Annotated in this window: 54 protein-coding genes and 2 tRNA genes (1 of these 56 running past the window's edge); 33 read left to right on the top strand and 23 right to left on the bottom strand. The window is 66.5% G+C overall.

Features of this window, described 5'->3' with window-relative positions:
- Positions 1-526 carry the start of a prolyl oligopeptidase family serine peptidase gene (locus AC1DFE_RS18565; protein WP_476907337.1) on the bottom strand. 1,691 nt of this gene lie to the left of the window's left edge, so 526 of the gene's 2,217 nt are visible here — the first part of the coding sequence; the start codon lies at positions 524-526; its stop codon lies off the left edge, out of view.
- Positions 527-587: 61 nt separating this feature from the next.
- Here AC1DFE_RS18565 and AC1DFE_RS18560 point away from each other — a divergent pair, with 61 nt between their 5' ends.
- Entirely contained in the window at positions 588-2,579 is a 1,992-nt protein-coding gene (locus tag AC1DFE_RS18560; RefSeq protein WP_476907336.1) for an FAD/NAD(P)-binding protein, read from the top strand.
- Between the two features lie 112 nt (positions 2,580-2,691).
- Here AC1DFE_RS18560 and AC1DFE_RS18555 read toward each other — a convergent pair whose 3' ends face one another.
- The 3 genes from AC1DFE_RS18555 to AC1DFE_RS18545 form a co-directional block, all read right to left on the bottom strand.
- Positions 2,692-3,513: a VOC family protein gene (locus tag AC1DFE_RS18555; RefSeq protein WP_476907335.1), complete on the bottom strand. Its 822-nt coding sequence runs from the start codon at positions 3,511-3,513 to the stop codon at positions 2,692-2,694.
- A gap of 157 nt (positions 3,514-3,670) precedes the next feature.
- On the bottom strand, positions 3,671-3,802 hold the full coding sequence (locus tag AC1DFE_RS18550; protein ID WP_476907334.1) for a hypothetical protein: 132 nt from the start codon (positions 3,800-3,802) through the stop codon (positions 3,671-3,673).
- Positions 3,803-4,106: 304 nt separating this feature from the next.
- Positions 4,107-4,194 (bottom strand) — tRNA-Ser (locus AC1DFE_RS18545).
- 113 nt (positions 4,195-4,307) lie between these two features.
- Here AC1DFE_RS18545 and AC1DFE_RS18540 point away from each other — a divergent pair.
- The 10 genes from AC1DFE_RS18540 (at position 4,308) to AC1DFE_RS18495 (ending at position 14,977) form a co-directional block, all read left to right on the top strand.
- Positions 4,308-5,291 carry an NAD(P)H-quinone oxidoreductase gene (locus AC1DFE_RS18540; RefSeq protein WP_476907333.1) on the top strand — a complete coding sequence of 328 codons (984 nt, stop codon included), beginning with the start codon at positions 4,308-4,310 and terminating at the stop codon, positions 5,289-5,291.
- 122 nt (positions 5,292-5,413) lie between these two features.
- On the top strand, positions 5,414-6,028 hold the full coding sequence (locus tag AC1DFE_RS18535) for a PadR family transcriptional regulator (RefSeq protein ID WP_476907332.1): 615 nt from the start codon (positions 5,414-5,416) through the stop codon (positions 6,026-6,028).
- Positions 6,025-6,762, top strand: a complete 738-nt coding sequence (locus tag AC1DFE_RS18530) for an ABC transporter ATP-binding protein (RefSeq protein ID WP_476907331.1) — start codon at positions 6,025-6,027, stop codon at positions 6,760-6,762. The genes AC1DFE_RS18535 and AC1DFE_RS18530 overlap by 4 nt, the downstream gene beginning before the upstream one ends.
- A 1-nt stretch (position 6,763) precedes the next feature.
- Positions 6,764-9,619: an FtsX-like permease family protein gene (locus tag AC1DFE_RS18525; protein WP_476907330.1), complete on the top strand. Its 2,856-nt coding sequence runs from the start codon at positions 6,764-6,766 to the stop codon at positions 9,617-9,619.
- A 193-nt stretch (positions 9,620-9,812) separates the two neighbouring features.
- Entirely contained in the window at positions 9,813-12,113 is a 2,301-nt protein-coding gene (locus tag AC1DFE_RS18520) for a carbon starvation CstA family protein (protein ID WP_476907329.1), read from the top strand.
- Positions 12,113-12,334, top strand: a complete 222-nt coding sequence (locus AC1DFE_RS18515) for a YbdD/YjiX family protein (RefSeq protein ID WP_476907328.1) — start codon at positions 12,113-12,115, stop codon at positions 12,332-12,334. The genes AC1DFE_RS18520 and AC1DFE_RS18515 overlap by 1 nt, the downstream gene beginning before the upstream one ends.
- Before the next feature lie 2 nt (positions 12,335-12,336).
- Entirely contained in the window at positions 12,337-12,801 is a 465-nt protein-coding gene (locus AC1DFE_RS18510; protein ID WP_476907327.1) for a GNAT family N-acetyltransferase, read from the top strand.
- 161 nt (positions 12,802-12,962) lie between these two features.
- Positions 12,963-13,568 carry a bacterial proteasome activator family protein gene (locus tag AC1DFE_RS18505; protein ID WP_476907349.1) on the top strand — a complete coding sequence of 202 codons (606 nt, stop codon included), beginning with the start codon at positions 12,963-12,965 and terminating at the stop codon, positions 13,566-13,568.
- Between the two features lie 6 nt (positions 13,569-13,574).
- Positions 13,575-14,018 (top strand): hypothetical protein, encoded by a 444-nt coding sequence (locus AC1DFE_RS18500; protein ID WP_476907326.1) that lies wholly within the window; start codon positions 13,575-13,577, stop codon positions 14,016-14,018.
- Between the two features lie 113 nt (positions 14,019-14,131).
- On the top strand, positions 14,132-14,977 hold the full coding sequence (locus tag AC1DFE_RS18495; RefSeq protein WP_476907325.1) for an aldo/keto reductase: 846 nt from the start codon (positions 14,132-14,134) through the stop codon (positions 14,975-14,977).
- Positions 14,978-15,053: 76 nt separating this feature from the next.
- Here the strand turns inward: AC1DFE_RS18495 and AC1DFE_RS18490 are convergent, their stop codons facing one another.
- The 3 genes from AC1DFE_RS18490 to AC1DFE_RS18480 all read right to left on the bottom strand — a co-directional run bounded on the left by AC1DFE_RS18490 (position 15,054) and on the right by AC1DFE_RS18480 (position 16,684).
- Positions 15,054-15,233 (bottom strand): hypothetical protein, encoded by a 180-nt coding sequence (locus AC1DFE_RS18490; RefSeq protein WP_476907324.1) that lies wholly within the window; start codon positions 15,231-15,233, stop codon positions 15,054-15,056.
- 39 nt (positions 15,234-15,272) lie between these two features.
- On the bottom strand, positions 15,273-16,349 hold the full coding sequence (locus tag AC1DFE_RS18485; RefSeq protein ID WP_476907323.1) for a hypothetical protein: 1,077 nt from the start codon (positions 16,347-16,349) through the stop codon (positions 15,273-15,275).
- A gap of 89 nt (positions 16,350-16,438) precedes the next feature.
- Positions 16,439-16,684, bottom strand: coding sequence for a hypothetical protein (locus AC1DFE_RS18480; protein WP_476907322.1), 246 nt, complete (start codon positions 16,682-16,684; stop codon positions 16,439-16,441).
- 437 nt (positions 16,685-17,121) lie between these two features.
- Between AC1DFE_RS18480 and AC1DFE_RS18475 the strand changes: the two genes are divergently transcribed.
- Both AC1DFE_RS18475 and AC1DFE_RS18470 read left to right on the top strand, forming a co-directional pair.
- A complete protein-coding gene (locus tag AC1DFE_RS18475; protein WP_003801204.1) occupies positions 17,122-17,385 on the top strand; it encodes a GlsB/YeaQ/YmgE family stress response membrane protein in 264 nt (87 codons plus the stop codon).
- 160 nt (positions 17,386-17,545) lie between these two features.
- Positions 17,546-17,740: a hypothetical protein gene (locus AC1DFE_RS18470; RefSeq protein ID WP_476907321.1), complete on the top strand. Its 195-nt coding sequence runs from the start codon at positions 17,546-17,548 to the stop codon at positions 17,738-17,740.
- Between the two features lie 24 nt (positions 17,741-17,764).
- Here AC1DFE_RS18470 and AC1DFE_RS18465 read toward each other — a convergent pair whose 3' ends face one another.
- Positions 17,765-18,157 (bottom strand): nuclear transport factor 2 family protein, encoded by a 393-nt coding sequence (locus tag AC1DFE_RS18465; RefSeq protein WP_476907320.1) that lies wholly within the window; start codon positions 18,155-18,157, stop codon positions 17,765-17,767.
- 462 nt (positions 18,158-18,619) lie between these two features.
- Here AC1DFE_RS18465 and AC1DFE_RS18460 point away from each other — a divergent pair, with 462 nt between their 5' ends.
- Positions 18,620-19,438, top strand: coding sequence for a hypothetical protein (locus AC1DFE_RS18460; protein ID WP_476907319.1), 819 nt, complete (start codon positions 18,620-18,622; stop codon positions 19,436-19,438).
- A 20-nt stretch (positions 19,439-19,458) separates the two neighbouring features.
- On the opposite strand, the gene AC1DFE_RS18455 is transcribed toward AC1DFE_RS18460, so the two are convergent.
- From AC1DFE_RS18455 to AC1DFE_RS18440, 4 genes are all read right to left on the bottom strand, one after another.
- A complete protein-coding gene (locus AC1DFE_RS18455; RefSeq protein WP_476907318.1) occupies positions 19,459-19,899 on the bottom strand; it encodes a hypothetical protein in 441 nt (146 codons plus the stop codon).
- Positions 19,900-19,945: 46 nt separating this feature from the next.
- Positions 19,946-20,326: a hypothetical protein gene (locus AC1DFE_RS18450; protein WP_476907317.1), complete on the bottom strand. Its 381-nt coding sequence runs from the start codon at positions 20,324-20,326 to the stop codon at positions 19,946-19,948.
- Positions 20,301-20,936 (bottom strand): signal peptidase I, encoded by a 636-nt coding sequence (locus AC1DFE_RS18445; RefSeq protein WP_476907316.1) that lies wholly within the window; start codon positions 20,934-20,936, stop codon positions 20,301-20,303. The genes AC1DFE_RS18450 and AC1DFE_RS18445 overlap by 26 nt, the downstream gene beginning before the upstream one ends.
- Before the next feature lie 71 nt (positions 20,937-21,007).
- On the bottom strand, positions 21,008-21,628 hold the full coding sequence (locus AC1DFE_RS18440; RefSeq protein WP_476907315.1) for a TasA family protein: 621 nt from the start codon (positions 21,626-21,628) through the stop codon (positions 21,008-21,010).
- Positions 21,629-21,955: 327 nt separating this feature from the next.
- Here AC1DFE_RS18440 and AC1DFE_RS18435 point away from each other — a divergent pair, with 327 nt between their 5' ends.
- The gene (locus AC1DFE_RS18435; protein ID WP_476907314.1) at positions 21,956-22,495 is read left to right on the top strand and encodes a COG4315 family predicted lipoprotein; all 540 of its coding nucleotides are present in this window, start codon (positions 21,956-21,958) and stop codon (positions 22,493-22,495) included.
- A 54-nt stretch (positions 22,496-22,549) separates the two neighbouring features.
- On the opposite strand, the gene AC1DFE_RS18430 is transcribed toward AC1DFE_RS18435, so the two are convergent.
- From AC1DFE_RS18430 to AC1DFE_RS18420, 3 genes are all read right to left on the bottom strand, one after another.
- Positions 22,550-23,290: an anti-sigma factor family protein gene (locus AC1DFE_RS18430; RefSeq protein WP_476907313.1), complete on the bottom strand. Its 741-nt coding sequence runs from the start codon at positions 23,288-23,290 to the stop codon at positions 22,550-22,552.
- A complete protein-coding gene (locus AC1DFE_RS18425; RefSeq protein ID WP_476907312.1) occupies positions 23,287-23,793 on the bottom strand; it encodes a sigma-70 family RNA polymerase sigma factor in 507 nt (168 codons plus the stop codon). Before AC1DFE_RS18425 ends, AC1DFE_RS18430 begins: the two co-directional genes overlap by 4 nt.
- Positions 23,794-24,077: 284 nt before the next feature.
- A tRNA-Thr gene (locus AC1DFE_RS18420) sits at positions 24,078-24,150 on the bottom strand.
- Between the two features lie 224 nt (positions 24,151-24,374).
- On the opposite strand from AC1DFE_RS18420, the gene AC1DFE_RS18415 reads away from it, so the two are divergent.
- Positions 24,375-25,145 carry an HAD family hydrolase gene (locus AC1DFE_RS18415; RefSeq protein WP_476907311.1) on the top strand — a complete coding sequence of 257 codons (771 nt, stop codon included), beginning with the start codon at positions 24,375-24,377 and terminating at the stop codon, positions 25,143-25,145.
- A 79-nt stretch (positions 25,146-25,224) separates the two neighbouring features.
- On the opposite strand, the gene AC1DFE_RS18410 is transcribed toward AC1DFE_RS18415, so the two are convergent.
- From AC1DFE_RS18410 to tmk, 3 genes are all read right to left on the bottom strand, one after another.
- Positions 25,225-26,796, bottom strand: a complete 1,572-nt coding sequence (locus tag AC1DFE_RS18410; protein WP_476907348.1) for an alpha/beta hydrolase — start codon at positions 26,794-26,796, stop codon at positions 25,225-25,227.
- Positions 26,797-26,886: 90 nt separating this feature from the next.
- Entirely contained in the window at positions 26,887-28,032 is a 1,146-nt protein-coding gene (locus tag AC1DFE_RS18405; protein WP_476907310.1) for a DNA polymerase III subunit delta', read from the bottom strand.
- Positions 28,029-28,676 (bottom strand): dTMP kinase, encoded by a 648-nt coding sequence (tmk, locus tag AC1DFE_RS18400; RefSeq protein WP_476907347.1) that lies wholly within the window; start codon positions 28,674-28,676, stop codon positions 28,029-28,031. The genes AC1DFE_RS18405 and tmk overlap by 4 nt, the downstream gene beginning before the upstream one ends.
- Before the next feature lie 114 nt (positions 28,677-28,790).
- On the opposite strand from tmk, the gene AC1DFE_RS18395 reads away from it, so the two are divergent.
- Both AC1DFE_RS18395 and AC1DFE_RS18390 read left to right on the top strand, forming a co-directional pair.
- A complete protein-coding gene (locus AC1DFE_RS18395; protein WP_476907309.1) occupies positions 28,791-29,975 on the top strand; it encodes a trans-sulfuration enzyme family protein in 1,185 nt (394 codons plus the stop codon).
- 9 nt (positions 29,976-29,984) lie between these two features.
- Complete coding sequence (locus tag AC1DFE_RS18390) at positions 29,985-30,341, top strand: DUF2516 family protein (protein ID WP_476907308.1); 357 nt, start codon at positions 29,985-29,987, stop codon at positions 30,339-30,341.
- Positions 30,342-30,359: 18 nt separating this feature from the next.
- On the opposite strand, the gene AC1DFE_RS18385 is transcribed toward AC1DFE_RS18390, so the two are convergent.
- Positions 30,360-31,184: a class I SAM-dependent methyltransferase gene (locus AC1DFE_RS18385; protein ID WP_476907307.1), complete on the bottom strand. Its 825-nt coding sequence runs from the start codon at positions 31,182-31,184 to the stop codon at positions 30,360-30,362.
- A gap of 103 nt (positions 31,185-31,287) precedes the next feature.
- Between AC1DFE_RS18385 and AC1DFE_RS18380 the strand changes: the two genes are divergently transcribed.
- A complete protein-coding gene (locus AC1DFE_RS18380) occupies positions 31,288-32,034 on the top strand; it encodes a phosphoglyceromutase (protein ID WP_476907306.1) in 747 nt (248 codons plus the stop codon).
- A gap of 170 nt (positions 32,035-32,204) precedes the next feature.
- Here AC1DFE_RS18380 and phoU read toward each other — a convergent pair whose 3' ends face one another.
- Positions 32,205-32,867 (bottom strand): phosphate signaling complex protein PhoU, encoded by a 663-nt coding sequence (phoU, locus tag AC1DFE_RS18375; protein ID WP_476907305.1) that lies wholly within the window; start codon positions 32,865-32,867, stop codon positions 32,205-32,207.
- 203 nt (positions 32,868-33,070) lie between these two features.
- On the opposite strand from phoU, the gene AC1DFE_RS18370 reads away from it, so the two are divergent.
- Both AC1DFE_RS18370 and AC1DFE_RS18365 read left to right on the top strand, forming a co-directional pair.
- Complete coding sequence (locus AC1DFE_RS18370) at positions 33,071-34,360, top strand: sensor histidine kinase (RefSeq protein ID WP_476907346.1); 1,290 nt, start codon at positions 33,071-33,073, stop codon at positions 34,358-34,360.
- Positions 34,357-35,037, top strand: coding sequence for a winged helix-turn-helix domain-containing protein (locus AC1DFE_RS18365; protein WP_387105152.1), 681 nt, complete (start codon positions 34,357-34,359; stop codon positions 35,035-35,037). The genes AC1DFE_RS18370 and AC1DFE_RS18365 overlap by 4 nt, the downstream gene beginning before the upstream one ends.
- 94 nt (positions 35,038-35,131) lie before the next feature.
- Here the strand turns inward: AC1DFE_RS18365 and AC1DFE_RS18360 are convergent, their stop codons facing one another.
- Positions 35,132-35,722, bottom strand: coding sequence for a hypothetical protein (locus tag AC1DFE_RS18360; RefSeq protein WP_476907304.1), 591 nt, complete (start codon positions 35,720-35,722; stop codon positions 35,132-35,134).
- Positions 35,723-36,048: 326 nt separating this feature from the next.
- Between AC1DFE_RS18360 and AC1DFE_RS18355 the strand changes: the two genes are divergently transcribed.
- The 6 genes from AC1DFE_RS18355 to rlmB all read left to right on the top strand — a co-directional run bounded on the left by AC1DFE_RS18355 (position 36,049) and on the right by rlmB (position 41,030).
- Entirely contained in the window at positions 36,049-36,531 is a 483-nt protein-coding gene (locus tag AC1DFE_RS18355) for a CarD family transcriptional regulator (protein WP_003801164.1), read from the top strand.
- A gap of 171 nt (positions 36,532-36,702) precedes the next feature.
- Entirely contained in the window at positions 36,703-37,485 is a 783-nt protein-coding gene (ispD, locus tag AC1DFE_RS18350; protein WP_476907303.1) for a 2-C-methyl-D-erythritol 4-phosphate cytidylyltransferase, read from the top strand.
- Between the two features lie 49 nt (positions 37,486-37,534).
- The gene (gene ispF / locus AC1DFE_RS18345; protein WP_476907345.1) at positions 37,535-38,020 is read left to right on the top strand and encodes a 2-C-methyl-D-erythritol 2,4-cyclodiphosphate synthase; all 486 of its coding nucleotides are present in this window, start codon (positions 37,535-37,537) and stop codon (positions 38,018-38,020) included.
- Positions 38,021-38,122: 102 nt separating this feature from the next.
- Positions 38,123-38,449: a hypothetical protein gene (locus AC1DFE_RS18340; protein WP_476907302.1), complete on the top strand. Its 327-nt coding sequence runs from the start codon at positions 38,123-38,125 to the stop codon at positions 38,447-38,449.
- A 32-nt stretch (positions 38,450-38,481) separates the two neighbouring features.
- A complete protein-coding gene (gene cysS, locus AC1DFE_RS18335) occupies positions 38,482-39,936 on the top strand; it encodes a cysteine--tRNA ligase (protein WP_476907301.1) in 1,455 nt (484 codons plus the stop codon).
- Between the two features lie 92 nt (positions 39,937-40,028).
- Entirely contained in the window at positions 40,029-41,030 is a 1,002-nt protein-coding gene (gene rlmB / locus AC1DFE_RS18330; RefSeq protein WP_476907300.1) for a 23S rRNA (guanosine(2251)-2'-O)-methyltransferase RlmB, read from the top strand.
- 240 nt (positions 41,031-41,270) lie between these two features.
- On the opposite strand, the gene AC1DFE_RS18325 is transcribed toward rlmB, so the two are convergent.
- Positions 41,271-42,080, bottom strand: coding sequence for a carbon-nitrogen hydrolase family protein (locus AC1DFE_RS18325; RefSeq protein WP_476907299.1), 810 nt, complete (start codon positions 42,078-42,080; stop codon positions 41,271-41,273).
- Positions 42,081-42,194: 114 nt separating this feature from the next.
- On the opposite strand from AC1DFE_RS18325, the gene glgX reads away from it, so the two are divergent.
- From glgX to AC1DFE_RS18310, 3 genes are read left to right on the top strand one after another with little or no spacing between them, the layout of a single operon-like run.
- Complete coding sequence (gene glgX / locus AC1DFE_RS18320; protein WP_476907298.1) at positions 42,195-44,318, top strand: glycogen debranching protein GlgX; 2,124 nt, start codon at positions 42,195-42,197, stop codon at positions 44,316-44,318.
- Positions 44,319-44,335: 17 nt separating this feature from the next.
- Positions 44,336-44,869: a guanyl-specific ribonuclease gene (locus tag AC1DFE_RS18315; protein ID WP_476907297.1), complete on the top strand. Its 534-nt coding sequence runs from the start codon at positions 44,336-44,338 to the stop codon at positions 44,867-44,869.
- Positions 44,870-44,873: 4 nt separating this feature from the next.
- The gene (locus AC1DFE_RS18310; RefSeq protein ID WP_476907296.1) at positions 44,874-45,230 is read left to right on the top strand and encodes a barstar family protein; all 357 of its coding nucleotides are present in this window, start codon (positions 44,874-44,876) and stop codon (positions 45,228-45,230) included.
- Positions 45,231-45,295: 65 nt separating this feature from the next.
- Here the strand turns inward: AC1DFE_RS18310 and glgP are convergent, their stop codons facing one another.
- Positions 45,296-47,914 (bottom strand): alpha-glucan family phosphorylase, encoded by a 2,619-nt coding sequence (gene glgP / locus AC1DFE_RS18305; protein WP_476907295.1) that lies wholly within the window; start codon positions 47,912-47,914, stop codon positions 45,296-45,298.
- Positions 47,915-48,045: 131 nt separating this feature from the next.
- Between glgP and AC1DFE_RS18300 the strand changes: the two genes are divergently transcribed.
- From AC1DFE_RS18300 to AC1DFE_RS18290, 3 genes are read left to right on the top strand one after another with little or no spacing between them, the layout of a single operon-like run.
- A complete protein-coding gene (locus AC1DFE_RS18300; RefSeq protein WP_476907294.1) occupies positions 48,046-50,118 on the top strand; it encodes an alpha-1,4-glucan--maltose-1-phosphate maltosyltransferase in 2,073 nt (690 codons plus the stop codon).
- Between the two features lie 6 nt (positions 50,119-50,124).
- A complete protein-coding gene (treS, locus tag AC1DFE_RS18295) occupies positions 50,125-51,921 on the top strand; it encodes a maltose alpha-D-glucosyltransferase (RefSeq protein ID WP_476907293.1) in 1,797 nt (598 codons plus the stop codon).
- A gap of 1 nt (position 51,922) precedes the next feature.
- Complete coding sequence (locus tag AC1DFE_RS18290) at positions 51,923-55,804, top strand: 1,4-alpha-glucan branching enzyme (RefSeq protein WP_476907292.1); 3,882 nt, start codon at positions 51,923-51,925, stop codon at positions 55,802-55,804.
- The last annotated feature ends 409 nt before the right edge of the window (positions 55,805-56,213 follow it).

Raw genomic sequence — 56,213 nt, 5'->3', positions numbered from 1 at the left:
CAACAAAGGCCCGGGTCTCGACGTCGAACTCGCGGTAGCGGTTGGCGTCGCCGCCGTCGGGGGACAGTGCCACCAGTGCGCGCCGGTACGGCTCCCCGGGTTCGGGGCGGAGCAGGTTTGCCCCGTGGAAGACCCATTCCACGCCGTCGGCGGATGCCAGGGCAGCGACGTCGAGCAGCACGTCCCACTCCGGGGCGTCACTGCAGTAGCTGTCCCAGGTGGTCCGGCGCCACAGACCCTTGGGGTTCTGCCGGTCCTTCCAGAAGTTGTAGTACCACTCGCCGTGCTTGCTCACCATGGCGATCTTGTCCGTGGAGTCCAGCACCTCGAGGATGTCGCCCTCGAGCTTGGCATAGTCGGCGTCCTCCAGCAGGTCCTCGGTGCGGGCATTCTGCTCGCGCACCCAGGCCAGCTGTTCCTCGCCGTAGATGTCCTCCAGCCAGATGTTCTCGTCGGTGGGCGCGGGCGCGGTCTCGGTGGGGACGGCGTCTGACGCGGGGGCAGAATCAGCTGCAGTGGTGGTCATGCGCCCATCCAAACAACATCCCCGCTCAGCTAGCAAGTCACATGCCGATACTCTGGAAGGCGTGGTTATTTCGCAGAGCATCCGGACGGCCCTTATTGGCGCCGGGCCGAGGGGTACCAGCGTGCTGGAACGGTTGCTCGCCAACTGGTCCGCCGCCCGCCCTGCCGGAGCCCGCCTGCATATCGACGTCGTTGATCCGTTTCCGGCCGGTCCGGGACACGTCTGGCAGCCGGGCCAGTCCCGCCTCTACCTGATGAACACGCAGTCGTTCTACCCCACGCTGGTTCCCGAGGACACGGGACTGGCCGCGCCGGTGGCCGGCACCACCTTCGACCGCTGGCGGACCACCCAGCAGCGAAGCCCTCTGCCGGAGCTCTCCGACGACGAGCGGGAGGAACTCGCCGCGCTGGGTTCCGGCGACTTCCCCAGCCGCGCCATCTACGGCCGCTACCTGCGGTCCACGTTCGAGGAGCTGCTCGCCGCAGTGCCTGACGGCGTCACCATCGACGTGCACCAGGCGACGGCTACCGCCGCGCGCCGGCAGCCGGACGGAAGGTTCAAGATCGAACTGGACGGGGGCGGACCGGACGCGGGCGGACCGAACGGCGGCGGGGCGCTCACCGTCGATTCGGTGGTCCTCGCTCTGGGCCACCTCGCCTCCCGCCTCAGCCCCGAACAGCGCGAACTGCAGGCGGCCGCCGCGCAATTCGGCCTGCGCTACCTGCCGCCGGCCGTTCCGGCCGACGTCGATTGGAGCGTAATTCCCGCGCAGGAACCAGTGCTGGTTCGCGGTATGGGCCTGAACTTCTTCGACGTGATGGGCCAGCTTACGGAGGGCCGGGGCGGGAAGTTCGTGGAGGCCGGTGACGGCCTCGAGTACCTGCCCTCGGGCCAGGAGCCGTTGATCTTCGCCGCGTCCCGGCGGGGAACGCCCTACCGGACCAAGGCCAACCTCGCGGGCTACTATCCGGCGTCGGTCACGCTCCGCTACTTCACCGGGAAGGCGCTGCAGAGGTTCGCGGCGGCCGGTATTGTCCCGGCGTTCGACCATGACCTGTGGCCGCTCCTGCACCGGGACGCGCTCTGGGCCTACTACACCACCCTGGTGCGCTCGCATCCGGACACCGTGCCGGACCATGCCGCGTTTTTGAAGGAGCTGGACCACGCCCTGCATCCGCATGCCCACGGCATTGGCCGGTGGGAGGAGGAGTTCAACGCCATCGTCGGCCGGCATGTCCCCCTGGACAGCAGGCTGAACCTGCGCGGCCTTGCCGCCCCGCTGGCCGGGCGGACTTTCGCTTCACGAGCTGAGCTGGGTGCCGCCGTCGTTGACTACCTCGACGACGACGCCCGGCGTTCTTCGCGTGGGGAGGACGATCCCGTCAAGATGGCCATCGGCGCGCTGCACCATGGCCGTGCCGTGCTGAAGTCGGTGGTTGCCGACGGCGGCATCACCGACGAGTCATGGGTCGCCGGCCTGCGGGGCTGGTTTGAGTCCTTGGTGGAGGGCCTTGCCAGCGGTCCGCCGGCGCTGCGCGCCGAGCAGCTGGCGGCGCTGGCACGGGCCGGAATTGTCAGCTTCGTGGGGCCGGATCCCAAGTTCGGCGTGGACCGGGGTAAGCGGGCCTTCACCGCCGCCTCGCCGTGGGTCAGGGGCGGGCCCGCGGAAGCACGCACGCTGGTGGAGGCACTGGCACCGGCCAACAGGGTGGCCCTCAACGAGTCGCCGCTGCTGGAACAGCTCCTTGCCGACGGGCTCGTGCGGCCGCGGACCATGATGACGGTGGAAGGCACGCCGGTGCAGTCCTCCGGGCTCGACGTCCGTCCGCACCCCTACCGCCCGGTGGCAGCCAACGGCGAGGTGAGCGGCCGGCTGTACGTGCTGGGGCTCCAGCTCTCGGCCTCCCAGTGGGGGACAGCCATAGCCGCCGAAGCAGCCCAGCAGGCTGGTCCCGTCTACCCCAGCGGGCAGCGCACCCTGCGCGACGCCGACGAGATCGCCCGCGACATCCTCGGCCTGGCCCCCAACACTTCCGCAGTTCCCGGCGCCTGATCGGGAACGCTCCCGCAGCCCCCGTCGTGACACCACCCTCTGGCCGCACAAAGAAATGCCGGCCGGCAGCTTCGCGGGAAGCTGACGGCCGGCATTTATTAGGGGAATGTGCCTACAGTGCGCCCTGTCCGCCGGTCTCGGCGTCGCCGGTGCCGCCCTGTCCCGTGTCCGCCACGAGCTTGAACCTCGCCCCGGTGGGGTCCGTCAGCGTGGCCATTCGGCCGTGGGGAGTGTCATCCGGTCCGTCAATCACCGTCGCTCCCATGTTCACGGCCTTGTCAGTGGCGGCGTCGGCGTCCGTCACGGCGAAATAGACGACCCAGTTGGAGGGCACCTGGGCGGGAAGATCGGACGAGGCGTCATAGATCCCGGCCTTGGCCTCCCGGCCGGCACCCAGCGTGGTGTAACGGAACTCCGGGGTGTCGCTCATGACGTCGGTATCCCAGCCAAACACCTCCTGATAGAACTTCACCGCGGCGTCGTAGTCCTTGGTGTGAAGTTCGTGCCAGGCCGGGGCGCCCGGCTCGCCAACAAGCTCGTAGCCGCGCATCTCCCGCGGCTGCCACACGCCGATTGCGGCGCCCGAGGCATCGCCAAAGAACGCCATGTGGCCCTGTTCCGGGACGTCCATGGGCTCCATGTACACCTGGCCGCCGTTTGCGGAAACCGCTGCGGCTGTGGCGGCGGCGTCGTCGGACCACAGATAGGTGGACCACGCGTCCGGCATGCCCGCCTGGTCCTCCTGCTTCTGCATGATGCCGGCCACGGTCTTGCCGTTCTTTGTGGCGGTGATGTAGCCGCCGTACTTTTCCTGGTCTCCGGTCTGGAAGTCCCAGCCGAACAGTTCGCCATAGAACTGTTTCGCCTGGTTGGCGTCGGTGGTCATGAGGTCGACCCAGCAGGGGGCGCCGGGAGTGGGTTCGGGCGTAGGCATGGACTGCTCCTGGTGTGGTTTGCGGGACATCCCCGCAGGTCATGGAGGTGCTACGGACAGAACCGACACTATGCCGGGGGTGTGACAGTTTCAATGGGGCTAGCCAGAGCAATGCGGCCAGCCAGAGCAGCGGGGCCAGTCAGCGCGGGACGGCCACTCAGCGCTGGTCCGAGTATGACGTGGCCGGCTCCTGGTCGTCGTCAGCCTCGATCCACGCGATGAAGTCCTTCAGCGACATGCACCAGTAGTAGTCCGAGTACCTCAGGCCCTGCTTCTCAGCCTTGCTCATGACCTCGACCCCCACATGCGACGGTGGATGCGGAAGCTCTTCCCCGCGGGTTGCGGGAAGGAGCGGTGCTGATACAAGTGAACGCCTTCCGGCAGGGCCGCGCATGAGTGGCGCGTACTCGAATTCTGCAGGGCAGGTACTCGGATTACCTGATTTTCGGGCCCCCGCCCGTACCCCTACTTGCCCGTACGAAGCACCCCTACTTGCTGACGCAAAAGGCCGGCCAAGCCAATCTTTCGATTGGCCCGGCCGGCCCTCAAAATGGCCGTCAGTGTACGGCTTTCGCACGGCACTGACTCCTGCGCGGAAGGTAAGAGATTCGAACTCTTGGTACGGGGTTACCGCACACTGGTTTTCAAGACCAGCTCCTTCGGCCGCTCGGACAACCTTCCCTAACTAGTAGTGTTTCATAGGCAGTTGGCTGCAACAAAAACCGCCGCGTGGCAGTTGTCGCCGGTGCACAGTATTTTTGGGGCAGGAATCAGCTAGAAATCGGGAGTTCGCCATGAAAGCCGTCTTTATCTCGGAGCCCGGCGGGCCGGAAGTGCTGGAAATCCGTGAGGTGCCGGCTCCCAAGCCGGGCCACGGCGAGGTCCTCATCGATGTGGTGGCGGCGGGACTGAACCGCGCTGACGTCCAGCAGCGCAGGGGCTTCTACCCGCCACCGCCGGGTGCTTCGGAAATTCCCGGGCTGGAGGTTTCCGGCAGGATCGCGGGCTTCGGCCCGGGCGTTGCCAAGCCGTTTTCCATCGGGGACAAGGTGGTGGCCCTGCTGTCCGGCGGCGGCTACGCCCAGCAGGTCGCGGTGCCGTCGGAGCAGGTGCTGAGGATTCCCGACGGCGTCGACCTGGTGACCGCTGCCGCCCTGCCTGAGGTGGCGGCAACGGTGTATTCAAACCTGGTCATGACGGCGCAACTGCAGCCGGGGGAGACGGTCCTGATCCACGGGGCCACGGGAGGCATTGGCACCATGGCCATCCAGCTCGCCAAGGCGTTGGGCGCCACCGTGGCCACCACCGCGGGGACCGACGAAAAAGTCAGCACCGCCAAGGCCTTCCTCGGTGCCGACATCGCCATCAACTACGCAGAGGAGGACTTCGCCGAGAGCCTCCGCGCCCAGAACGGGGGCAAGGGTGCCGACGTCATCCTCGACGTCGTGGGCGCCAAGTACCTGCAGAAAAACGTGGACGCACTGGCGGACTACGGCCGGCTTGTCGTCATCGGGCTGCAGGGAGGCGCCAAGGGCGAACTGGACCTGGGGCAGCTGCTGCGAAAGCGCGCGGCCGTCGTCGCCACGGCCCTCCGTCCCCGTCCGGCTGCGGAGAAGGGCGTCATCATGGCGGCGGTCCGGGACTCCGTATGGCCCCTCGTCACTGACGGGCGGATCCAGCCGCTGGTGGCCAAGACGTTCCCGCTGGACCAGGCCAGGGCGGCCCACAAGTACTTCGATTCCGGCGAGCACGTGGGCAAAGTCCTGCTGCTGATGTAACAGCGCCTCGGTAGATACTCAGTATTGCCATCCACGAAGACTCCGGCTAGGCTCGTGGCATACGCGGTATGCACACGTCTTGGGGGCGTGTGCATGCCGCTGACTTCCAGCCAAGGAGCCAGATGTCCATCCGCCACAGCCTCCTCGCCCTCCTCCAGGACCAGCCGCGTTACGGCTACCAGCTCAGGGTCGAATTCGAAGACCGCACCGGTTCCACCTGGCCGCTGAACATCGGGCAGGTGTACACCACGCTTGACCGGCTGGAACGTGACGGCCTGGTCAGCAACGACGGCGGCGACGGCGAAGGCCACGTCGTGTACAGCATCACCGACGCCGGCAGGGCAGAGGTCCAGGGCTGGTTCGCGACGCCGGTGGAACGCAGCAACCCGCCGCGGAACGAGCTCGCCATCAAACTTGCGCTCGCCGTCACCCTGCCGGGCGTGGACGTGGCAGCCATCATCCAGGCCCAGCGCGCCGCTTCCATGCGTGCCCTGCAGGACTATACGAAGGCGCGGCGGGACACCGCCGCCAACCAGCGGGCAGCAGACACGGCCTGGCTGCTGGTGCTGGATTCGCTGATCTTCCAGACCGAGGCCGAGATCCGCTGGCTGGACCTATGCGAGGCCCGGATGGTGCAGCTTGCACAGGCTTCCGGCACGCGCAGCCAGGCACGTAAACCGTCCAACGGGGTCGCTGTGGAAGAGGCTGCCCCGCTCACAGCGGAGAACCGCCGGTGAGCGTGCAGGGGACCCAGCAGGTCCTTGAACTCGCGAAGGTCAGCAGGACGTTCGGCCAGGGAGCGACGGCGGTCGCCGCGCTGCGGGATGTTGACCTCACCGTCAACGCCGGGGAATTCGTTGCGGTGATGGGGCCGTCCGGTTCCGGAAAATCATCCCTGCTGGCGCTGGCCGGCGGACTGGACCGGCCGACGTCGGGCGGCGTCTTTGTGGAGTCAACGCCCCTGGCGGGGCTGGGACTGAACGCGCTGGCACGGCTCCGCCGCCGTGCCGTGGGGTACGTCTTCCAGGACTTCAACCTGGTCCCGACGCTGTCGGCCGCCGAAAATGTCGCCCTGCCGCTCGAGCTCGACGGCGTGCCGGCCAGGAAAGCGCACCGGCAGGCACTGGATGCCCTGCGGCAGGTGGGCATCCCGGAGCTGGCAGACCGGTTCATGGACGAAATGTCCGGCGGCCAGCAGCAGCGCGTGGCCATTGCGCGAGCCATCGTGGGGAGCCGGCGGCTGATCCTCGCCGACGAACCCACCGGCGCGCTTGACTCCACGACAGGCCACGGCGTGATGGAGGTCCTCCGCTCCCGGGCCGACGCCGGCGCCGCCGTCATGCTGGTCACGCACGAGGCGCGCCACGCAGCGTGGGCCGACCGTGTGGTGTTTATCCGCGACGGCAGGATCGTGGACGAGGCAGCGGCGATGCACGATCCCGCCGTTCTTCTGGCGCCGGTTGGCCGCTGAGATGGCCCTTGACGTTGCGCCCGTGCCTCACGGCCGCTGGCACAGTTACCGCCTTGCTCTGCGGATGGCGCGCCGCGACATCAGCCGGCACCGCGGCCGGTCACTCCTGATCATCATGCTGATCCTGCTGCCCGTTGCCGGCATGACCGGTGCTGCGGCCCTGGCGCAGAGCATGGAGGAAACGCCGGCGGAACGGGTGCAGTACCAGCTGGGCAGCACCCAGGCCCGGTTCCGCACCATGTACGCGTCGAACGCCGAGACCGTGCAGGATCCCGTGCTTGAGACGGCCGCCTTGACACGGAACTTCACCAGCGATCCAGACTTCAAGGCACGGAACCCGCGGGACGCCATCCCCGGCGGGTACGAAGTCCTGACCGAGACCCAGCTGACGCTCACGGTCCGCGCCCGTGCGTCCGGTGTGGGCACGTCCGATGTCCCGGTGATGGCCAAGGCCGTCGATGCCCTGAACCCCGCCTTCGGCGGCAAATACACACTCCTGGACGGCAGGCCCGCTGCTGCCAACGGCGAAATCCTTGCCTCCCCTGGAGCGCTGGAACGCTTCGGAATCCGCGTCGGGGACAGGCTGACGACGGCGGACGGCACCTTTGCCGTCGTCGGCACGCTCCGGGATGCCACCTACTCGGACGGCAACCCCGTGCTGTTTCTCAAGCCCGGCCAGGCGGCGATGGACAGCCCGGCTGCCCAAGGGAACCCGCTCGCTGAAACGATGTACTACCTCGTGGGTTCAAAGCCCGTGACGTGGGACCAGATCCGTGGCCTGAACCGGTCAGGCATCGCTGTGCTCTCCAGAGCCGTGGCACTCGATCCGCCGCACGTCGCGGGCAGCGGGGTGGCCAGCTCCGGTGCCATGCCCGCCGCCGGCTACGTTGCCGGCGCGCTGATCGCAGCCCTTGCCCTGCTCGAAGTGGGCCTCCTGGCCGGGGCAGCGTTTGCCGTGGGAGCCAAGCGCCAGGTCCGTGAGCTTGCCCTGCTTGCCGCCAACGGTGCGGAAGCGCCCGCTGTCCGCGCGGTGGTGACCGCCGCCGGGCTGTGGCTTGGGACCATCGCGGTGGTCGTCGGCGTCGGGATCGGGGCCGGCGGGGCCGCCGCGGTGGTGGGCATAGCAAGGCACCTGGGCTCCGTCCGCTTTCCAGGCTTCCACCTGGACATCCTGCCCGCCGCGGCGGCCATGGCGATGGGCCTGCTGGCATGTTTTCTGGCGGCAGTGGTTCCTGCCCGTCAGGTTGCCCGGCAGGCTGCGCTCGGCGCGCTGAAGTCCGGCCGCGCACCAGCCGTGTCCGGGCCGTGGCCGGGGCGGCTGGGCGCGGGGCTACTGGTTCTGGCAGTCATCTGCCTGGCGGCCGGGCACATGCTGGGGCTGGCCGGGGATCTGGACGCCGTCGCTGCCCGGACTCCGCTGGTTGCGGCTTTGCTCACCGGCGGCGCGGTCCTGGCGGTGGCAGCCCTCGTGCTGCTCACCGGGACGTTCGTGCGGGTCCTGACTGCACGTACCGCGTGGATGCCGTTGCCGCTGCGGATGGCCGCCCGGGACTCCGCCAGGAACCGGAGCCGCACCGTGCCGGCCGTGGCCGCTGTCCTCGCCGCAGCAACGCTGGCCAGCGCCGCGATGGTCCTCTCGGCAAGCCAGATGGACGAAGCAAAACGCACACATATGTGGGCTGCCCACGAAAACCAGGTCACGCTGCCGCTGGAAACCGCGCCCGTGGGTGACCCGGGCGGTCCCGCCGCCCAGGCCATCGACCCGGCTGCGGTGGCCGCCGCACTGCGGAATGAACTCAGCACCGTGCAGTGGACGCAGGTCCTGAAGAGCCCGGTGACCAGCAAGTGCGACAGGAGGGCCGCGGCCGATGGATCCGCTCCCGCCGGTGGTGACAGCGCGGACTGCCTGCAGTACAAGCTGGCAGTGCCGGCGGGCCACGAGTGCCCTGCGACGCCGCAGGGCCGGGTCCTGGACGGGAGCGACTGGCGGTGCAACGGATCGATGTTCCCGGCCGGCGTGTCCGGACAGCTGCCGCAGCTGGTGGTGGGCGGCGTCGACGAGCTGCGGGCAGTGCTGGGCCGCGACCCCAGTCCTACCGCGGTGGACGCGCTGAACACCGGTGGAATGGTGGTCAGCAATCCGGTCTTCGAAAAGGACGGGAAGACCACGCTCCAGTCCTACGACGTGCGCCAGTCCGTTCCGGGCCCCGGTTCCGTCGCTGCCCACAAGGCCCTGGGCGCCTCAGAGCTGCCCGCAGTCGTGGAGGTGCCAGACGTCCCGGTCCCGTTCTACGGAGTCATTCAGCCGGGCACGGCGTCCAGGCTGGGTATCCACTTCGACAACTCCGTGATGCTGGCCCAGCTGTCCGCCTACCCGGAAGCCGCCGAGCAGGACAGGGCATCGGCGGCGCTGGCGCACGTTTACCGGATCCAGGCCATGGGCTTTTACGTTGAGCCGGGAGCGGACCGTACGGGCTCCGAGCTGCTGTGGCTGATCGTGGGCACCAGTGCACTCATTACCCTCAGCGCCGCCGGCATCACCACAGGCCTGGCGCTCGCCGATGCCCGGGCTGACCACATGACGCTTGCCGGAGTCGGGGCACCGCCGCGGCTGCGAAAGGCGCTGGCGGGCGCGCAGTCGCTCATGACCGCGTCCCTGGGCACCTCGTTGGGAGTGGCCGCCGGGGTGGTGCCCGCAGTCCTGCTCATCGGGGCCACCCGGATGTTCGCGGTGCCCGTGGTTCCCTGGCTGCCGCTGCTTGCCCTGCTCGTTGCCGTCCCGCTGACCGGCAGTGCACTGGCCTGGGTTTTCGCCCGCGCCCGTCTGCCGGTGTCCCGCCGAAGCGCTGGCACCTAGTAGCCTCCGCAATGCCAGCTGAATTGGCCCCGGACAGTCCTGGACAGGGCGGCAGCCCTCCGCTCACCGCGGCGTCGCGACCGCTCGTCGATTCCTCCGGCAGCACCCGGCAAATGGCCGCGGCTGACGGTAGCCACCTTGGTAGGGTGCCGGTGGCACACTCCGTGCCAGCTGGGAATCTCAAGGAGGAAACATGGGCACCATGCCTGAGGACGGGATCCGAAGGGCGGACGGGGGACTCAATCCCCCCGCCGACGAATTGCTGCCGCCGACGTCGGTGGATGACGCGGTCCGCGGCGCCGAGGAGCGCAGATGGACACCTGCCAAGATCGCCGTCTGGGTAGCCATCGCGCTCCTGGGTGGCGTGGCCTGGTTCATGCTGGCACTGGTCAGGGGCGAGACCGTCAACGCCATCTGGTTCGTGTTCGCCTCGGTGTGCACCTACCTGATCGGCTACCGCTTCTATTCGAAGGTCATCGAGCGCTATCTGCTGAAGCCGGACGACCGTCGCGCCACGCCGGCGGAGTACAAAGCCGACGGCAAGGACTATGTCCGCACGGACCGCAACGTCCTTTTCGGGCACCACTTCGCCGCCATCGCCGGGGCCGGCCCGCTGGTGGGGCCCGTCATCGCCGCCCAGATGGGGTACCTCCCCGGCACCATCTGGATCATTCTCGGCGTCGTCCTCGCGGGCGCTGTCCAGGATTATCTGGTCATGTTCTTCTCCATGCGCCGCGGCGGCCGTTCCCTCGGCCAGATGGCACGTGAGGAGCTTGGCGTCATCGGCGGCACCGCCGCCCTCGCGGCAACCCTGCTCATCATGGTGATCATCGTCGCGATCCTGGCGCTCGTCGTCGTGAATGCCCTGGGGGAGAGCCCCTGGGGCGTCTTCTCCGTAGGCATGACCATCCCGATCGCGCTCTTCATGGGTGTGTACCTGAGGTATCTGCGTCCGGGCAAGGTCATGGAGGTTTCCATCATCGGCTTCGTCCTGCTCATGGCCGCCATCATCGGCGGCGGCGCGGTGGCCGGCACCGAATGGGGCGCGGCGTTCTTCCACCTGGACAAGGTCACCATCGCGTGGGGCCTCATCGTCTACGGCTTCATCGCGGCCATCCTTCCGGTGTGGCTCCTTTTGGCACCCCGGGACTACCTCTCAACGTTCATGAAGATCGGCGTGATCGCGATGCTGGCCCTGGCCATCATCGTGGTGCGTCCGGAAATCACCGTTCCCGCCTTCAGCGAGTTCGCGGGCCGCGAGAACGGGCCGGTCTTCTCCGGCGCCCTGTTCCCGTTCCTGTTCGTGACCATCGCCTGCGGCGCGCTGTCCGGCTTCCACGCCCTGATTTCCTCCGGCACCACGCCGAAGCTCATCGAGAAGGAACGCCAGACGAGGTTCATCGGCTACGGCGGCATGCTGATGGAATCCTTCGTCGCCATCATGGCGCTCGTCGCGGCGATCTCGATCGACCGCGGGATCTACTTCGCCATGAACGCGCCCGCGGCGCTGACCGGAGGGACCGTGGAGACGGCGGCCCAGTGGGTCAACGGACTCGGCCTCGCCGGCGTCAACATCACTCCCGACGTCTTGGCCCAGACCGCCGCGAACGTAGGCGAGGAAAGCATCGTCTCGCGCTCCGGCGGCGCGCCAACACTGGCCGTTGGTCTTGCCCACATCATGCAGCAGTTCATCGGCGGCACCGGCATGATGGCCTTCTGGTACCACTTCGCCATCATGTTCGAGGCGCTGTTCATCCTCACGGCGGTCGACGCCGGAACGCGCGTTGCGCGGTTCATGCTGCAGGATTCGATCGGGAACTTTGCCCCGAAGTTCAAGGAAGCGTCCTGGCGGCCCGGCGCGTGGCTTTGTACGGCGATCATGGTCGGCGCCTGGGGCGCCGTGCTGCTGATGGGCGTCACCGACCCGCTGGGCGGCATCAACACTCTCTTCCCGCTGTTCGGCATCGCCAACCAGCTGCTGGCAGCGATCGCCCTCGCAGTGTGCATGGCCATCGCGGCGAAGCGCGGCTCCTTCAGGTACCTGTGGATTGTGGCCGTCCCGCTGGCGTTCACCGCCGTCGTCACCATCACGGCAAGCATCCATAAGATCTTCTCCTCCGTCCCGGCGGTGGGGTACTTCGCCAACAACGCGGCCTTCAGTAAGGCCCTGGCCGACGGAAAAACCTCCTTCGGTACTGCCAAGACCACGGCGGCCATGGAAGCGGTGGTCCGCAACACCATGATCCAGGGCTGGCTGTCCATCATTTTCGTCGTCCTGAGCATCGTCGTCATCGTCACCGCGGTGCTGGCCACGGTGAAGGCGTACCGGAATACGGCTGCGGGGATTCCCAACGTCAATAACGAGGACCGGCCGCATCCGTCTCGTGTCTACGCGCCCGCCGGGCTGATCCCCACGCCCGCCGAACGGGAGCTCATGTCGGAATGGAGCAAACTGCCCGCCGACATGCGGGTTGAGCGGGCGGGCCACCACTGATGAGCGCGGGAGCCCGGTTGGGAGGCCTGCTGCCCCCGGTAGCGGAGGCCTTTCGCGGCGCCGCGCGTTACCTGGCGGGAGTCATGGGCGCCGACGCCTACCGGAAGTACCTGGAGCACCATGCGGCGGCCGGCCACGGCACGCTTCCGATGGACGAGCGGGCGTTCTGGCGGGACCGGACGGACCGCCAGGACAGCAACCCGCAGGGCAGGTGCTGCTGAGCATGGGAGCCCCGCCGGCCGGGCTCGCCGTCCGCAGGATCGGGCCGGCCGATGCTGGCGCGCTCGTTGCGCTGGCTGCCACGGACAACCTCTTTGACGAGGACCCGGGGACCGCGCCGTCGGGGGAATTAACGCCCGACGGCGCCCGGGACTTCCTCGCGGACCCCTCGGTTCTCTTCTGGTTGGCAGAGGCCGGGGGACAGACTTTGGGCTTCCTGCACTGCTGCATCCAGCGGCGCCGGACGCCCGGCCCGTGGGCCGAGCTGCTGCTGATGGAGATGGGAACCCGTGTCGCGTGGCGCCGCCGGGGCATTGGCCGGGCGCTGGTCGCGACGATGGAGGCATGGATGAGGGGAAACGGCGTGGGGGAAGTATGGGTCCCTGCCAACACCTACGCCGTCGGTTTCTACCGCAAATGCGGTTTCGCTACGGACGAAGGCGAAATCCTGGTCAAGGAGCTTCATTGACTGGACTCGGCGTTCCGGGCCCGTGAGAGTATGAACGCATGAGCGATCCCGAAGACACTCAACCCGCCCAGGCAGCCGGTCCGCAGGCCGCCGTCGAGCCCGGTCCGCCGGGCGCTCAGCCCGCACCGGAGCCCGCAGCGCAGCAGCCTGCGGAGCCCGGCATGCCGCCTGCCATGCCGGCGGAAGACGAGGAGCCGGTGGAGGGCACCACCCTGGATGCGGAAACGGCTGGTCACCCCGCGGAGACCGACAAGCCCAAGGCCAACCTGCAGGACCTCGTGGATGAGCCGGCCAAGGTGATGCGAATCGGCACCATGATCCGGCAGCTGCTCGAAGAGGTGAAGTCCGCGCCGTTGGACGACGCCGCGCGCGGCCGCCTGGCGGAGATCCACGAGCGCTCCATCAAGGAGCTCGAGGACGGCCTGGCGCCGGAACTGGTTCAGGAATTGGAACGGATCAGCCTGCCTTTCCCGGACAACGCCACGCCGTCGGACGCCGAGCTGCGGATTGCGCAGGCCCAGCTGGTGGGCTGGCTGGAGGGCCTGTTCCACGGGATCCAGACGGCGGTCGCCGCCCAGCACGCGGCCCGGGAACACACCCTGGCGCAGATGCAGCTCCGGCAGCTTCCGCCGGGCACCGTTATTGCGCCCGGCGTCGTCATTGGTGAAAACGGCGAGCCGCAGCGTGCCAAGGCACCGCAGCCGGGCGACCCGCTGCAGCCGGGCCGGAAGGAAGACTCCGACCATGGCCCCGGCCAGTACCTGTAGGCCTCTTTGGGATTTTTCACGGCCGCCCGGCAAGGGCGGAAAGATGACGCGGAACTTGGCAAGGGCCTGTGGCGCCGTGCCCACGACCGGTTCCACCGCGGGCTGGACCGTTACCACCAGGTGCTCGAGGGCGTGGAGGACGACCAGCTCTACGGAGAGTTGCTGGAGATAGCGAACCAGCTGGCGGTGCTCTCTGGCCGAGTCCGGGGGATCTGCGTCGAGGCGCAGCGGCGGTCGCCCAGCGATGGCCTGGATATTCCGCACAACCTGTCCGGTGTCCACCGCTCACTGTCCAAGGCAGGCAACTCACTCGCCGCCACCGCCGAGGCGGCCGCGATGCTCCGGCTTGCGGTGGGACCTGTGCCCGTCGGCGCGGCCTCGGTCTGGCGCCGCGCGGAAACGGTGTTCGAACAGGTGGCCGACGCCGAGCGGCGGCTGGCGGAGTCCTGATCCGCAGGTATTTCGCCTGCCGCCGAAATATTCCCCGCGGCGGGCCGTTACGCGGCTAGCTTAGCTTCGTCGTATTCCGTCGCTGCAAGTTTGATTGTTGGCAGGATGGAGAAATGACTTCTTCACCCACACTGATGTTCAATGACGGCAACACCATTCCCCAGCTGGGCTACGGGGTGTGGCAGGTTGAAGATGACGTCGCCGAGAAGGTTGTCTTCCAGGCCTTCCAAGCCGGCTTCCGCCACATCGATACCGCCAAAATCTACGGCAATGAATCCGGCGTTGGCCGGGCGATTGCCAGTTCCGGGCTGTCCCCGGAGGAAATCTTCATCACCACCAAGCTGTGGAATGCCGACCAGGGTTATGAATCAACGCTCGCCGCGTTCGAGGAGTCCCTGGCGCGACTTGGCCTGGAAACACTGGACCTGTACCTGATCCACTGGCTCCAGCCCAAGCAGGACAAGTACGTGGACACCTGGAAGGCGCTGATTGAACTTCAGAAGCGCGGCAAGGTTAAGTCTATCGGCGTCTCCAACTTCACCATCGAGGGTCTGCAGCGCATCATCAACGAGACGGGCGTGGTCCCGGCCATCAACCAGGTGGAACTGCACCCGTACTTCAGCCAGGCAGAGCTGCGGGACTTCAACGCGTCCCAAGGCATCCTGACCCAGGCCTGGTCTCCGCTGGGCCAGGGCGGGGAGCTCCTGGAGGACCCGACCATTGCGGGCATCGCACAGAAGCACGGTGCCACCCCGGCGCAGGTGGTCATCGCCTGGCACTTGGCCATCGGCAACGTCGTCATCCCCAAGTCCGTGACGGAGTCCAGGATCCGTGAGAACTTCCACGCCCTGAACGTCACGCTGGACGCCCAGGACGTTGACGCCATCAACGGACTGGACCGTACTGCGGGAGGTAGCGGCAGGATCGGCGCGGACCCGGCTGTCTCCGACTTCGCCTGAGTCGCTAGCGACCCATTCGCAGGGAGGCCCCGCCACGTTCGCTGAAGCGGACGGGGCGGGGCCTCCCGCTGTTTCATTAAGCAGCCAGCTGCTCCCGGTGGACGGCGACGACGTCGATGATGGCCCAGCTGTCCTCGCCAGTGATGCTGCGGCTGGCGAAACGTTCCGCGGCGGACACGGTGTCGAAGACCTCGGTGCGAATCCGGCCGCAGTCGGCGTCGAAGTAAGTTACGTGGAACTCCTGATTAATTTCCATGGCTCCATCGTGCAACCGGGGTCTGACATTTTTGGCAGTTCAGTCCGGCGTGTTGCGTAGACGAAGGACACGTTCCTTCGCGAGCACGGCCGATCGCCGGGTTTTCTCGGCTGCCCTGGCGTACTGCTTCGCCTCTGCAGCGGCGGTTTCACGTTCCTTGCGGGCGGCATCGAGTGAGAGTTCCAGGTTCCGGAGCCGTTGCCGTGCCGCGTTTACTTCCGAGGTGAGCTGGACGAAGGCTGCTGCTGCATCCTCCTGGGCCTGCGCGCGGCGTTCGGCTTCGCCGGCTGCCTCCGCAGCAGCTTCCTCGGCTTCCGCCAGCGCTGCCTGTGCCTTCTCCAACAGGGAGGGCGTCACGGGTCGGGGAGCGGAGCGGACGGCCCGCAGCCGCGGCTTTTCGTGCCCTTCGGCGCCGGTGTGTTCCGTGGCCCTCGGCGGACGGGCGGGTGTGCGCCGACCCGCCGGAGCGCTTGGCGCGGACGGTTCCTCTTGGCGACTCTTCGGCGCCCCAGCCGGCCGCCGCGTCCCACTAGCCGGGGGGTGCGCTGCGTCCGGTCGCTGTGTTCCGCTCGGGGGCGGGGGCGGGGGCGGCGGGAGCTTGCCGAGGGCGGACGGAAGCGCCACGGCGTCGCTAACATCGACCTGGTCCACGCCGTCGGCGGACAGTCCGCGGAGCAGCAGCCCGCTTTCGACGGCGGCGGCAGCCGCCAGGTCCGCAGTTGCGGCCCGCAGTGTCTCTTCCACTTCGGTGGCCACCGCGGCGCTGATCTTCCGGCCATGCTTCTCAGCGGCGAGCCGTGCTTCACCGACGGCGGTTCCGAGGAGCTTCCGCCGCTCCTTGGCGAGCTCCCGCAGGGCCGCGGCATCGAGTGATGCCTGTGCCTCCTGCATGGTTTGGCCGAGGCTCCTGAGCTGCTGCACGGCGTCCGGCCGGTGATGCGCCAGCATGTTGACGGTCCAGCCGGCCACGGAAGGCTTCGGCAGGGTGCGGATCGCCTGTGCAAGAGGTTTGTTGGAGGCGGCGGCGTCCTTGGCGGCGGCAGTGCGGGCGGCGATGAACTCGTCGAACGGAAGCGCGTACAGGGCCAGGGCTGCGCGCTCCAGTTCCTCGTCCATGACAGCCATCATATGTACGGGCGCGCAGGTTTCAGCAGCCCCCTGGGGCGGGGCCATGTCCCGGCGCGTCGGCCGGGCGCCGGTCCGCCCTAATGGGCGGCCAGTCTGCTGCCCGGGCCGCTCTGCCACCTGTCCAGCAGGTAGTGGTACAGCCTGAGGACAGCTTTGTAGAGGCCCACGGCCATGGCATTGAGGAGTAGAACGATCACTTGCACGGCGCCGGCCCCGAGCAGAAGCAGGCCAAGCACTGCGAGCGCCGGCAAAAACATAAGAAATACGGCTATAGCAACGGCGATATAGCCGAGGGCGTAGCTGACGATTGTCGCCTGGTCCACTGGAATCCACCACAACCAGCTCAATGACTCCGGATGCTGCAATCTCCTGTGCAGCTAGGGTGATGTGGTCCCCGGCCGCGAGTGCAGCCGGGGACCACTTAGCGGGAATGAGGATCCGCACGCTATTGATGCTGCACCTGCGCAAAAATGCGCTGTGGCGTTCTCTAAAAGCTCACCGCCCAATAAGCAGCTTTGCGTGTACCGGTATCCCGTCCCGGTCCATGAGGCGTTGACTTTGCTGCCGGTGACCCCTCCTCGACCTCAGTTCCGACGATGGTTGATACCGATTTTTATAGCACCGCCTTCAAAGGCCTGACAAGAGAAATTTGCAGGACGCAGGCAGCCAGTGCTTGCCAGCTACTAAGCATGCTGATTAACTCATCTCTATAGCTGGTGCCACACCCGCGGTACCTGCCTGGTGGAAAGGAAAGTGCGTCATGGGAATTCTTGGATTTCTCCTGCTCGGTCTGATTGCCGGGGCCATTGCAAAAGCCATTCTTCCCGGGAGGCAGGGCGGCGGTTGGATAGTCACCCTCGTCTTGGGCGTCGTCGGGGCAATCCTCGGCGGCTGGATCGGATCGCTGATCTTCGGTGGTGGCCTGGGTGACTTCTTCGACCTGAGGACCTGGCTGCTGTCAATCCTCGGTGCCGTCATTGTTCTTTTGATCTACGGTGCAGTCACCCGGCGAAGCCGGGTCTGACCTGAATTAATAGCCTGGGGATCTCCACGTGGGGGCCGCCCCAATCAAGGGCCGGCCCCCACTGGTTCCCGCGTCTCCGCTGCCACACGCGTATCCGGAGCAGGAGTATCCTCCGGGGGACCACCAGGGGAAAGGGTTCGCGGCCGGACAGGAGGTGAGCATGACGTACGCTGCGGAGGAATGGACCATCCGCCGCCAGGTCATGGGCGTCATCATTGATGTTCTTTCTGCGGTGGCCACAGGCCCTGACGTGCGCCAGAGCCTGTTGCGGCACCTCGAAGAATACCCAGGCAACCCGGAGAAAGCACTGCTGGCACACCTGGCTGACCCGAGCATCGCTGACGACGTCGCATAGAGGCTCCGGCGGCAACGAGGGGAGCTACGACCAGAAATCGGCCGCTTTGGCCGTGTCCTCAGGGAATTCGTACACCTCGCTGACCTTCCCGCCGTTAAGTGCAAATACGAGGACGGCGCGCTGGTCGATGACCGTGCCATTGCGTTGCGCGTGCACCCGCTGGAAGCCGACGGTGTGGTTTTCCCCGCCGATAAGATCGTCCAAGCCGACCTTGACCGTGCCGCCGGATCGCGTGAACAATTCACCGAGGTAGGCGAGTATGGCATCCCGGCCCTGCTTGTCACCGGAAAGACCGCCGCTCCCTCCCAAATGCCAAACGGCGTCCTCGTTGAACAGGCCGGTAAGGGTGTCCATGTCACCTGCGCCGAACGCCTCGTAGCCTCGCCGCACCGGGGCGACATCATCCTGGGTTCCCATTTCTCCACCTCATTGTCGTTGTTGCCGGATCCCAGCGAGGAAAGGTCAAGCCTGCCGGGCGGCGATGTCGATGGGGTGTTTGATGCCCGGGGCCGACGACAACGCGGCAGGGCGGTCCGGGGACCGCAGGGCTTTGACTCTGGCTTTGTCAGGCCGCGCAGGGGCTGTCGCTGACGGCCATCTGTGGTGCGCTCCACTGCCAGGTCGGGGACCTCCTGGTCACTGCACGCGGTGCCGCTGACGTTGCCTGACGGCGGTGCCGCCACCGGCAGCTCCGGACGCCCCTAGACTGTTCCCATGGGCGAGGATGGCGCATCCGCCGGCAGGGCGACATGCCGTACTGGTGGCCGCCGTCGGCTTGCGTCCTTGGCGGCGGCTGCCTCGGCGACGGTCCTCGCGCTGGCGGCCTGCACCGCGCCGGAGCCACAAGGGACTCCCGAAGCACTGCCCATAACAGTGGAGGTGAACCAATCGCGTGACCAGTACGGAAAACAGGCCATCCAGCTTCTCCTCACCAACGTCTCGGACAAGCCCCTGACGGTAGCTGGTGCCAGGCTTGCGTCGCCATTGTTCAAAGGGGTCATCTCCTGGGAGCCGAAGGGTGGCGGCCTCGAACTGCCTCCCAGCCAGCCCAAGAGTCTTCCCGCCGGGCTTCCGGCCCCGGTCTGTGACCGGAGCCCATCAACCACTGGGCAGCCCACCGCCAGTGTGCGGTATTCGCAGCCTGGGCAGACCGGGCTGCGGGAGGTGGCACCCGTCGCCGCGGACCCCTTCGGGGTCCTCGAGCGGAATAATACGGAGCTCTGCCTCGCGGAGGAGGCGGCCGCCGTGGCGGACATCGTCCTGGACCCCCGCCTTGAGGTTGCACCGGACTCCCGCACCGCCGTCGTCCGGCTGGTCATCACCCCGACTCAAACGGACGGGACGCAAACGGACGGGACGCAAACGGACGGGCCGGATGCGGGCGGCGCCGGCCCGGACGTGACGGGGCGGTCGCTGACCATCGAAAGCATTGACGGGACCACCCTGATTGCCGAATCCGCGGAGGAACCCTGGCCGCGGAACGTTGACATCATGCAGGGTGGCCCGCGCTCTGAACTGCGCCTGCGGATCCGGCCTGCCCGTTGCGATCCGCATGCCATCGCCGAAGACAAAGTCGGGACCCTGCTGCCCTTGCGTGTGAGGGCTGGAGAACGCGGGGGGCAGCTGAAGATCGCGGCCGGCACGGTGCTGCGCGGGCAGATCTACGACTTTGTGACGGCGGCGTGCGCCCAGGGCTGAAGGGACAGGCACCACTCTCGTCAGCAGGTCACCGTGCCTTGATATGGGGTGCCGGTCCAGACGTTGCCGGGGCCCGCGGTGTAGATACCCCGGATCTGGTAGGTCCAAGTGCCCTTGGCCGCAGGATGCGCTGAGTAGGACCCCGCTGTTGTCTGCACAGGGACACCGCTGGGGTTTAGCAGGATGAATTCGTAGGCCGTGGCGCCCGGTACCGATCCGTAGTTTGCGACACTGACGGCGAGTGCACGGCCGTTGCCGCAGACGGCGCTAACACTGGCGCTTACGGGTACGGTAAGGGCCAGACTGGACGCTGTGACCTGCCCGGAAGCCGTGCGGCTGAAGGCTGCTTCGGCGATCCCCGGAGCTCCGCTGAGCAGTATGGCAGCAGCAGCAGCGCCGGCGGCGCGCCGCCGGGCCAGGGACACAGTCTTCGTGTCGGAGGGCTGACGGCTACGGGGCACGGGCTGCGGCTTTCATCTGATGGGCTGTTCGGTGTGCGGCTGGAGCCTAGGGTTCCGGGCGCCGCCGCCCGCCGAGTGCGCCTTGCAGTTCCGGCACATGGAGGTCGATGTCCCGCGCCACGCTGGCCGCAGCAGCCATGTCGGCGGCGACCAGGGCCTTCTCCAGTTGTGCGCACAGGTGGCTCATCTGCAGGGCACCGGCCATTGACGATGACGTTAGCAGGCTGAGGGTGGCATCCATCGCCGTATCCCGGTTCCCCACCCCGACGTTCCGGATGATGCGTTCAACGCGCTGGGCCAGGAGGGCTGCGTAATTGTCCGAGAAGGACTCGGCGGCCTCCGTCGAGGATTCCTCGGCCAGGTAACGAAGATGCTCCCCGTCCAGGGTCGGCTTCTGTGCCTCAGCCTGCGGTCTGTGTTTCTGCACCATCCGCCCCGTCCCGGTACCCGTTCAGAGCGTCGGGCCCTTTCCGCCAGATCCTGACCAGCAGGATGAGCACCAGGACGCCGGGAACCGCATACGTCAGGGCCATCAGCACTGCCGGCTGGCGCAGTGTCCGGATCACTGTGCCGAGGTAGGGCACCGTCGCGGCCTGGACGTCCACGGTGTCTCCCTGGATGGTCGCTTCCCAGGGATCGGCGCCGTTGTTCGCGTCCCCCTTGGTCCGCAAAGTGGTGCTGCCGTTCCCGTTGCGGGTGAGCTTGACGATCCTGTGCGTCTCCACGCGCCGGTCCTCCACCGGGATCTTGTAGGTGATGATGTCCCCGGTCTTCAGGGAACTGACCGGCGTGGGAACGGTGACGACGACGTCCCCGGGGTTGATCAGCGGAGCCATCGAGCCGGTAAGCATGGTGCTTGTCTGGTATCCCAGGATCCTGGGGCCGGCGGCCAGGAAAAGGAAGGCTGCGACGGCGACGGCGAGGAGCGCGGCCGCCGCCGTGCGGACCAGCAGGCCGCCGGCCTTGAGCAGCAGCGAGCCTTTGGCCCGGACCGCCGGTCCGGGCGTCCCGGCCGCTGGCGTTGGTGCTGCTGTCATGGCGTGCTGCCTTCCGGAGGGGCCCCTCCGCCGCGGTTCTGGGGCCTGACGACGGAGGGGACGTGTGTGGGTTATTTGTCAGTGCCGGAGCGCTGGGTGCCGGTGAAGGCCAGATCGATGGTGCTGCTCTTGGCCTGGAAAGTGTTGTCGGCGCCTGCGGGCAGGGCCAGGGTGACGCGGAGGTTGTCCGTCTTGCCGGCCGCCACCGTGGTGAGGTTGGCCAGGGCAAGACCGGTGCCGATGACGGCGCGGGAGGCAAGGACACTGCTCGTGCCTCCGGAACACGTGTAGGTGTAGGCCGGGGAGGCACCCGCTTCGGTCCACGGAACGGAGCAGTTGTCGATGGTCAGTTGCAGCCCCAGAGCCGGGTCGGTGTCCAGCTTGGAGGACGTCGGTGCGGTGGTGGTCAGCTTGATGCTGGAGAGCGCCTGGTTGCCAGCGGCATTGGTCAGCGCGACCGCTCGCTGGACGGTGTCGCCGGGCACCAGCCCGGTGGCGGCAACGCTGAGGCGGTTCGCGGCGCCGGAGGCGGCCAGGGCGACGGCCACCGTCCCGGAATCGACGTCGGTGGATGCAGAGGTGGTGGACGTGAAGGCGCCGTAGGTGCCAAGGCCGGCGACGGCGGCTGCGGTGCCCACGAGGGCCAGGGAGGCGACGACCTTGCCGGCGGTGGAGTTCAGGTTGAGACTCATGGTGTGGCGAACGTCCGTTTCTCCAAGGAGTCCGGCCTGCGGACTTCGTATGCCGGTCTTCCGTGCCGGTAACGAACACTGTGCCTTCGTAGACTCAAGGACCCATCCGATGCCGATCAATACTGGCTCAAGAAAACCCGTCCAGCTGGAGGCGGTGCAAGATTGGATCAAAACGGGCCGCGTGGGCGGGCTGGACCACTTCCCGGGACCGCCTGTTTCCGCAACTTCACTGAGACAGGACGCTTTTCGGTGAACTGTCCCGCTTCCGGCATCGTGTCATCGTTGTGGCCGGTCGATCCGACCGCGATGAGGATTGAGGAATGGATCATGAAAAAGAGCATTGGATGTTTGGTCATGTTCGGGGCGGTCGGACTGATCGCACTGACGGGGTGCGGGCAGTCGTCTCCGCCCGCCACAGGGTCGTCCCAACCCGCAGCATCATCGCAGGGCGCTTATGGCTCCGCTCCGACGTCATCGCCGACGGACGGCGCGGCATCCGGACCGGTCCTGAAAACAGGGCACACCTCGCTGGGGACCATTGTGGTGGATGGAAAGGGCATGAGTGTTTACTACTTCGATAAGGACACGGCCAACACGGGCAAGAGCACCTGTAATGCCGGCTGCTCCTCGTTGTGGCCGGCGGTTAAGGCCGCGTCGTCATCGCCGGGGGTGTCCGGGGTGACGGGCAAGGTCGGATCCATCACCCGTGATGACGGCACGATGCAGGCAACTGTCAACGGGCGGCCCGTGTACACATACAGCAAGGATGCTGCGGCAGGCGACGTCAAGGGTCAGGGCGTCGGCGGCATCTGGTGGGCCGTCGCACCGGATGGTGACAAAGTTTCGGGGGCAATGTCCGGGTACTGAGCATCGGAAAGAGCCGCACTGCGACCATAGTCCGTTGTGGCGGCACTCAAATTTTTATAGCCTGGCGCGCAGCAGTGTCAGGCCGCTATCGACGGCACGGATTTCGACGCGGCGGATGTCTGCGGCCGGGATGCTGGTGGTCGCCGTCGGCATTACCACCATCCCGGGATCCGCCGTCCAGCTCGCCACCTGTGTCGTTACGCCACGCGAGTCCACAACCACCAACGCGTACTTCTCTGCCGTGCCATCAACGCCAGTGCCTGGGCTTGACGGATAGCCCGTTGGAGAGGTCCGGTAACTGCACTCCCAGTCGATCCGCGTCCCCCACTCCTGCCCGGCTATGGATCCTTTCGCAGCCAGCGGATTGGCAACGACTGCGGTGAAGTTCAGGGTGCTGACGAATCCCGACTGTGACTGTTTCGCAGGAGGAGCCGACTGCATGGCTTCAGTCGCCGGGACGATAACCGCCAAAGTCACGGCCCCTGACGCCGCGCTGGCGCCGAGCACGAGTCCGGCAACGGCCAGACGCATCCGTTGCCGCCGACGGCGGACCGCTTCTCCCAGCGCGGGAAGCTCGGATGCTCTGGTATCGCCGCCGCGTTCGAGGGCTTGGGCCTCCTCCGCCGACAGGGTGCCCAGCAACGAGGGAAGTCCCGCAAGCTCGGCCACGGCAGCCCTGCAACGGGCGCAGCCGGCCAAGTGCTCCTCAAACTCGCGACGCTCGGACGGGACCAGGGATCCCAGCACATAGACGGCGTCCCACTCGCGGTACTTATCCAATCGGTTCGGGCTCACAGAGTCACCCCTCTCTCCTGCAAAGCCAGCCGCATGGCCCTCAGGGCGTAATGCAGCCTGGACTTCACAGTTCCCTCGGCGATTTGGAGGCTCTCGGCGATTTCAGCCGTCGACTCCCGTTGAAAGTACGAGCGCCGAATGACCTCCCTGTGCTCGGCGGACAGAGCGCTCAGGGCATCCGAAATCAACCACCTGTCCAGAACCCTGTCGATCTGATCAGGCGCGGGAATCTCAGGCAGCCGGGCGGCTCCTGTCTCATGCCGGATTCGGGCGCTTCTCCGGTCATCGATGACCAGATGGCGAGCAACCGTATAAAGCCACGCGCGCACCGCCGGCTGAGAGCGCTGCAAAACCGCCGGATGCCGCCACGCACGGATCAGGGTCTCCTGCACGACGTCGTCCGCCAGCATGCCGTCACTGGTCAGCCCCGTGACGAAGCGACGCAACGCCGCCCCGTAGGCGTCCTGCAGCGAACGCAGTAACTCAGCTTCATAGTCAGGCATCTCTGCCCCCTTAGTGGGAGAACGATGCAGGCCGGTGATTGGTTCATCATGAACTGCGACAGGACCTGCGCCGTATGTCAGAAGGTGCCTGCACCGGCCAGTCACCCGTAGGAAGAAGCGGCTTCCAGTTTCCTTTGCATGTCGCTTCTTGGCGCGCGTCGCTATCGAAGCTGACAGCACCATCGATTTGGTCGGAGTCGACCGTGTAAGCGGCTTCATTCCCGCTTGTCCTCAAACCAGCGAAAAACCCCCCAAAAACCGTGGTTTCTAGGGGGTTTATCCCGAGCTTCCTATCAGAATCGAACTGATGACCTTTTCATTACGAGTGAAACGCTCTACCGACTGAGCTAAGGAAGCACCGCATCAAACAAACCAAAACCGGCCGGTTCATGCAAGAGACAACTGTAATAGAGTCCCGGCGTCCGGGTCAAAATGAGCGCCCCGCAGGCTGAGATTGCCGTTGGCAGGACGTTCATTCTGCCGTCGAACCCGGTTCAGGCCCCCAAAAGCAACGGCAGCGATGCTGGGTCAGGACAACGTGGCGCAGCCTGCCTGCGCACCAGCGGCAAAGGAGCTTGACCATGACACCAGACAGCGCAATTCCCACCGTCAGCGCGGTGGCCCCACGCACCCCCTTTACCGATCCTGACGCGGCAGGGCAGGGCCGGTCCGTCCGGCTGGCGGTGCTGGCCATGGTGGGAACAACCGTGTACGACGGCGGACTCATGGACCGCGCCATGTCCCGCACCCTGGTGGAGCAGGGGGTGCCGGCCGGCTCCGCCCGCTTCGAAGGCATGCTGCGGTACGCGCGGGAGCGCTCCGGCATATCCCGGATGACGGTTTTTGCCGAACTGTTCGACGACGCCGAGGCGGCCGCCAGCGCCAACCGGAGGTTCGAACTGAACTGCGACGAACTCATCGCCGACGGCGGCATCCGCGCGGTTCCCGGTGCGGAGGACACGATCGGCTGGCTTCGTGACGCCGGCATCAAGGTCTGCCTGGCCACCGGCTTCGGGCGCCACACGCAGAACATGTTGCTTGAATCGCTGGGCTGGATGGGACTGGCCGATCTCAGTCTGTGCCCCGCGGACGCCGGCCGGGGCAGGCCGTTCCCGGACATGGTGCTGACAGCGGTCCTGGCACTGGACATCGACGACGTCCGGAAGGTGGCCGTGCTGGGGGACTCCGCGGCAGACATCCATTCCGGCCTGCGCGCCGGGGCATCGGTGGCAGCCGGGGTGCTGACCGGGGCGAACTCCGAGGCGGCATTGCGCGGCGCCGGTGCCACCGACGTCGTGCCCTCCATCAAGGACTTTCCGGCCCTCCTGGAGCGGCGCGCCTCCCGGCCGTGAAGCGCCAGAGTTTTTGAAGCACCCGAGCTAAAAACACGCGACGGCGGCCGTCGCGGCCGGGTGCAGGAGTGGTGGGGAGTCAGCAGACGGTGTTGTCTGCCGGCTCCTTGCCGTCCACGAGGTATTTGTCCACGGCGTTCGTGATGCAGCTGTTGGATCTGCCGTAGGCGGTGTGGCCCTCGCCCCTGTAAGTCAGGAGGGATGCGTTTCCCAGCTGCTTCCGCAGTTCGCTGGCCCACTCCACTGGCGTTGCCGGATCGCCGGTGGTACCGACGACGACGATCGGGGTGGGCCCGCTGTACTTGACGGCGGACGGGGTCCGAACGTTCTTGTACGGCCAGTCCGCGCAGTTCGCCCCGCCGTAGGCGAAAAAGTAGCCCAGCGTGGGAGCGGCCTCGCGGAGCCGCTGGTCCTCGATGCGCATGGCCGCGGGGTCGCTGCTCATGGGGTAGTCCAGGCAGTTGTAGGCACCGAAGGCGAACGTGGTGTTGGAGGTGTACTTGCCGGTCGGTGAACGGTCGGCGCCCAGATCCGCCAGGCGGAGCATGAGGCTGACGTCGCCCTTCATGGCGGCGTCCAATGCCTGCGTCAGGGCAGGCCAGCTTTCATTGCCGTAGAGCGGAACGACGAGGCCGCTGACGAATTCGGTTCCTCCCACCAGGCGGCCGTCCTTGGCCGCGCGCGGAGCCTTAACCACGGATGCGATGAGGCCGCGGATCTGCTGGAGCCCATCGTCGACGGTGCCGCTCAGGGGGCAGCCCTCCTCCCCGAGGCAATGCTCAACATAGGCGCGCAGGGCCTTTTCGAAGGCCGTCGCCTGGCCCATGGTCAGCTCCTCGGCGCTGAGCGAGGGGTCCATGGCACCGTCAAGAACCATGCGTCCCACATTGTAGGGGAACAACGACGCGTACGTGGAGCCGAGGAAGGTGCCGTACGAAAAGCCCATGTAGTTGAGCTTGGAGTCATTGAGCACGGCGCGGAGGACGTCCAGGTCCCTGGCCGCGCTGACGGTGTCGATGTGGCCAAGGACCGCGCCGGTCTGTTCGGCACACTTGGCGGCGATGGCCTTGTTGTCGGCGCGGAGCACGGCCATCCCGGCATCGGTTTCCGGTGTGTAGATCTTGGCCCGGGCCTCGTCCCGCTCCTTGTCGGTGAGGCAGGTGACAGGCGCGGAACGTTTGACGCCGCGCGGGTCGAAGCCCACGAGGTCGTAGTTAGCGCGCACGGTCTCGGAGAAGTGGCTGGTTCCGGCATCCCTGACGAAGTCGTAACCGGAGGCGCCGGGACCGCCCGGGTTGATCAGGAGGCTGCCCTTCTTGTCCCCGGTGCTGGCGATCTTCACCGCAGCGAGTTCGATGGTGTCGCCGGCGGGCTTCGCATAGTCCACGGGCACCTTGACCTTGGCGCACTGCAGCTTGTCCTCGCAGGGCTCCCAGATGACCTTCTGCGAGTAATAGGCCTTGAGCTCCGCCGGGGCGGCCGCCGCTATGGAGGGGTCGGCCTGGCCGGTGGAGCCATTCTGAGCGGACTCACCTTTGGACAGGCCAAGGGCACTGCACGATGCCAACAGCAGGGCCAGCGCCATGGCGCCGGCTACCCGCAGCCCGGCCGCGAGGCTCCGGGGTCGCGGGGACAGAGGCGGTGCAGACATCATGCGGGTTCTCCTTGTGGGCGGCGTCAGCTCGGTCAGGCAAAGCGGTCAGGCAAATGGCGGCGGTGGGCTACTGGATCGGGCTTAGGGCTACTGGATCAGGCTTGCGGCCATTGATTCTACGGCCAACAGGGGAGCCACGTTGGTGGTGGTGATTCGCTTGCGGGCGTTGTTTATGGCGTCCATCCGGGCGAGGGTCACGTCCGGCCCGGACCTTTGGGCGAACTCCTCCAGCTCACTCCTGAGCTCAACGTTCACCAGCTCCACGGCGTTCCCAAGCTGGATAATCAGGACATCCCGGTAAAACGAGAGAAGGTCGGTCAGCGTCCGGTCCAGGGAGTCGGTGACGGAGCGCTTGGCGCGCCGCTTCTGATCGTCTTCGAGCTGCTTCACCTGGCTGCGCATCGCGGGCGGCAGGGTGCCGCTTTCCGGAGCGCCGAGGGTGGCCAGAAGAGCGGCTTTTTCGGCGGCGTCACGCTCCTCGTTGGAGCTCGTGGCCTCCTCGGTGGCGATCTTCACGAGTTTGTCAGCCATCATCACGGCGGCGGTGATGCCACGGAGCCCCAGCGGGAACCGGACGGTCTCCAGCCGCCGTTCCCGGGCCTCGGCGTCGCGGGCCAGGCGCCGGGCGATGCCCACGTGGCTCTGGGCCGCCCGCGCGGCGCGCTCGGCAAGGGCCGGGTCCACGCCGTCGCGCTTCACGAGCAACGCCGCGACGTCAGCCGCCGGCGGCAGGCGCAGCGCCACCGCCCGGCACCTGGACCGGATGGTCACCAGGACGTCCGCGGGGGAGGGCGCGCACAGCATCCAGATGGTGCGCGGGGTGGGCTCCTCGATCGCCTTGAGCAGCACGTTGGTGGTGCGCTCGGCCATGCGGTCGGCGTCCTCCACCACGATGATCCGCCAGCGGGCCGACGACGGCCGGTTGCCCGCGGTGGCCACAAGTTCGCGCGCCTCTTCGATGGTGATGGTCACCTTTTCGGTGCGGACAAAGGAGACGTCGGCGTGGGTCTCACCCAGGATGGTCCGGCAGGCCGGGCAGGTGCCGCAGCCGCGCAGACTCACGTCGTCCTGGTCGCAGTTCAGTGCTGCGGCGAAAGCTTTGGCCGCATTGGAACGGCCCGAACCGGGAGGCCCGGTGAACAGCCAGGCGTGCGTGAGCCCATCGCCCATGGCCGCCTGCCGCAGCTGGGCGACGACGGCCGGCTGCCCCTGCAGGTCATCCCATACGGTCATGGCTGCATGTCCGCTGATGCCAGAAGCTGCTCAACGCGTTCCAGGATCAGTCCCGCGATTTCCTCGACCGGCAGCCCCGCCTCCAGCACCAGGTAGTTCCCGGGCCGGGCCCCGGCAAGGTCGAGGAACGCCTGCCGGATCCGGGCGTGGAACTCGTCGGCCTCGGATTCCAGCCGGTCCTCGGCAGCATCCCCCGCGGTCCGGCGGCTGCGACCTTCGGCCGGGTGGACATCCAGGAGTACCGTCAGGTCCGGCTGCAGCCCGGATGTGGCCCATTCATTGACGCTCCGGACGGCGTCCGTGCCGAGGCCGCGGCCGGCGCCCTGGTATGCCACCGAGGAATCGATGTAGCGGTCCGTCAGCACCACCTCGCCGCGGGCAAGGGCCGGCCTGATGACCTGGCTGGCGTGCGCGGCCCGGGAGGCGGCGAAGATGAGGGCTTCGGTATGGGCGTCGATGTGGCCGTGGCCGTGGTCCAGGACCAGGGAACGGAGCTTCTCGCCGATGGGCGTCCCGCCGGGTTCCCGGGTGCGCAGCACGGTGAGGCCGCGCGATTCCAGCGAGCCGGCCAGCCGGGCCGCTTGCGTTGACTTACCGGCACCGTCACCGCCCTCGAAGGCGATGAAAAGTCCGGAACTCTGCATATTCACTTGTCCAGCCTACCGATTTCCACCACGGTCATGGCCGGTGGGCGCTTCTGTAGACGGCCAGAAGGGGCCGCTTTCCCCGCTGGCAGGCAGCCAAAGTACCCTTTGACCATGAGTCTTTCCGATCAGCATGCCGCATCCCTGTCCGCCGAAACGGTGGTTGTGGCCGCCGGCCGTCCGCCCCGTGAGCACGATGCTCCCGTCAACCCGCCCATCGTGCTTTCCTCCACGTATTTCGGAACCGGCACGCTCGACGACGGCGACCGGGGCTACGGACGCTACTCCAATCCCACGTGGGACCCGTTCGAAGAGGCACTGGGCCAGCTCGAGGGCGCCGCGCTGCCGGGCCTGCTGTACTCCTCCGGCCTGGCGGCGGTCAGCTCCGCTCTCTCCCTGATCCCCAACGGGGGCGTCCTGGTGATGCCGTCCCACAGCTATTCGGGCTCGCTGGTGATGGCTGCCGAGCTGGCGGATAAGGGCTTCCTCGAGCTCCGCACCGTGGACATCGCCGACACCGACGCGGTCCGCGCCCAGATAGCACCGCAGGACGGCAAAGCGGCGGACATGCTGTGGCTGGAAAGCCCCACCAATCCGATGCTCGGCATCGCGGACATCCGGGCGCTCACCCAGGCAGCGCACGATGCCGGCGCCGTCGTCGTCACGGACAATACTTTCTCCACGCCTTTGGTTCAGCTGCCGCTGAGCCTGGGCTCCGACGTCGTCCTTCACTCGGTGACCAAATACCTGGCCGGCCACTCGGACGTGGTACTGGGCGCCCTGGTGAGTTCTGACGCGGGACTGCGCGAAACCCTTCTGCATCACCGCATCATCCACGGCGGAATCGCCGGACCCTTCGAAGCGTGGCTGGCGCTGCGCGGACTGCGGACGCTCGCCCTGCGGATTGAGCGGTCCCAGGCCTCCGCGGCGGTGCTCGCCGAACGGCTGAGCACGCACGCGGCGCTGGAGAGCGTGCGGTACCCGGGCCTGCTGACGGATCCCGGCCACGACCTGGCCAAGTCACAGATGACGGGCTTTGGTTCCATTCTCTGCGTCCAGGTTGCCGCGGCCGGCGGGCTCAGCGCCTCCGAAACTGCCGACAAGCTGGTCCGGGCCCTGGACCTGTGGCTGCCGGCCACGTCCCTTGGCGGGGTGGAATCGCTCATCGAGCGGCGCCGCCGGCATGCGGCAGAACCGGTGAGCGTCCCGGAAAACCTGGTCCGGCTGAGCGTCGGCATTGAAAACGTCGAGGACCTCTGGGCCGATTTGAAGCAGGCGTTGGACGCGCTGGACCGATAGGCTGGGCTGGTGGACGGACGAGTACTGATTTTCTATGTTGAGAGCGCGGTCTACTACATTCTGGGGCTGATAGCACTCGCCCTTGAGGTGTGGGCCTTCTTTGACTGCGTCCGCCACCGGTCCAACGCCTTCGAGGCTGTTGGCAAGCGCACCAAAACGTTCTGGCTGGCCTTGACCGGCGGCAGCCTCGCCGTCGGCGCGCTGTCCGTGCTCGGCGGCGGATCGGGTGGCCTCCTCGGGCCCCTTGGTTTGTTCGGCCTCGGGGCCGTGGTGGCGGCCTCCGTCTACCTGGCCGACGTCCGGCCCGCCGTCAAGGACGCCGGACGCGGCGGCAGCCGGAATATGGGTCCGTACGGCCCCTGGTGACAGGCGTTTGGCGGTCGCCTAAACCTGGGGCGCCACTGCTTCCCAGCCGACCGTAAGTTCGCCCAGCCGCCAACGCGAGGGGCCATCGTGCACCGGCCACCCGCCGTCGAGCAGTGCCCTGCACATGGCCGTCCACCGCTGCCGGTTACCGAACGGCGCCAGCGCGGCCGCCTCGAGCCAGGCCCGGTCCATTGCCTGCAGCAGCGTATGGACGCGTTCCCCTGGAACATTTCGGTGGATGAGGGCCTTGGGCAGGCGTTCCGCGATCTCGGACGGCAGGGCAAAACTTCCGAACCGCACCGACATGGTGAGGCTGAGCGGACGCTCGGCATCAAGGGCAATCCAGGCGGAGCGCCGGCCAATCTCGTCGCAGGTCCCGTCGATGAACAGGCCATCCGGAGCCAGCCTTCCCTGCACCAGTTCCCAGATGCTGCGGACGTCGGCTTCCTCGTACTGCCGCAGCACATTGAACGCGCGCACAAACACCGGATTCCCGGGCACCGGAAGTTCGAATCCTCCGTTGTGAAAACTGAGGCCCGGCCGCTCCAGCGCCTTCGCCGCGCGCACCCGTTCCGGTTCGATCTCGATCCCGCAGACGTGCACATCCGGCCGTACTGCGGAGAGGCGTTCAAAGAGTTCGACGGCGGTGGCCGGCGAAGCGCCGTAGCCCAGGTCCACCACGAGCGGCTCCGCCGCCCTCCGGAGCCGCCAGGCCTGCGGCCCGGCCAGCCACCTGTCCAGCCGGCGCATGCGGTTCGGGTTGGTGGTGCCGCGGGTCACGTTCCCCACCGGCTTGCCGCGGCTGCCCCGGTTCGTCGCCACCCGCTCTGCTTTCTGCACCACGGTTCCAGCCTATCGGCCCGGCGCTGTCCCGGGACGCGGGGGAGCCCAGCCGCGTGATGTAACTCTCGGCGCCGCCCGGCCGCGCTCGGCTAGGATGAAAATCATGACTTACAAGCTGATTCTGCTGCGCCACGGCCACAGCGAATGGAACGCCAAGAACCTGTTCACCGGCTGGGTGGACGTCGACCTGAACGACCAGGGCCGCGAGGAAGCAGCACGCGGTGGAGAGCTGCTGGTTGAGAACAACATTCTCCCGGACATCCTCTACACCTCGCTCCTGAAGCGGGCCATCAACACGGCCAACATCTCCCTGGACAAGGCCGACCGCGGCTGGATCCCCGTCAAGCGCGACTGGCGCCTCAACGAGCGCCACTACGGTGCACTGCAGGGCAAGGACAAGGCCCAGACCCTCGCCGAATTCGGCGAGGACCAGTTCATGCTGTGGCGCCGTTCGTACGACACCCCGCCGCCCGCCCTGGACGACAACAGCGAGTTCTCCCAGTCCCGCGATCCGCGCTACGCGGACCTCGGCAACGACCTGCCCCGCACCGAGTGCCTAAAGGATGTCCTCATCCGCCTGCTCCCGTACTGGGAATCGGACATCAAGGAAGACCTGAAGGCCGGCAAGACCGTTCTGGTCACCGCCCACGGCAACTCCCTGCGCGCCCTGGTCAAGCACCTGGACGGCATCAGCGACGACGCCATCGCCAGCCTGAACATCCCCACCGGCATCCCGCTGGTCTACGACCTGGACGAGGACTTCCAGCCGATCACCCCCGGCGGAACCTACCTCGACCCCGAGGCAGCGGAGCAGGCCATCCTGGCCGTCGCGAACCAGGGCAAGAAGTAGCGCTGCTCGCCGCTGGTTGAGCTCGCCGAAACCACAAACGGACGACGCCGGCCGGTCACTTCAGGTGACCAGCCGGCGTCGTCCGTTTTATTACTGGAGTTTTTGTCCACTTAATGGCCGCAAATGCCACTTTAGGAGCCAATAGGTGGACAAAAACTTGAAGCTATCGCTTAACCGTGCTCGATGCTGTTCGGGTGCCAGGCGCCCGTGACGAGGTAGGTGACCTTCTGCGCCACGGACACGCCGTGGTCCGCGAAGCGCTCGAAGTAGCGGCTGGCCAGAGCCACGTCCACGGTGGTGGCCGGGGACTCCTGCCAGTCGGGGCGTGCGATGGCCTTGAAGACGCTGAGGTGGAGGTCGTTCACCGCGGAGTTGGCCTTGAGGATGTCACGGGCAACCTCGAGGTCACGGGTCTCCAAAAGTTCGGTGAGCTTGTTTGCGATCTCAATGTCCTGCTCGGCGAAGCTCTTGAACGTGCCGGTGAGGGACTCCGGGATCACCATGGACGGGAACCTCAGCCGGGCGAGCTGGGCGATGTGGCGAGCAAGATCGCCCATGCGCTCCAGGGATGCGCTCATCCGCAGCGACCCGACGATCATGCGCAGGTCGCTGGCCACGGGACCCTGCAGGGCGAGGATGTCGATGGCGCGCTCGTCGAGGCTGTTCTGCAGGAAGTCGATCCTGGCGTCTGCGGCGATGACGTCCTGTGCCAGATCGACGTCTGCACTTTCGAACGATGTGGTTGCCTTGCCGATCGCTTCACTGACCAGCTTTGAAATCTCGATGAGGTCCTCGCCCACATGGGCCAGCTCCTCCTGAAAAACCTTGCGCACGTAGGCGTCCTTTCCTTGGAAACTCCGCCCCGCCGCGGCGGTCAGAATTTCGTGTCACCGTTCCGGCAGTCCAACGGCACACTCTTCCAGTGTTCGGTGAACTGTTACACACCTCAAGATGAACGTTAGCTGAATCCGCACCGCATGGGCCGTTTGTCGGATATCGCGGCCTCCCGGAAGCATAAGCTGGAGGCGTGGATCCAATGCTCTTAGGTGTCATCGCCGGCCTGCTGGGCCTGTCGTTCGGCGTCTTTGGCGTGCTCGCCTTCCGCGCCAGCGAGAAGCAGCGCGAGCTCGTGGACATTGAGTACGACGAGCCGGCGCTGCCGCAGGGCTCCGCGGAAGTCCTCGCCGTCGTCGGGCAGGCGTTTGTGGTGGTGGACGCGATCGACGGCGTCGTCCGGGCCAGCCCGGCAGCCTACGCCTACGGCCTGGTCCGAGGGCACACCGTCGTGCACCGCGAACTGCTGGACATGACGGCGAACGTCCGGCGCGACGGCGTGATCCTGGAGCGGCAGCTGGAACTGCCGCGGGGGCCGCTCGGCCAGGGAACCATCATCGTGCAGGTCCGGGCAGCCATGCTGGGCGAGGAATATATCCTCCTGCTGGCCGATGACCGCACCGAGATTACCCGGACCGAGGAAATCCGCAACGACTTCGTGGCCAACGTGTCCCACGAACTGAAGACCCCGGTAGGCGCCATCTCGCTCCTGGCCGAGGCACTGGAGTCGTCGGCGGACGACGAGGACGCCGTCCGCCGCTTCGCTAAGCGCATGCACAAGGAATCGGCACGCCTCGCCGCGCTGGTCCAGGACATCATCGAGCTCTCCCGTCTGCAGGGCGCGAACGTGGCCCAGCAGGGCCACCCCGTCGACATCAACGACGTCATCTCCGAAGCCGTCGACCGGTCCCAGCTGCCAGCGGAGAGCAAGAACATCCAGATCGTCATCGGAGGCCGGGCGGAGGCCAAGGTCTACGGCGACCAGGACCTGCTGGTCACCGCCCTGCGCAACCTCATCGACAACGCCATCCGGTACTCGCCGGAAAACACGCGCGTGGGCATCGGGCTGCGGTCCAGGGAGGGCCTGGTTTCCGTCTCCGTCACCGACCAGGGCGAAGGCCTGTCACCCGAGGACCAGGAACGGGTGTTCGAGCGTTTCTACCGTGTGGATGCGGCCCGGTCCCGCCACACCGGCGGAACAGGCCTGGGCCTGAGCATCGTCAAGCACGTTGTTTCCAACCACGGCGGGGAAGTCACGCTCTGGTCCCAGCCCGGCCAGGGCTCCACATTTACCCTCCGGCTGCCCGAAATGGAGGGGCAGGACGAAGAGGCCGTGCCAGGCCAGCGCGCGCCACGGGCCACTGCTCCGGGCACCCAGGAAGCCAAAACACTGGCCGCCCCCGCAGCACCGCAGGGTCAGCCGGATCGGCCGCAGCAGGCCAAGGAACCACACGACGCCGCCGGCGTCCACGAACGAGGAGCTAACGCTTGAGCAGGATTCTTATTGTCGAGGATGAGGAGTCGTTCAGCGACCCCCTGTCTTACCTACTGGGCAAGGAAGGGTTCGAAGTGGAGGTCGTGGACAACGGCCTCGACGCCATCACGGAATTCGACCGCAACGGGGCGGACCTCGTGCTGCTCGACCTGCAGTTGCCGGGACAGTCCGGCACGGAGGTCTGCCGCCAGCTGCGGCAGCGTTCCAGTGTCCCGGTGATCATGCTGACCGCCAAGGACACCGAAATCGATAAGGTGGTGGGGCTTGAACTGGGCGCGGACGACTATGTCACCAAGCCCTATTCCTCGCGTGAGCTCGTGGCGCGCGTGCGTGCCGTGCTGCGCCGCCAGGGGGAGCCGGAGGAACTCATCTCATCCACGGTCCACGCCGGACCAGTGCGGATGGACATCGAACGGCACGTGGTGAGTGTCGACGGCGAACAGGTGTCGCTGCCGCTGAAGGAGTTTGAACTGCTGGAGATGCTGCTGCGCAACTCCGGCCGCGTGCTGACCCGCGGCCAGCTAATTGACAGGGTCTGGGGCTCCGACTATGTGGGCGACACGAAGACGCTCGATGTCCACGTCAAGCGCCTGCGCAGCAAGATCGAGCCCGACCCGTCCCTGCCGCGGTACCTGGTCACCGTGCGGGGGCTGGGCTACAAGTTTGAACCGTAGCAGCCAGCTGCCGGCGATCCTGGCACGGAAGCGATAACACGAAGAAGGAGGGGTTCCCGGCCGGGAACCCCTCCTTCTTCGTATTGTTGCGCTGTTAGTGGCCTGTGCTGGGCGTTGCCGAGGCGGTGTCGCTCGGCGTCGCCGTTTCGCCCGGCGTCGCGGTCTGGCTCGGAGTGGCAGACCCGCTGGGCGTGCCTCCGGGCAGGTAGGCGGCGTATTCCTTCAGCGTGCCGTCAACGACGGGGATCTTCACGGTTTTGTTGACGTTGGTTGCGTCCTCGCTCACCTGGACGTCCACCGTGGACCCGGCAGGGCCGCCGGAGGTGCTGAGGATGGCCGCGTCCGCGGAGCTGTTCAGCAGGGTGTAGGAGTTCTGCTTGACGGAGACTTCAGTCTGCGCGCCTTCGGCCCCCTTGAGCGTGACCTTCACGTTCTTCGAAGAGGAGTTGTAAACGGCGCCGATGACGCGGCCCGGCTGGTTCTTGCCGGCGGAAACGATCAGCATATTGCGCAGCTGTACCGGTCCGACGTCGGTACGGATTCCGTCCGAGGCGGCGTACTGTACGGAGGTCTGCTGCTCGTTGACGTAGCCGCAGCCCGTCAGGGCCAGCAGGCCGACGCTCAGGGCGGCTGCCGCCATTGCCATCTTGCCGCTCTGGCCCCGGTTCATCGCAGTGAAACGCACGTCACGCACTCCTCGAAAAGTCTTTGAAACAGTTTTCAGGCATAGCCTATCGGCAAAGAGGGCCAAACAAGGATTCGGACCGTCCACATGACCGGCCCCTCCGGCGCGGGCTTAAGGGAGTCCGCGGCCGCCGACGGAGGCCCGCAACTACCCGCGCGTAACGCTTGTGGGCCTGCAGACGATGCACTATTGTTCGCATTCGTCAAGGGGTTTGAGGGGCTGATTTCGGCCATTTTCCGCGGATTTACGGGGTTCCTGGACCGTTTCCATGCCAGTCATATGCCTTAATCGTGATAAACTGGTCTGCGGGAAAGGGGAAAGTTTACATGGTTTTTGAGGTCGGCGAGACAGTAGTTTACCCTCACCACGGTGCAGCAAAAATTGAAGAGATCAAGATGCGCACTGTTAAGGGCGAAGAGAAGATGTATCTCAAGCTCAAGGTGGCTCAGGGTGATCTGACCATTGAAGTTCCAGCAGAGAACGTTGACCTCGTTGGGGTACGCGACGTAGTGGGCAAGGACGGTTTGGAGCACGTGTTTGATGTGCTCCGTGCCGAGTTCACTGAAGAGCCCACCAACTGGTCGCGTCGTTACAAGGCAAATCTGGAGAAGCTTGCTTCCGGTGACGTTATCAAGGTTGCAGAGGTCGTCCGCGACCTGTGGCGCCGGGATCACGACCGGGGCCTTTCTGCAGGCGAGAAGCGAATGCTGGCCAAGGCCCGGCAGATTCTGATTTCAGAATTGGCTCTGGCTGAAAAGACCGACGAGGAGAAGGCTGCGAGCGTTCTCGACGAGGTCTTGGCTTCCTAACAGGAATTGAACCCCGGTGGCAAAGTGCCGCCGGGGTTTCTTCTTGCCCAAAAATCCCCTACTAAGTGGCAGCTGTGGGCGTTCCCAGTGCTGGGAACGCCCACAGCTGCCACTTAGTTGGGATCCGTGGAGCGATGAGGGGGAGCGCGGCCGGGACGTAGGCTAGTGCGCATGAACACTGCACCCAAGCGCCTCCTGACCGCCGTGATCCTCGTCGCCGCCGGTTCCGGGCAGAGGCTGGGTTATGGCGTGCCGAAGGCAGCCGTGCCGTTGGGCGGTGAACCCATCCTCATGCATGCGCTCCGAGGTATCGTCGCGGCAGGCATTGCCAGTCAGGTCTGCATCGCGCTACCGGCGGGCGATCAGGAGCTCCGCCGGCTCTGCGAGGACTTCCGGGAGGAGCTGGTGGACGGCGGCCCGCTCCTCACAATGGTTGACGGCGGCGCCTCCCGGGCGGATTCCGTGCGATCCGCACTGGCAGCCGTGGAGGACGGCACCGAAGCAGTTCTGGTCCATGACGCCGCCCGCGCCCTGACTCCGGAGCCGGTGTTCCACCGCGTAGCCCAGGCCCTGGCTGCCGGCGCCGACGCCGTGATTCCGGTCATCCCGGTAGTGGACACCGTTAAGACCGTCGCCGCCACCGAGGGGCCGGCCGCGGACATCGCACCCGAGCTGGTCACCGGAACCGCTCCCCGGGAGGAGCTGCGGGCCGTGCAGACGCCGCAGGGTTTCAAGCTGTCCGTACTGCGACAGGCGCACGAGGCAGCCGCGGGATTCGATGAGCGCAAGGCCGCCGCGGTTACCGACGACGCCATGCTGGTGGAGCTTCTCGGCGTGCCCGTGCATGCCGTTCGCGGAGCCAGCCAGTCACTGAAGATCACCACGCCGCTGGACCTCATCATCGCCGAGGGCCTGCTCGAAGGCCCTCTCGGTGCCCGCTGGGTGGAGGGCTGACAACCACATGACGGAAGGCGCCATGGCCCACAACGCTTCGCGGACCCCGATGTTCCTTCCCCGGACAGGCATTGGTATCGACGTGCATGCCTTTGCCCCGGACAGCGCCCCGCGGCCGCTCTGGGTGGGGGGACTCTTCTGGGAAGGTGAACGGGGCCTGGCCGGACATTCCGACGGCGATCCCGTGGCCCACGCCGCCGCCGACGCACTGTTTTCCGCGTGCGGCATCGGGGACTTGGGCACGCACTTCGGGACAGACCGGCCTGAATTCGCCGGAGCCTCCGGAGTCACGCTGTTGGCCGAAGCAGCCCGCATCGTCAGGGCAGCGGGATTTGAGATTGGCAACATCGCGGTGCAGTTCGTGGCCAACCGGCCCAAGTTCGGCCCGCGCAGGGAAGAGTCCCAGCGTGTCCTCACGGAGGCCGCGGGCGCCCCGGTGAGCGTCACCGCCACCACCAGCGACGGCCTCGGCTTCACCGGCCGCGGTGAGGGCATCTCCGCGGTTGCCACCGCACTGGTCTACCCGGCGCCCTAGGGGCCCGGCGGCGTTGGCGCCCGGGGGCCCGGCTGTCCGGCCGCCCAGCCACATCGCCTACGCTGGAATAAGCATCAGTACCGCAATCCCAGGAGACCCGCCGTGAAAAAGTTGCTTCCCGCCGTCGTGATCGCAGGGATGCTTTTGGCCGGCTGCGCCGGTAGCCCCCGCATGAGCGTGGAGGAGAGCTGCAAGTTCCTGCAGGGCGACACGTTCAAGCCCACGGGCAACCAGCAGCAGCAGGCCGACCAGATCGCCAAGCACTACCAGGAGGTCGCCGACAAGGTGGCCCAGGACGTCGCCGACCCCATCCAGAAAATGGCGGACATCATGAAGCAGGTGGCCAGCACCTCGCTGGGCAACAAGAGCGCAGAGCAGACCGCGGAACTCACCAAACAGAACAACCGGATCGGCGAGGTCTGCAAGTAAGCGGGGACATTGGTATCGGCTAATCTGGAGCGGTGACCCTGCGCTTTTACGACACTGCATCCGCCGAAGTCCGCGACTTCGTTCCCCTGGTACCGGGCAAGGTAAGCCTGTATTACTGCGGTGCGACCGTGCAGGGCATGCCGCACGTGGGGCACATCCGCTCCGCCATCGCCTTCGACCAGCTCACCCGCTGGCTCGAATACCGCGGCTTCCGCGTCACGGTGGTCCGGAACGTCACCGACATCGACGACAAGATCCTTGCCAAGTCCGAGGCCTCCTTCCACCCGGATTTCGAGCAGGAGGCCGGCGCCGTGCCGGAGGAGGAATGGTGGGCGCTGGCCTACCGCTACGAGCAGGAGTTCCTCAAGGCTTATGACACCCTTGGCGTGTCCCGGCCCACCTACGAGCCGCGCGCAACCGGCCACATCCCGGAGATGCACGCGCTGATCCAGCAGCTGATCGACCGCGGGCACGCCTACCCAGCCCTTGACGATTCGGGGGACGTCTACTTCGACGTTCGCTCCTGGAACAAGTACGGCGCCCTGACGCGCCAGAAGATCGATGACATGCAGGGTGCCGCCGACGCCGACCCGCGCGGCAAGAAGGACCCCCGGGACTTTGCCCTCTGGAAGGGGCATAAAGAGGGGGAGCCGACGACGGCGAGCTGGGTTTCGCCGTGGGGCGCCGGCCGTCCGGGCTGGCACCTCGAATGCTCGGCCATGGTCACCAAATACCTCGGCACCGAATTCGACATCCACGGTGGCGGCCTGGACCTGCGCTTCCCGCACCACGAAAACGAGATGGCCCAGTCCCAGGCTGCAGGCCACGGCTTCGCGAACTTCTGGATGCACAACGGCATGGTCACCTACCAAGGTGAGAAAATGTCGAAGTCCGTGGGCAATACGGTCAGCCCGGCCGAGATGCTGGCGCTCGCACCGCCCCGCGTGGTGCGCTACTACCTGGGCCAGGCGCAGTACCGCTCGGTGCTGGACTACCAGCCCACGTCGCTGCAGGAAGCCTCAGCCGCCGTCGAACGCATTGACGGCTTCGTGGCCCGCGCCGTCAGGGCGCTGTCCTCCGACGGCGCCCTGTTGTTCGGCAGCCACGGCACCGTTCCGGATGCATTTACCGCCGCGATGGACGACGACCTCAACGTCCCGCAGGCCCTTGCGGTGCTGCACGACACGGTCCGCACCGGAAACTCAGCCCTCACCGACGGCGACCTGGCGGCAACGCGGCAGGCCCTCGCCGGCGTGACCGACATGCTCAGGGTCCTGGGGATCAGCGACGCTGCGCAGCCGGCCGTTGATGACCAGGCCACCGGTGCTCTCGGGACGCTCATTGAGGCGCAGCTCGCTGCCCGCGCCGAGGCGCGTTCCAGGAAGGACTGGGCCGCCTCCGACGCCATCCGGGACACCCTTGCGGCGGCCGGCGTTCTGGTCGAAGACAACGCCGACGGCGCCACGTGGAGCCTGCAGCGCAGCTAGCCTTGGCGGCCCGGCGGCCGCCCGGTCAACGATTTGAGGCCAGTCAGTAGACTGGAGTCCAGACTTACTCAATACAACCAAGGGTGGAATTCATGGCCAACAAAGGTCGCCCGGGCGCAGTCCGCAAGCTCAAGAAGGGCCCCACCACCGGAACAGGTGGCCACGGCCGCAAGGCTCTCGAAGGCAAGGGGCCAACCCCCAAAGCCGAGGACCGCCCGTACCACAAGGCGCATAAGAGCAAGCAGCTTGCCGAGCGCTCCGCAGCCAAGCGACCGGGTAGTGCCGGGGCCACCCGCGGTGCCGGTGCCCGGTCCGGCCCGAAGGGGCGCGCCACCGAAGAGGTCGTCACCGGCCGCAACTCCGTCGTGGAAGCGCTCCGGGCAGGCATTCCGGCCAAAGCCCTGCACGTCGCCATCCGCATCGAGATGGACGACCGCGTCAAGGAGTCGCTGAAGATCGCTGCGGAGCGGGGCATCCCGCTGCTGGAAACCGGCAAGCCCGAGCTGGACCGGATGACCGACGACGCCGTGCACCAGGGGCTCGTGCTGCAGATCCCGCCGTACGAGTACCAGGACGCCTACGACCTGGCTGAAGAGACGGTTGAAGGCTGGAAGAAGGGGCACATCGCTAATGCACCCCTGTTCGTTGCGCTGGACGGCATCACCGACCCCCGCAACCTCGGCGCGATCATCCGCTCGGTTTCGGCTTTCAGTGGCCACGGCGTCATCGTCCCCGAGCGCCGCTCTGTGGGCGTCACCGCCGCGGCGTGGAAGACCAGCGCCGGCGCGGCCGTCCGCGTTCCGGTGGCCCGCGCCTCCAACCTGAACAACGCCATCAAGCAGTTCAAGGACATGGGCGTCTTCGTGCTGGGGCTCGACGGCGACGGCGACGTCTCGCTGCCGGACCTCACCGTCGCCACCGAACCCGTCTGCATTGTGGTCGGTTCCGAAGGCAAGGGCCTCAGCCGCCTCGTCCGGGAGAACTGCGACCAGATCGTCTCCATCCCGATCGACTCCGCCATGGAATCCCTGAACGCCTCCATGGCCGTGGGCATCTCCCTCTACGAAGTCTCCCGCCAGCGCGCCGCCAAGTAACACCGGCCAACGCGCTCTCAGCTTTCGCAGGGAAACCGGGAACGCTCTCGCAGCTTGTGCAGCGAAACGTCCAACGCCCTCTCAGCTTTCGCCGGGAAACCGGGAACGCTCTCGCAGCTTGTGCAGCGAAACGGCAAACGCTCCTTCACTTCGCGTGAAGGAGCGTTTCCTTTTCCCCGGCAGGAGCTGCGGGAGGGTTTCGGTATTTCCTGCAAGAGCTGAGAGAGGGTTTCTCTTCCTCTAGAACTCGCGACGGTTGGCCAGGACCGGGAGCTTGGTGCGGGCTTCCTTGACCAGGGCGGGATCCAGGTCGGCGAAGATGAGTCCGGGGGCGCCGTCGAGCTCCTCGAGGACCTCGCCGAAAGGCGAGACGACGGCGCTGTGCCCGACGCCCGTGGGCGCTGCCCCCCGGGGCTCGGTGCCCTGGGTTGCGGGGTCGCCCTGGCCGCAGGCGAGCACGTAGGTGGTGGTGTCCACTGCACGGGCCCTGGCCAGGAGCTGCCACTGGTCCACCTTGCCGGGACCGGAACCCCAGGACGCGCAGATGATGTTGGCGACGGCCCCGCGGCCGGCGTTGGCGGTGAAGAGGGCCGGGAAGCGGATGTCGTAGCAGGTGGCCAGGCCGAAGGTGAGGCCGCTGACGTCGAACGTCACGGGGCCGGTCCCGGCGTCCACGGTGTCGGATTCCAGGAACCCAAAGGCGTCGAAGAGGTGCACCTTGTCGTAGCTGGCTTCCACACCCGGTCCGGTCACCAGCAGCGTGTTGCGGACCTTGGTCTGCCCTCCGGCCTGTGACGAACCGGGAGTGAACATCCCGGCAACGATCACGATCCCCAACTCGTCGGCAAGGGAACGGACGCGGCCTGCCCACGGTCCGTCGAGCGGCTCGGCGATTTCCAGCAGGGAATTGCCGAAGGCACGCATGGTGGCCTCGGGGAAAACAACGATCTCCGCGCCGCCGTCCTTGGCCCGGCGGGCGTACTCCTCGACCACGGTGAGGTTCCCATCCACATCCCTGCCGGTGATGATCTGGGCCAATGCAATCTTCACGAAAACCTCCACGTTGGTGCGTCATTACAGCGTTCAGCAGTGCCGCCACAGCTCCGCGCACGTAACATGCCGGCGAAGATCAGCTATTTGGATGTGACAGCTAAGCTTTAATTGATGGTAATGCCCCTTGTAGATACAGCCTTGACGGTGGATGACCCCCAGGCCTTTCCCCTTGGGGTCAGCGAAGCGCGCCACGCTCCGGCGGGTGCATCAGGGGACCGGGCACACGTTGCCGTTTTCGCTCCCGGAGTTGCGAAGCTCGAGGTGGCTTACCAGGCGCCGGGCCAGAGCTGGCGGATTCAAACCCTCTCCGGCCTCGCGAACGGTGTCCACCATGGAGCGGTGGACGGTTTTCCTGTGGGATCGCGGTACGGGTTCCGCGCCGCACCGAAGGGCGAAGAGGTCCTGCCGCTGGCCGTTCCCACTGTTGATTTTGACGACGACGACGACGACGGCGGCAGCCGGCAGCCGCTGCTGCTGGACCCTTACGGCCGGGCCGTCGATGATCGCGGTGGGTTCCTCACCAGCGTCAGGATGTCTGCCGATTTCGACTGGGGCGGCGACAAGAGGCCGCACACGCCCTGGCGCAACACCATCGTCTACGAGGCACACGTCCGCGGGCAGAGCATGCTGCATCCGGACATCCCGGAGGCGCTGCGCGGCACCTATGCCGGCATGGCCCATCCCGCGATGATCGAACACCTTACGGGTCTTGGCATCACAGCCCTGCAGTTGCTCCCCGTACATTTCCATCTGGACGAGCCCCACCTCCAGAACCTCGGCCTCACCAACTATTGGGGTTACAACACGGCGGCGTTCTTCGCCCCGCACCCCGGGTACGCCACCACGTCGGCCCAGGAAGCCGGGCCCCAGGCGGTGCAGGATGAGTTCAAGGGCATGGTCAAGCTGCTCCATGCCGCCGGCATCGAGGTCATCCTTGACGTCGTCTACAACCACACGGCCGAAGGCGGACCGGACGGGACCAGCCTGAGCTTCCGGGGGCTGGGCGAGGAGAAGTACTACCGCACTGACGGGCAAGGGAAGTACATCGACACCACGGGCTGCGGCAATACGCTCAACTTCGGCGAACCCCGCGTGGTCCAAATGGTGGTGGACTCGCTGAAGTATTGGGTGGACGAGTTCCATATTGACGGCTTCCGCTTTGACCTCGCGGTGACGCTCTGCCGGAACGCAGCGAACGAGTTCGATCCCCACCACCCGTTCCTCGAAGCCGTTGCCGAGGACCCGTCGCTCTCCCGCGTCAAGATGATCGCCGAACCGTGGGACGTTGGATACGGCGGCTGGCAGACCGGCCGTTTCCCCGCCGGCTGGGTGGACTGGAACGACCACTACCGCGACGCCGTGCGCTCCTTCTGGGTGGCTGACCGTGCCGCCCTCGACAACGGGAACCAAGGCGCATCCGTTGCGCGGCTGGCCGATGCCCTGTCCGGCTCGGCGAGCCTGTTCGAACCGTCGGGCCGCTCCCGGCTTGCTTCGCTGAACTTCATCACCGCCCATGACGGCTTCACCATGACCGACCTCGTGTCCTACGACCGCAAGCACAACGAAGCGAACGGCGAACAGAACCGGGACGGGCACGGCGACAACCGCAGCTACAACCACGGCTTCGAAGGGCGCACCGAGGACGAGGGCATTCTCGCCCGCCGTGCCCAGAGCAAGCGCAACCTCATGGCCTCGCTCATGATTTCACTGGGCGTCCCCATGATCACGGCGGGCGACGAGCTGGGCCGCACCCAGCAGGGCAACAACAACGCTTACTGCCAGGACAATCCGCTTACGTGGATCGACTGGACCAGCACGCCGGAGTCCCATGCCATGCTCCGAAGCACCAAGCGCGTTATCCGGCTTCGGCGCGAGTTCCTCACTGCCCAGCCGCACGACTACCCGGTCCGCGACGCCCGCTCCTACCTGTACTGGTATGACCGGGACGGGCAGCCCATGTCCATGGAACGGTGGAACGATTCGCGGAACCGCGTGGTTCAGCTGCTGCTGGGCTCCGATGACGGGCACGTGGCCGGGCTTATCGTGGTCAACGGCGGCCCCGAGGACATCAAGGTCACCCTTCCGCAGGTCACCAACGATGACGGCACCGGCAAACGGATGTTCGACCTGCGCCTCACCACGTCCGAGCTCCACGACCGGCGCCAGGGCGCACTCGTTGCCTCCGGTGAGCCTGACGAAGTTCAGGCCTACACCATCAATATCTACCGCACGTAAATTACGGGGAAACAGGCATGCGCAGGCGTTGGACTGTCGGAACGCTGCTGCTGGGGCTTGCCGTGGCGGCCCTCGCGGTCTTCAACCTTTTCATCTCACCGGGCGGCACGCCGCCCGGTGCGGTCCAGCAGAGTGCGGGACCGCAGGGAACGACAACGTCGGCACCCACTTTCGCGACGTCGGCACCGACCGGGAGGCCGACGTCGGCACCCGCCGCAGCGCCGTCGTCGTCCGCCGCCAAGTCCACGGGCGTGCAGAACGCATCCGGCCTCCCCGCCATCCGGGAATCCCAGCTGCCGGCCGAAGGCCGGCGCGTCCTCGTGCTGATCCGGCAGGGCGGCCCCTACCCGTACACCCGGGACGGCGTGACGTTCGGCAACTTTGAGCGGGTCCTGCCGCGCAAGGCCAGCGGGTACTACAAGGAGTACACGGTTCCCACGCCCGGCGAATCGGACCGGGGAGCCCGCAGGATCGTGGCGGGACAGGCCGGCGAGAAGTACTACTCGCCGGATCACTACGGCTCGTTCAAGTTCATAACAGAAGGCAAATAGCACCATGAAGATCTATTCCGGCGACACCTGGACCCTCGAGGAACTCAAGGACCAGGTGGCCGACGCCGGCCGCCGCAGCCTGCTGGTCCCCGCCGCGGATTCCAAGAAAGCCGTGCTCGCTGCCTTCGGGGAGGCCCTGGATTTTCCGGAGCATTTCGGCGTGAACCTGGATGCCCTCAACGACTCACTGCACGACTTTGCGGACGCCATTTCCGACGACGGCGCGAAGCCCCTGACGGTGATCTGGCAGGTTCCCGCAGCCTTCCGCGGCGAACGCTCGTTCGGCGTCGTCTGCGAGATCCTCCAGGACGCCGAGACCTACGCCGGCAAGGACTTCGCAGTCATCGCGGTTATGCTCTAGCCCGCTTGGGCCCACGCCGTCAGGGTTCCCTGGCCGAGCTTGCGAGGGTAGGGAGACGGTGGGGACTACGCGTTGACGATCAGCCCCAGTTCGGCCTTGGATGCGAGGGCGTCGTGCTTGGGGAACACCCTCACGGTGTAGCCGAAGGATCCGGAGCGGTCGATCACGATGGACCCGGCGAAGAGGTAGCGGCCGTTGCCGAGCTCCTCCTTGGCCTCAAGCTCCACCATTGTCACGTTCGCCAGTTCGTCGCTTTCCGCGGCCTGCCCGTACGCCACCTCAACGGCCACGTCCTGCGGAGACAGGTTGTGCAGTCCAACGTAAGCGTGGACCTGGAGGGTGTCGCCGATCTGAGGGTCCTCCGAGACGCCCAGTGAGTCCACGTGCTCCACGTGCAGCTGGGGCCAGGCCGCGCGGACCTTGGCGACCCACGCCGCCAGCGCCTTGGCCTGGGCGTAGGAACCTGCCACCGCTTCGCGCCCCGAAACCGCGGCGGGCCGGTAGAGGACGTTGACATAGTCCTGCAGCATCCGCTCGGCCGAGACAGCCGGTCCGAGGTGGGCCAGCGTGTGCTTGATCATGGAGACCCAGTGCGTGGGAACCTTTTCGTGGCTGGACTCGGACGGCCCCGCGGCGCCGGCCGCTTCGGAAACGGTGCTTCCGTAGAACCGCGGTGCCACCTGTTTCTCGAGCAGCTCATACAGCGCCGCGGCCTCGATGTCGTCGCGCTCATCGGAGGAAGCGCCGTTGTTGGCGGTGGGGATCGCCCAGCCGTTTTCGCCGTCGTACATCTCATCCCACCAGCCGTCCAGGACGGACAGGTTCAGGGACCCGTTGATCGCGGCCTTCATGCCGGAGGTGCCACAGGCTTCCAGCGGCCGCAGCGGGTTGTTCAGCCAGACGTCGCAGCCGGGGAACAGCGTGCGTGCCATGGCGATGTCGTAGTTCGGCAGGAACACGATGCGGTGCCGGACCGCGGGATCGTCGGTGAAACGGACCAGCTCCTGGATCATCTTCTTGCCGGCGTCGTCCGCCGGGTGGGACTTGCCCGCAATGACCAGCTGGATGGGGTGTTCCTTGTGCAGCAGCAGGGCCTTCAGACGCTCCGGGTCCCGCAGCATGAGGGTCAGCCGCTTGTAGGTGGGGACGCGCCGGGCGAATCCGATGGTCAGGACGTCCGGGTCCAGCACGGAATCGGTCCACGCCAGCTCGGCATCGGCGGCGCCGCGCTTCTTCCACGCAGCCCGCAGCCGGCGCCGCACATCCTCCACGAGCGAAACGCGCATCTCGCGCCGGAGCGCCCAGACCTCGGCGTCGGAGACGTTGTAGGCGAGGTCCCACCGGCCCATTACCTCGGCTTCGGGCCCGAACCGCTCCCGTGCGAGTTTCGCGACGCGCGGATCCACCCAGGTGGGCACGTGCACGCCGTTGGTCACGGAGGTGATGGGCACCTCCGAGTGGTCGAATCCCGGCCAGAGCGCCGAGAACATGCCGCGGGAAACTTCGCCGTGGAGCTTGGCAACGCCGTTGGCCCGCTGTGCCAGGCGCAGGCCCATCACCGCCATGTTGAAGACGAACGGGTTGCCCTCGTGGAAGTTTTCGCGGCCCAGGTCCAGGATGCGTGAGGTGGGGACGTCCGGCGCCAGGCCGGCTTCGAAGAAGTGCTGGATCTGCGCTGCCTCGAAGCGGTCGATGCCGGCCGGAACCGGCGTGTGCGTTGTAAACACCGTGGACGAGCGTCCGGCGGCGAGGGCCTCGTCGAACGTGAGCGCCTGCTCGCCGGACATCAGCTCCTGGATCCGCTCGATGCCGAGGAAGCCGGCGTGGCCCTCATTCGTGTGGAACACCTCGGGTGCGGGCGTGCCGGTGAGTTTCTGGTAGGCGCGCAGCGCCTTGACCCCGCCCATGCCGAGCAGCAGTTCCTGCTGCAGCCGGTGGTCGCCGCCGCCGCCGTACAGGCGGTCGGTGATGCTGCGGGCGGCGTCGTCGTTTCCGGGGACGTTGGAGTCCAGCAGCAGGAGAGGGACGCGTCCGACGTCGGCACGCCAGATGTGTGCCGAAAGGTGCCGCCCGTTGGGCAGCGGAAGTGAAATCTCCAGCGGCTTGCCGTTGCCGTCCGCGGCCGGTTCCCGCAACAGCGTCAGGGGCAGGCCGTCGGGATCGATGACCGGGTAGGTCTCCTGCTGCCAGGCATCCCGGGACAGTGACTGCTTGAAGTAGCCGGCCTGGTACAGCAGGCCGACGCCGATCAGCGGCACCCCGAGGTCGGAGGCGGCCTTCAGGTGGTCCCCGGCGAGGATGCCGAGGCCGCCCGAATACTGCGGCAGGACCTCGGTGATGCCGAATTCGGGGGAGAAGTAGGCAATCGAGGCGGGGGCGTCGGCGCCCAGCCCCTGGTACCAGCGGGGTTCGGTGAGGTACCGGTCCAGGTCCGCGGCTGCCGCCTGAACCCGGGCCACCACGTCCTGGTCTATCGCGAGCCGGTGCATCTCTTCGCGGCCCACCAGGCCCAGGAAGCTGACCGGATCATTGCCGCACTGGGCCCATACCCGCGGGTTGAGGCTCTCGAACAGTTCCCGTGTGGGCCGGTGCCAGGACCAGCGGAGGTTGGTGGCCAGCCGGGCCAGCGGCCGGATCGGCTCGGGGAGAACGGTACGGACTGTAAATCTGCGGATTGCCTTCACCTGCGCCACACTAACCGACAAGGTGAACGGCAGGAACCGCTTTTGATTACTTTCCGGTAAATGACGAATCGCTTCATTAATTAAGTTCGCAGGCTTAGCAATCCGCCGTTTTTCTCGATAACGTCGAACCTGTGACGACAAACACGCGAACCAGTGCCCCAGCAAAGCAAACGCCGAAAGTTTCGATCACGGAGGGGCTTCGGTTTGGCCGTTTCCCCATCACGGACGTTCAGCCTGTTGTCGAAGGGGGGAAGTTCCCGGCCAAGGCGCTGCCCGGCGAAGGAATCGTGGTCAGCGCCAGGTCCTTCCGGGAGGGCCACGACCAGTTGGGCGTCAGTGCTGTCCTCCTGGACCCCCAGGGCAACGAACGGCAGCGGACCCGGCTCCAGCCGCCAGCCGGTGACCGCGGCAAGGGAACCGACCTTTGGGAGGGCCTGCTCACCCCGGACTCCACCGGAACCTGGTCGTTCGTCATCGAGGCCTGGCACGACCGCTACGGTACATGGCACCACAACGCCGAGGTCAAGGTGGACGCGGGCATCGACGTCGAACTGATGCTCGCGGAGGGTGCCGCGCTCCTGTCGCAGGCCGCCGAGGAACCAGCCCGCAACGATGCAGACCGGCAGACGCTGCGTTCCGCGGCCACGGTCCTTTCGGACACCTCCCTTTCCCCTGAGGACCGCCTGGCCGCCGGCTTCAGCCGCGACGTCGCAGCCGTTGTCGACCGCGAGCCGATCCGCGAGCTCGTCACCGTCTCGGACCCATTTCCGCTGCTCGTTGAGCGGGACCGCGCGGGCCGCGGATCCTGGTACGAGTTCTTCCCGCGCTCCGAGGGCGCGGTGCGCGACCCAGGCACGGGCGCCTGGACGTCCGGCACTTTCCGGACCGCCGCCCGGCGGCTCGACGCCGTCGCCGGCATGGGCTTTGACGTCATCTACATGCCGCCGATCCACCCGATCGGCGTGCAGCACCGCAAAGGCCCGAACAACACGCTTATTGCGGGTCCGAACGACCCCGGTTCGCCGTGGGCCATCGGCGCCAAGGAAGGCGGGCACGACGCCATCCACCCCGACCTCGGAAACTTCGAGGACTTCGATGCCTTCGTGGCGCGCGCGAATGAGCTCAACCTCGAGGTGGCGCTCGACCTGGCCCTCCAGGCCGCCCCGGACCACCCCTGGGTCACCGAGCACCCGGAATGGTTCACCACCCGCGTTGACGGCAGCATCGCGTACGCCGAGAACCCGCCGAAGAAGTACCAGGACATCTTCCCGCTCAACTTCGACAACGACCCCGAGGGCCTGTCCAAGGAGATCCTGCGGATCGTCCGGCTGTGGGTCAGCCACGGCGTGAAGATCTTCCGGGTGGACAACCCCCACACCAAGCCGGTGTGGTTCTGGGAGTGGCTCATTGCCGAGGTGAACAAGGAGGACCCCGACGTCGTGTTCCTGGCCGAGGCCTTCACCCGTCCCGCCATGATGCATGCGCTGGGCCGGGCCGGCTTCCAGCAGTCCTACACCTACTTCACGTGGCGCAACACCAAGAAGGAGCTGGAAGAGTACTTCCACCACGTGAGCCACGAGTCGGCTGCCTTCTTCCGGCCGAACTTCTTCGTCAACACCCCGGACATCCTCACCGAGTACCTGCAGTACGGCGGGCCGGCGGCGTTCAAGATCCGGGCGGCCCTGGCGGCGACAGCGAGCCCGCTGTGGGGCGTGTACGCCGGCTTCGAACTGTACGAACACGTGGCCCGGCCCGGGGCCGAGGAGTACATCGACAACGAGAAGTTCGAGTACAAGGCCCGCGACTGGGAGGCTGCCTCCGCCTCCGGCAGGACCCTCGCGCCGTACCTGACCAGGCTCAACGAGATCCGCAAGGCGCACCCGGCGCTCGGGGACCTGCAGAACCTCACCGTGCACCAGTGCACGGACGACGCCACCATGGTCTATTCCAAGCACAAGACCCTCCCGGACGGCACCAGGGACACCATCATCGTGGTGGCCAACGTGGACCCGCACAGTGCGCGGGAAGGCATGGTGTCCCTGGACCTGTCCGCGCTTGGCCTCGATCCGGCCGACCTCACCCCGAACGGCGGCTTCTGGGTGGATGACCTGATCTCCGGCGAGTCGTGGGAATGGGGCGAGTACAACTACGTGAGGCTGGACGCGCACGTTGAACCTGTACATGTCCTGACCATCCGGAGGTAGCCGCCAGTGACTTTCAGTCCGCAGAGCCCCACCCAGCACTTCACCCCCAAGAGCACGTTCGAGCTCAACGCTCCTGGGTTGCAGCATGATCCGCTGTGGTACCGGAAAGCGGTGTTTTACGAAGTGCTGGTCCGGGGCTTTGCGGACGCCAACGGCGACGGCTCTGGCGACTTCCACGGGCTGATCGACAAGCTCGATTACCTGCAGTGGCTGGGCGTGGACTGCCTGTGGCTTCCGCCGTTCTTCCAGTCGCCCCTCCGGGACGGCGGGTATGACATTTCGGACTACAACTCCGTCCTGGACGAGTTCGGCACCATCAGCGACTTCAAGCGGCTTGTTGCCGAGGCGCATGCCCGCGGCGTCCGGGTCATCATTGACCTGCCGCTGAACCACACGTCAGACCAGCACCCCTGGTTCCAGGAGTCCCGGAAGGACCCGGACGGTCCCTTCGGCGATTTCTACGTGTGGAGCGACACGGACGAGAAATACCAGGACGCGCGCATCATCTTCGTGGACACGGAGGAGTCGAACTGGACCTTCGACCCCATCCGGCGGCAGTTCTTCTGGCACCGGTTCTTCAGCCACCAGCCCGACCTGAACTTCGAGAACCCGAAGGTCATCGACGCCGTGTTCGACGTCGTGCGGTTCTGGCTGGACCAGGGGATCGACGGGTTCCGGGCGGACGCCATCCCGTACCTGTTCGAGGAGGAGGGGACCAACTGCGAGAACCTGCCGGCGACGCACGGGTTCCTGCGCCAGCTGCGGAAGATGGTGGACGAGAGCTATCCCGGCCGGGTCATCATTGCCGAGGCCAACCAGCCGCCCAACGAGGTGGTGGAGTACTTCGGCACCGAGGAGGAACCGGAATGCCACATGGCCTTCCATTTCCCGATCATGCCGCGGCTCTACTACGCGCTGCGTGACCAGAAGGCCGCCCCCATCATCGAGACGATGCACGACACCCCGGACATCCCGGAGGGTGCGCAGTGGGGGACGTTCCTGCGCAACCACGACGAACTGACGCTGGAAATGGTCACCGCCGATGAGCGGGCCGCCATGCTCGGCTGGTACGCGCCGGACCCCCGCATGCGGGCTAACATCGGCATCCGGCGCAGGCTGGCGCCGCTGCTGGACAACTCCAGGGCGGAAATCGAGCTGATCAACGCCCTGCTGCTGTCGCTGCCGGGTAGCCCTTTCCTGTATTACGGTGATGAGATCGGGATGGGCGACAACATCTGGCTCGAGGACCGTGATGCCGTCCGCACCCCCATGCAGTGGAACCCCGACCGCAACGCCGGGTTCTCGAACGCTGATCCGGGCAAGCTGTACCTCCCGGTGATCCAGTCGCTGGTCTACAACTACGCCATGGCGAACGTGGAGGCGGAGGCAGCCCATTCCGGGTCGCTGCTGCGCTGGACGCGCCAGATTCTTAGCGTGCGGAAGAACCATCCGGCCTTCGGGCTCGGGGCGTTCAAGCATGTGGAGGCGGACCATGAGGTAGTGCTGGCGTATCTCCGTGAACTGCCGGAGGGCAACTCGGCCGGCGAACCGGCGGAATCCATCCTGTGCGTCTTCAACCTCTCGCAGCATCCGGTATCAACGACCCTGAGGCTTCCGGATTTTTCCGGCCGGGGTCTTCGGGACGTTTTCGGCGGCCAGCCGTTCCCCGGCATCAGTGATGACGGCAGGCTGACACTGACGCTGGGCAGCCATGACTTCTTCTGGCTGCGCCTGCGGGCTGCTGCTTCCAATCCAGCCTCACCCTTTACCCAAGCGATGCCGATACTGTCGATTGAGGGATGACATGACCCAAACCACACTGACACCCACACTCGAACACCTGCTCCGCGACTGGCTGCCGGCCCAGCGGTGGTTCCCGGTGAAGTCCCCGGACTTCACCCTGGCCCCCGTGGGCGGACTGGTCCTGGACGACTCCACCGGCCAGGCCGGCCTTGAGGTGTTCCTTGCCTCCGTTGATTCCACAACGGCCGACGGCGTCTCCCGCACCGACGTCGTCCAGATCCCGCTCAGCTACCGCAGCGAGCCGTTGCCGGGCGCCGAACGGGCCCTGATCGGTGAACGCGACGACGCCGGGCTGGGGCGCCGCTGGGTCTACGACGCTGTCCATGACCCCGCGTTCATAGCCGCGTGGCTCGAGCTGATCCGCACAGGTGAAACCACCGGCACGGCCAGTGGTCACCTGTCCGGAGCCGGCCAGCCGCTGCCGCAGGCCTCCGGAACGGTTCGTGTCCTGTCCGGTGAGCAGTCCAACACCTCGGTGATAGTGGACGACGGCGACTCCGCGGCCATCGTGAAGTTCTTCCGTGTGCTTTCGTCCGGGCACAACCCGGAAGTGGAGGTCGGCGCCGCGCTGTCCGCGGCCCGGACCCCGGAGGTCCCGGCAACGCTGGGCTGGGTGACGGGCGAGTGGCATCCGCAGGCTTTCGAGGCGGCCCCCGGCGACTCGATGTCCGCAACTCCTGTTCAGGGCGAACTGGCGGTGGCCCACGAATTCCTGGCCGGCGGCCGGGACGCGTGGCGGCTCGCCGTTGACGCGGCGGCAGGGGGAGTGGATTTCACGGCAGAGGCGCATGCCCTCGGCCATGCGACGGCCACCGTCCACCGCAGGCTCGCGGAAACGCTCGGTGTGTCCGCGGAAGCGGTTCCGGGCGCGGTCATTGCCCCCGGAGTGGCCCAGCGCATGCGTCAGACTTGGGCGGAGGCGGGACCCGCCGTCGGACCTTACGAAGAAGCGCTGGAAAGCCTGCTCAGCCGCCTTGAAGGCACCCCGGCCGGCGCGTTGCAGCGCATCCACGGTGATCTTCACCTGGGCCAGATTCTTCAGGTTCCCGGCGCCGAAGGCGGCCGTGACCGGTGGGCAATCCTCGACTTCGAGGGGGAGCCGCTCCGGCCAATCTCCGAGCGCAACTTCCCCGACGTCCCGCTCCGGGACGTGACGGGCATGCTCCGCTCGTTTGACTATGCGGCGGGTGCCGCCGAACGCGAACAGCCGGACGTCCGCGTCCCCGAGACGTGGGTGGATGACTGCACCGAGGCGTTCCTGGCAGGCTACGCCGAGGTCACGCCCGGAACGGTGGACCGTGAATCGCCGCTCTTTGTGGCATTGTGGCTGGACAAGGCGCTCTACGAAGTCGTGTACGAGTTGCGCAACCGGCCGGGCTGGCTGGCCATTCCCGTGAATGCGGCCAGGCGGCTCCTCAGCACTAAAGGCTCCGGCGAACCGGCCGGAGCCGCAGCGGAAGGTAAGAAGATGACAGGCTCTGCACATACCGACAGCCCCCACGCACCGTTGCACGTGGATCCGCATACGCTCTCACGCGTAGCGGCCGGTGAACACCATGCCCCGCACTCGGTGCTTGGTGCCCATTTGGACGACTACGGGCACGTGACCATCCGCACGGTCAAGCACCTTGCGGAAGCGGTCAACGTGGTGACTCCGGCCGGAACCGTGCCCATGACCCACGAATCCGAAGGCGTCTGGGTGGCGGTACTCGAGCCCCTGCAGCACGGACACGTGCCGGACTACCGCCTCGAGGTGACCTACGAGGGCGCCGAGCCGGTGACCGTGGACGATCCGTACCGCTACCTTCCCACCGTGGGCGAAGTGGATCTGCACCTGATCGGCGAAGGACGGCACGAGAAGCTTTGGACCGTGCTGGGCGCACACGTGCAGCACTACAAGTCCTCGCTGGGCGACATCGACGGTGTGTCCTTTGCCGTGTGGGCCCCGAATGCCGAGGCGGTCCGGGTGAAGGGCGACTTTAACGCCTGGGACGGTAGGGAAAACTCACTGCGTTCCCTTGGCTCCTCGGGCGTCTGGGAACTGTTCATCCCGGGTGTCCAGGCCGGCGCCTGCTACAAGTACGAGATCAAGACCAAGGGCGGCTACTGGGTCGAGAAAGCAGACCCGCTGGCCTTCGGCACCGAGGTGCCGCCGCTTACCGCTTCGCGGGTTGTTGAGTCGCACTACCGGTTCCAGGACGCGGACTGGATGAAGGAGCGCGCTGCCCGGGATCCGCAGAACTCGCCCATGAGCGTGTACGAGGTCCACCTCGGATCCTGGCGGTTGGGTCTCAGCTACCGTGAGTTGGCCAAGGAACTCGTGGAGTACGTGAAGTGGCTCGGCTTCAGCCACGTCGAGTTCATGCCCGTGGCGGAGCACCCCTTCGGCGGCTCCTGGGGCTACCAGGTCACCTCCTACTACGCGCCGACGTCGCGCTTCGGGCATCCCGATGAGTTCCGCTTCCTGGTGGACGAACTCCACCAGGCGGGCATCGGTGTGCTCCTGGACTGGGTTCCGGCGCACTTCCCGAAGGACAACTGGGCCCTGGCGCAGTTCGACGGGCAGCCGCTGTACGAACACGCTGACCCGAACCTTGGCGAGCACCCGGACTGGGGCACCCTGATCTTCGACTTCGGCCGCACCGAAGTCCGGAACTTCCTCGTGGCCAACGCGCTGTACTGGCTGGATGAGTTCCACATCGACGGCCTGCGCGTGGACGCCGTCGCATCCATGCTGTACCTGGACTATTCGCGGGAAGACGGCCAGTGGCAGCCCAACCGCTTCGGCGGCCGGGAAAACCTGGAGGCCATCTCGTTCCTCCAGGAGGCCAACGCCACGGTGTACAAGACCCACCCCGGCGCCGTCATGATCGCGGAAGAATCCACCGCGTTCCCCGGGGTCACTGCGCCCACCAGCCACGGCGGCCTCGGCTTCGGCCTCAAATGGAACATGGGCTGGATGCACGACTCACTCAAGTACGCCTCCGAAGACCCGGTCAACCGCAAGTGGCACCACGGCACGGTCACGTTCTCCATGGTCTATGCGTTCACCGAGAACTTCCTGCTGCCCATCAGCCACGATGAGGTTGTCCATGGCAAGGGCTCAATGCTCCGCAAGATGCCCGGCGACCGCTGGCAGCAGCTGGCCAACCTCCGCGCCTTCCTCGGCTACCAGTGGGCGCACCCGGGCAAGCAGTTGATCTTCATGGGCACCGAATTCGGCCAGGAAGCCGAATGGTCCGAACAGCACGGTCTCGACTGGTGGCTTGCTGAAATCCCGGCACACCGGGGCGTACAGGTGCTGCTCAAGGACCTGAACGAACTGTACAAGTCGACGCCGGCGCTGTACTCCCGGGACAACGAACCCGGCGGATTCCAGTGGATCAACGGAGCTGACGCCGACCGCAACGTCCTGACCTTTGTCCGCTGGGACACCGAGGGCAACCCGCTGGTTTGTGCCGTCAACTTCTCCGGCGGCCCGCACAAGGACTACGCGCTGGGCGTGCCGTCCACGGGAGCGTGGACCGAGGTGCTCAACACCGACTCTGAGGAGTATGGCGGATCGGGCGTCCTCAACGGGGGCACATTGGCCGCGGAGGACGAGGGCATCGACGGCCAGCCGGCAACCCTGACCGTCACGCTGCCTCCGCTGGGCGTGACCTACTTCAGCCCGGCCGGGTCAAGCGTGATCACCACGGCGGCCGCATCCAGGGCCAAAGCCACCGAGGCTGACTCCATTTTTGCCGGCCCCACGGCTGCCGAGGCCCGGGCTGCTGAGACCCGGGCTGCCGGGGTTGTGGAACCTAAGGGTGCTGAACGGACGGGTGCAAAACCGACGAGTCAGACGGGGAAAGCAGCTTTGCCCGGCGGACCCCTGGTCTAAGGCCTGGCGCCCAGGTGAATCCCCACGAGTTCCTGGGTTAAGGGCGGCGGGGGCCAGAAACCGGCCACTGCTTCTCTTGGAAGGGGGCCCGGAATCCCTTGGGATTCCGGGCCCCCTTCGGCGTTGCCTGGCGCGGTTGGCATTCCGGCGAACTAGTGGTAGAGTTTATTTCCGCGCCGCTCCCCGGAGCGAGTCGGCAAGGTGATCTGGAAGCCACAGGCTAGACCGGATCGAAACCGCCGATTTGACTAGGGTGAAGCGGGCGGGTAAGTTTGGAAAGTTGCTCCGGAGCGATCCTGAACGTGGGTTTGGGTGGTGCCGGGTGTGTCTGTTGTTTGAGAACTCAATAGTGTGCCAAGTTTGTTGATACCGGTTTTTTATTAAATTGGTTGAATTTGCCGGGCCTATC

The organism is Arthrobacter sp. 05T423 (assembly GCF_056396245.1).
This window is presented reverse-complemented; position numbering and strand designations above follow the sequence as displayed.

Coding starts and splice junctions, on each gene's coding strand:
- AC1DFE_RS18555 (WP_476907335.1), bottom strand. CDS start 3,513: ATGCCTACGCCCGAACCCACTCCCGGCGCCCCCTGCTGGGTCGACCTC.
- AC1DFE_RS18550 (WP_476907334.1), bottom strand. CDS start 3,802: ATGAGCAAGGCTGAGAAGCAGGGCCTGAGGTACTCGGACTACTACTGG.
- AC1DFE_RS18540 (WP_476907333.1), top strand. CDS start 4,308: ATGAAAGCCGTCTTTATCTCGGAGCCCGGCGGGCCGGAAGTGCTGGAA.
- AC1DFE_RS18535 (WP_476907332.1), top strand. CDS start 5,414: ATGTCCATCCGCCACAGCCTCCTCGCCCTCCTCCAGGACCAGCCGCGT.
- AC1DFE_RS18525 (WP_476907330.1), top strand. CDS start 6,764: ATGGCCCTTGACGTTGCGCCCGTGCCTCACGGCCGCTGGCACAGTTAC.
- AC1DFE_RS18520 (WP_476907329.1), top strand. CDS start 9,813: ATGGGCACCATGCCTGAGGACGGGATCCGAAGGGCGGACGGGGGACTC.
- AC1DFE_RS18515 (WP_476907328.1), top strand. CDS start 12,113: ATGAGCGCGGGAGCCCGGTTGGGAGGCCTGCTGCCCCCGGTAGCGGAG.
- AC1DFE_RS18510 (WP_476907327.1), top strand. CDS start 12,337: ATGGGAGCCCCGCCGGCCGGGCTCGCCGTCCGCAGGATCGGGCCGGCC.
- AC1DFE_RS18505 (WP_476907349.1), top strand. CDS start 12,963: ATGCCGCCTGCCATGCCGGCGGAAGACGAGGAGCCGGTGGAGGGCACC.
- AC1DFE_RS18495 (WP_476907325.1), top strand. CDS start 14,132: ATGACTTCTTCACCCACACTGATGTTCAATGACGGCAACACCATTCCC.
- AC1DFE_RS18490 (WP_476907324.1), bottom strand. CDS start 15,233: ATGGAAATTAATCAGGAGTTCCACGTAACTTACTTCGACGCCGACTGC.
- AC1DFE_RS18485 (WP_476907323.1), bottom strand. CDS start 16,349: ATGGACGAGGAACTGGAGCGCGCAGCCCTGGCCCTGTACGCGCTTCCG.
- AC1DFE_RS18475 (WP_003801204.1), top strand. CDS start 17,122: ATGGGAATTCTTGGATTTCTCCTGCTCGGTCTGATTGCCGGGGCCATT.
- AC1DFE_RS18470 (WP_476907321.1), top strand. CDS start 17,546: ATGACGTACGCTGCGGAGGAATGGACCATCCGCCGCCAGGTCATGGGC.
- AC1DFE_RS18465 (WP_476907320.1), bottom strand. CDS start 18,157: ATGGGAACCCAGGATGATGTCGCCCCGGTGCGGCGAGGCTACGAGGCG.
- AC1DFE_RS18445 (WP_476907316.1), bottom strand. CDS start 20,936: ATGACAGCAGCACCAACGCCAGCGGCCGGGACGCCCGGACCGGCGGTC.
- AC1DFE_RS18440 (WP_476907315.1), bottom strand. CDS start 21,628: ATGAGTCTCAACCTGAACTCCACCGCCGGCAAGGTCGTCGCCTCCCTG.
- AC1DFE_RS18435 (WP_476907314.1), top strand. CDS start 21,956: ATGAAAAAGAGCATTGGATGTTTGGTCATGTTCGGGGCGGTCGGACTG.
- AC1DFE_RS18425 (WP_476907312.1), bottom strand. CDS start 23,793: ATGCCTGACTATGAAGCTGAGTTACTGCGTTCGCTGCAGGACGCCTAC.
- AC1DFE_RS18415 (WP_476907311.1), top strand. CDS start 24,375: ATGACACCAGACAGCGCAATTCCCACCGTCAGCGCGGTGGCCCCACGC.
- AC1DFE_RS18410 (WP_476907348.1), bottom strand. CDS start 26,796: ATGTCTGCACCGCCTCTGTCCCCGCGACCCCGGAGCCTCGCGGCCGGG.
- AC1DFE_RS18405 (WP_476907310.1), bottom strand. CDS start 28,032: ATGACCGTATGGGATGACCTGCAGGGGCAGCCGGCCGTCGTCGCCCAG.
- tmk (WP_476907347.1), bottom strand. CDS start 28,676: ATGCAGAGTTCCGGACTTTTCATCGCCTTCGAGGGCGGTGACGGTGCC.
- AC1DFE_RS18395 (WP_476907309.1), top strand. CDS start 28,791: ATGAGTCTTTCCGATCAGCATGCCGCATCCCTGTCCGCCGAAACGGTG.
- AC1DFE_RS18380 (WP_476907306.1), top strand. CDS start 31,288: ATGACTTACAAGCTGATTCTGCTGCGCCACGGCCACAGCGAATGGAAC.
- AC1DFE_RS18370 (WP_476907346.1), top strand. CDS start 33,071: ATGCTCTTAGGTGTCATCGCCGGCCTGCTGGGCCTGTCGTTCGGCGTC.
- AC1DFE_RS18355 (WP_003801164.1), top strand. CDS start 36,049: ATGGTTTTTGAGGTCGGCGAGACAGTAGTTTACCCTCACCACGGTGCA.
- ispD (WP_476907303.1), top strand. CDS start 36,703: ATGAACACTGCACCCAAGCGCCTCCTGACCGCCGTGATCCTCGTCGCC.
- ispF (WP_476907345.1), top strand. CDS start 37,535: ATGTTCCTTCCCCGGACAGGCATTGGTATCGACGTGCATGCCTTTGCC.
- rlmB (WP_476907300.1), top strand. CDS start 40,029: ATGGCCAACAAAGGTCGCCCGGGCGCAGTCCGCAAGCTCAAGAAGGGC.
- glgX (WP_476907298.1), top strand. CDS start 42,195: ATGGTAATGCCCCTTGTAGATACAGCCTTGACGGTGGATGACCCCCAG.
- AC1DFE_RS18315 (WP_476907297.1), top strand. CDS start 44,336: ATGCGCAGGCGTTGGACTGTCGGAACGCTGCTGCTGGGGCTTGCCGTG.
- AC1DFE_RS18310 (WP_476907296.1), top strand. CDS start 44,874: ATGAAGATCTATTCCGGCGACACCTGGACCCTCGAGGAACTCAAGGAC.
- AC1DFE_RS18290 (WP_476907292.1), top strand. CDS start 51,923: ATGACCCAAACCACACTGACACCCACACTCGAACACCTGCTCCGCGAC.